52 protein-coding genes and 1 pseudogene (1 of these 53 running past the window's edge) are annotated in these 57,671 nt (G+C 42.8%); 7 read left to right on the forward strand and 46 right to left on the reverse strand.

Features of this window, described 5'->3' with window-relative positions; genetic code table 11:
* Window positions 1-62: 62 nt before the first annotated feature.
* The 5 genes from LJE11_RS06065 to LJE11_RS06085 all read right to left on the reverse strand — a co-directional run bounded on the left by LJE11_RS06065 (window position 63) and on the right by LJE11_RS06085 (window position 4,160).
* Window positions 63-530: a hypothetical protein gene (locus LJE11_RS06065; protein WP_005340973.1), complete on the reverse strand. Its 468-nt coding sequence runs from the start codon at window positions 528-530 to the stop codon at window positions 63-65.
* Window positions 531-554: 24 nt separating this feature from the next.
* Window positions 555-1,361: a Cof-type HAD-IIB family hydrolase gene (locus LJE11_RS06070; RefSeq protein WP_227226927.1), complete on the reverse strand. Its 807-nt coding sequence runs from the start codon at window positions 1,359-1,361 to the stop codon at window positions 555-557.
* A 202-nt stretch (window positions 1,362-1,563) separates the two neighbouring features.
* Window positions 1,564-2,412, reverse strand: a complete 849-nt coding sequence (locus LJE11_RS06075; RefSeq protein ID WP_227226928.1) for a hypothetical protein — start codon at window positions 2,410-2,412, stop codon at window positions 1,564-1,566.
* A gap of 109 nt (window positions 2,413-2,521) precedes the next feature.
* Entirely contained in the window at window positions 2,522-2,974 is a 453-nt protein-coding gene (locus LJE11_RS06080) for a hypothetical protein (RefSeq protein WP_173681011.1), read from the reverse strand.
* A 256-nt stretch (window positions 2,975-3,230) separates the two neighbouring features.
* The gene (locus tag LJE11_RS06085) at window positions 3,231-4,160 is read right to left on the reverse strand and encodes an AEC family transporter (RefSeq protein WP_227295641.1); all 930 of its coding nucleotides are present in this window, start codon (window positions 4,158-4,160) and stop codon (window positions 3,231-3,233) included.
* Between the two features lie 143 nt (window positions 4,161-4,303).
* Between LJE11_RS06085 and LJE11_RS06090 the strand changes: the two genes are divergently transcribed.
* A complete protein-coding gene (locus tag LJE11_RS06090; protein WP_008704293.1) occupies window positions 4,304-5,239 on the forward strand; it encodes an AEC family transporter in 936 nt (311 codons plus the stop codon).
* Window positions 5,240-5,292: 53 nt separating this feature from the next.
* Window positions 5,293-6,018 (forward strand): LysR substrate-binding domain-containing protein, encoded by a 726-nt coding sequence (locus LJE11_RS06095; protein WP_008704295.1) that lies wholly within the window; start codon window positions 5,293-5,295, stop codon window positions 6,016-6,018.
* Here LJE11_RS06095 and LJE11_RS06100 read toward each other — a convergent pair.
* Window positions 6,006-7,397, reverse strand: a complete 1,392-nt coding sequence (locus LJE11_RS06100; RefSeq protein ID WP_020993855.1) for an MATE family efflux transporter — start codon at window positions 7,395-7,397, stop codon at window positions 6,006-6,008. The two genes, LJE11_RS06095 and LJE11_RS06100, sit on opposite strands and share 13 nt — an antisense overlap.
* A 182-nt stretch (window positions 7,398-7,579) precedes the next feature.
* Here LJE11_RS06100 and LJE11_RS20045 point away from each other — a divergent pair, with 182 nt between their 5' ends.
* Entirely contained in the window at window positions 7,580-7,774 is a 195-nt protein-coding gene (locus LJE11_RS20045; protein WP_008704297.1) for a hypothetical protein, read from the forward strand.
* Window positions 7,775-7,787: 13 nt separating this feature from the next.
* Here the strand turns inward: LJE11_RS20045 and LJE11_RS06110 are convergent, their stop codons facing one another.
* The 3 genes from LJE11_RS06110 to LJE11_RS06120 are packed head-to-tail and all read right to left on the reverse strand — an operon-like array spanning window position 7,788 to window position 9,488.
* Window positions 7,788-8,159, reverse strand: a complete 372-nt coding sequence (locus tag LJE11_RS06110) for a DUF4186 domain-containing protein (protein ID WP_008704298.1) — start codon at window positions 8,157-8,159, stop codon at window positions 7,788-7,790.
* Between the two features lie 16 nt (window positions 8,160-8,175).
* Entirely contained in the window at window positions 8,176-8,754 is a 579-nt protein-coding gene (locus LJE11_RS06115) for an SOS response-associated peptidase (RefSeq protein WP_008704299.1), read from the reverse strand.
* Window positions 8,755-8,762: 8 nt separating this feature from the next.
* On the reverse strand, window positions 8,763-9,488 hold the full coding sequence (locus LJE11_RS06120; protein WP_020993854.1) for an AlkZ-related protein: 726 nt from the start codon (window positions 9,486-9,488) through the stop codon (window positions 8,763-8,765).
* A 393-nt stretch (window positions 9,489-9,881) separates the two neighbouring features.
* On the opposite strand from LJE11_RS06120, the gene LJE11_RS06125 reads away from it, so the two are divergent.
* On the forward strand, window positions 9,882-10,745 hold the full coding sequence (locus LJE11_RS06125) for a serine hydrolase domain-containing protein (RefSeq protein ID WP_008704302.1): 864 nt from the start codon (window positions 9,882-9,884) through the stop codon (window positions 10,743-10,745).
* A 229-nt stretch (window positions 10,746-10,974) separates the two neighbouring features.
* Complete coding sequence (locus tag LJE11_RS06130) at window positions 10,975-11,868, forward strand: alpha/beta fold hydrolase (protein ID WP_008704305.1); 894 nt, start codon at window positions 10,975-10,977, stop codon at window positions 11,866-11,868.
* Between the two features lie 258 nt (window positions 11,869-12,126).
* On the opposite strand, the gene LJE11_RS06135 is transcribed toward LJE11_RS06130, so the two are convergent.
* From LJE11_RS06135 to LJE11_RS06170, 8 genes are all read right to left on the reverse strand, one after another.
* On the reverse strand, window positions 12,127-12,420 hold the full coding sequence (locus LJE11_RS06135) for a hypothetical protein (RefSeq protein WP_020993853.1): 294 nt from the start codon (window positions 12,418-12,420) through the stop codon (window positions 12,127-12,129).
* Window positions 12,421-12,446: 26 nt separating this feature from the next.
* A complete protein-coding gene (locus LJE11_RS06140) occupies window positions 12,447-12,908 on the reverse strand; it encodes a zinc ribbon domain-containing protein (RefSeq protein WP_008704309.1) in 462 nt (153 codons plus the stop codon).
* A gap of 103 nt (window positions 12,909-13,011) precedes the next feature.
* The gene (locus LJE11_RS06145) at window positions 13,012-14,019 is read right to left on the reverse strand and encodes a DHH family phosphoesterase (RefSeq protein WP_227295643.1); all 1,008 of its coding nucleotides are present in this window, start codon (window positions 14,017-14,019) and stop codon (window positions 13,012-13,014) included.
* Window positions 14,020-14,584: 565 nt separating this feature from the next.
* Complete coding sequence (feoB, locus tag LJE11_RS06150; protein ID WP_055052843.1) at window positions 14,585-16,918, reverse strand: ferrous iron transport protein B; 2,334 nt, start codon at window positions 16,916-16,918, stop codon at window positions 14,585-14,587.
* A gap of 413 nt (window positions 16,919-17,331) precedes the next feature.
* On the reverse strand, window positions 17,332-17,991 hold the full coding sequence (locus tag LJE11_RS06155) for a DUF6465 family protein (protein WP_227295645.1): 660 nt from the start codon (window positions 17,989-17,991) through the stop codon (window positions 17,332-17,334).
* Window positions 17,992-18,202: 211 nt separating this feature from the next.
* Window positions 18,203-20,257 (reverse strand): ATP-dependent DNA helicase RecG, encoded by a 2,055-nt coding sequence (gene recG / locus LJE11_RS06160; protein ID WP_227295647.1) that lies wholly within the window; start codon window positions 20,255-20,257, stop codon window positions 18,203-18,205.
* Between the two features lie 375 nt (window positions 20,258-20,632).
* The gene (locus tag LJE11_RS06165) at window positions 20,633-22,267 is read right to left on the reverse strand and encodes a DAK2 domain-containing protein (RefSeq protein WP_044952527.1); all 1,635 of its coding nucleotides are present in this window, start codon (window positions 22,265-22,267) and stop codon (window positions 20,633-20,635) included.
* Window positions 22,268-22,325: 58 nt separating this feature from the next.
* The gene (locus LJE11_RS06170) at window positions 22,326-22,685 is read right to left on the reverse strand and encodes an Asp23/Gls24 family envelope stress response protein (RefSeq protein ID WP_020993850.1); all 360 of its coding nucleotides are present in this window, start codon (window positions 22,683-22,685) and stop codon (window positions 22,326-22,328) included.
* 208 nt (window positions 22,686-22,893) lie between these two features.
* On the opposite strand from LJE11_RS06170, the gene rpmB reads away from it, so the two are divergent.
* A complete protein-coding gene (gene rpmB, locus LJE11_RS06175; protein ID WP_019161496.1) occupies window positions 22,894-23,082 on the forward strand; it encodes a 50S ribosomal protein L28 in 189 nt (62 codons plus the stop codon).
* A gap of 333 nt (window positions 23,083-23,415) precedes the next feature.
* On the opposite strand, the gene LJE11_RS06180 is transcribed toward rpmB, so the two are convergent.
* The 16 genes from LJE11_RS06180 to rsxC all read right to left on the reverse strand — a co-directional run bounded on the left by LJE11_RS06180 (window position 23,416) and on the right by rsxC (window position 38,370).
* Window positions 23,416-23,787 carry a GerW family sporulation protein gene (locus LJE11_RS06180; RefSeq protein WP_020993849.1) on the reverse strand — a complete coding sequence of 124 codons (372 nt, stop codon included), beginning with the start codon at window positions 23,785-23,787 and terminating at the stop codon, window positions 23,416-23,418.
* Between the two features lie 2 nt (window positions 23,788-23,789).
* Complete coding sequence (locus LJE11_RS06185) at window positions 23,790-24,818, reverse strand: DUF2953 domain-containing protein (protein WP_173702531.1); 1,029 nt, start codon at window positions 24,816-24,818, stop codon at window positions 23,790-23,792.
* A gap of 4 nt (window positions 24,819-24,822) precedes the next feature.
* Window positions 24,823-25,134 (reverse strand): hypothetical protein, encoded by a 312-nt coding sequence (locus LJE11_RS06190; RefSeq protein WP_025576982.1) that lies wholly within the window; start codon window positions 25,132-25,134, stop codon window positions 24,823-24,825.
* Window positions 25,135-25,238: 104 nt separating this feature from the next.
* A complete protein-coding gene (locus tag LJE11_RS06195) occupies window positions 25,239-25,694 on the reverse strand; it encodes an NUDIX hydrolase (RefSeq protein WP_008704324.1) in 456 nt (151 codons plus the stop codon).
* A 180-nt stretch (window positions 25,695-25,874) separates the two neighbouring features.
* Window positions 25,875-27,377 (reverse strand): penicillin-binding transpeptidase domain-containing protein, encoded by a 1,503-nt coding sequence (locus tag LJE11_RS06200; protein ID WP_178015478.1) that lies wholly within the window; start codon window positions 27,375-27,377, stop codon window positions 25,875-25,877.
* On the reverse strand, window positions 27,286-28,659 hold the full coding sequence (locus LJE11_RS06205) for an FtsW/RodA/SpoVE family cell cycle protein (RefSeq protein WP_173697091.1): 1,374 nt from the start codon (window positions 28,657-28,659) through the stop codon (window positions 27,286-27,288). Before LJE11_RS06205 ends, LJE11_RS06200 begins: the two co-directional genes overlap by 92 nt.
* Before the next feature lie 5 nt (window positions 28,660-28,664).
* On the reverse strand, window positions 28,665-30,860 hold the full coding sequence (locus LJE11_RS06210; protein WP_118338387.1) for a U32 family peptidase: 2,196 nt from the start codon (window positions 30,858-30,860) through the stop codon (window positions 28,665-28,667).
* 128 nt (window positions 30,861-30,988) lie between these two features.
* Window positions 30,989-31,396, reverse strand: a complete 408-nt coding sequence (zapA, locus tag LJE11_RS06215) for a cell division protein ZapA (RefSeq protein WP_008704329.1) — start codon at window positions 31,394-31,396, stop codon at window positions 30,989-30,991.
* Between the two features lie 134 nt (window positions 31,397-31,530).
* On the reverse strand, window positions 31,531-32,535 hold the full coding sequence (ruvB, locus tag LJE11_RS06220; protein WP_008704331.1) for a Holliday junction branch migration DNA helicase RuvB: 1,005 nt from the start codon (window positions 32,533-32,535) through the stop codon (window positions 31,531-31,533).
* A 79-nt stretch (window positions 32,536-32,614) separates the two neighbouring features.
* Window positions 32,615-33,223: a Holliday junction branch migration protein RuvA gene (gene ruvA, locus LJE11_RS06225; RefSeq protein WP_022380995.1), complete on the reverse strand. Its 609-nt coding sequence runs from the start codon at window positions 33,221-33,223 to the stop codon at window positions 32,615-32,617.
* Between the two features lie 135 nt (window positions 33,224-33,358).
* A complete protein-coding gene (locus LJE11_RS06230; protein ID WP_022380994.1) occupies window positions 33,359-34,150 on the reverse strand; it encodes an RnfABCDGE type electron transport complex subunit B in 792 nt (263 codons plus the stop codon).
* Window positions 34,151-34,163: 13 nt separating this feature from the next.
* Window positions 34,164-34,739, reverse strand: coding sequence for an electron transport complex subunit RsxA (gene rsxA, locus LJE11_RS06235; protein ID WP_008704334.1), 576 nt, complete (start codon window positions 34,737-34,739; stop codon window positions 34,164-34,166).
* A 6-nt stretch (window positions 34,740-34,745) separates the two neighbouring features.
* The gene (rsxE, locus tag LJE11_RS06240) at window positions 34,746-35,456 is read right to left on the reverse strand and encodes an electron transport complex subunit RsxE (RefSeq protein WP_019161483.1); all 711 of its coding nucleotides are present in this window, start codon (window positions 35,454-35,456) and stop codon (window positions 34,746-34,748) included.
* Window positions 35,456-36,064, reverse strand: a complete 609-nt coding sequence (locus LJE11_RS06245; protein ID WP_008704336.1) for an RnfABCDGE type electron transport complex subunit G — start codon at window positions 36,062-36,064, stop codon at window positions 35,456-35,458. The genes rsxE and LJE11_RS06245 overlap by 1 nt, the downstream gene beginning before the upstream one ends.
* Window positions 36,061-37,038, reverse strand: a complete 978-nt coding sequence (locus tag LJE11_RS06250; RefSeq protein WP_008704337.1) for an RnfABCDGE type electron transport complex subunit D — start codon at window positions 37,036-37,038, stop codon at window positions 36,061-36,063. Before LJE11_RS06250 ends, LJE11_RS06245 begins: the two co-directional genes overlap by 4 nt.
* 15 nt (window positions 37,039-37,053) lie before the next feature.
* Window positions 37,054-38,370 (reverse strand): electron transport complex subunit RsxC, encoded by a 1,317-nt coding sequence (rsxC, locus tag LJE11_RS06255; RefSeq protein ID WP_178015476.1) that lies wholly within the window; start codon window positions 38,368-38,370, stop codon window positions 37,054-37,056.
* Between the two features lie 184 nt (window positions 38,371-38,554).
* On the opposite strand from rsxC, the gene LJE11_RS06260 reads away from it, so the two are divergent.
* The gene (locus tag LJE11_RS06260; protein WP_055149697.1) at window positions 38,555-39,580 is read left to right on the forward strand and encodes a ribonuclease H-like domain-containing protein; all 1,026 of its coding nucleotides are present in this window, start codon (window positions 38,555-38,557) and stop codon (window positions 39,578-39,580) included.
* Window positions 39,581-39,594: 14 nt separating this feature from the next.
* Here LJE11_RS06260 and LJE11_RS06265 read toward each other — a convergent pair whose 3' ends face one another.
* From LJE11_RS06265 to LJE11_RS06325, 13 genes and pseudogenes are all read right to left on the reverse strand, one after another.
* Entirely contained in the window at window positions 39,595-40,242 is a 648-nt protein-coding gene (locus tag LJE11_RS06265) for a 4'-phosphopantetheinyl transferase family protein (protein WP_022380989.1), read from the reverse strand.
* An 11-nt stretch (window positions 40,243-40,253) separates the two neighbouring features.
* Entirely contained in the window at window positions 40,254-40,556 is a 303-nt protein-coding gene (locus tag LJE11_RS06270) for an STAS domain-containing protein (protein ID WP_008704342.1), read from the reverse strand.
* Window positions 40,557-40,575: 19 nt separating this feature from the next.
* The gene (locus LJE11_RS06275; RefSeq protein ID WP_227295649.1) at window positions 40,576-49,560 is read right to left on the reverse strand and encodes a non-ribosomal peptide synthetase; all 8,985 of its coding nucleotides are present in this window, start codon (window positions 49,558-49,560) and stop codon (window positions 40,576-40,578) included.
* Window positions 49,561-49,573: 13 nt separating this feature from the next.
* On the reverse strand, window positions 49,574-51,319 hold the full coding sequence (locus LJE11_RS06280) for an MATE family efflux transporter (RefSeq protein WP_008704346.1): 1,746 nt from the start codon (window positions 51,317-51,319) through the stop codon (window positions 49,574-49,576).
* 132 nt (window positions 51,320-51,451) lie between these two features.
* On the reverse strand, window positions 51,452-53,323 hold the full coding sequence (locus tag LJE11_RS06285) for an outer membrane protein assembly factor BamB family protein (protein ID WP_227295652.1): 1,872 nt from the start codon (window positions 53,321-53,323) through the stop codon (window positions 51,452-51,454).
* A gap of 10 nt (window positions 53,324-53,333) precedes the next feature.
* Window positions 53,334-53,726: a hypothetical protein gene (locus LJE11_RS06290; protein ID WP_025576973.1), complete on the reverse strand. Its 393-nt coding sequence runs from the start codon at window positions 53,724-53,726 to the stop codon at window positions 53,334-53,336.
* A 116-nt stretch (window positions 53,727-53,842) separates the two neighbouring features.
* Window positions 53,843-54,679, reverse strand: a complete 837-nt coding sequence (locus LJE11_RS06295; protein ID WP_227295654.1) for a deoxyribonuclease IV — start codon at window positions 54,677-54,679, stop codon at window positions 53,843-53,845.
* A gap of 231 nt (window positions 54,680-54,910) precedes the next feature.
* On the reverse strand, window positions 54,911-55,327 hold the full coding sequence (locus tag LJE11_RS06300) for a hypothetical protein (RefSeq protein ID WP_227295656.1): 417 nt from the start codon (window positions 55,325-55,327) through the stop codon (window positions 54,911-54,913).
* Window positions 55,324-55,569: a transposase gene (locus LJE11_RS20750; protein WP_442860883.1), complete on the reverse strand. Its 246-nt coding sequence runs from the start codon at window positions 55,567-55,569 to the stop codon at window positions 55,324-55,326. The genes LJE11_RS06300 and LJE11_RS20750 overlap by 4 nt, the downstream gene beginning before the upstream one ends.
* Before the next feature lie 71 nt (window positions 55,570-55,640).
* Window positions 55,641-55,940, reverse strand: a complete 300-nt coding sequence (locus LJE11_RS06310) for a helix-turn-helix domain-containing protein (RefSeq protein ID WP_055060664.1) — start codon at window positions 55,938-55,940, stop codon at window positions 55,641-55,643.
* 155 nt (window positions 55,941-56,095) lie between these two features.
* Window positions 56,096-56,407, reverse strand: a pseudogene (locus LJE11_RS06315) (transposase); the annotation flags it as partial.
* Window positions 56,408-56,656: 249 nt separating this feature from the next.
* The gene (locus LJE11_RS06320) at window positions 56,657-57,529 is read right to left on the reverse strand and encodes a hypothetical protein (protein WP_227295660.1); all 873 of its coding nucleotides are present in this window, start codon (window positions 57,527-57,529) and stop codon (window positions 56,657-56,659) included.
* Window positions 57,530-57,531: 2 nt separating this feature from the next.
* A protein-coding gene (locus LJE11_RS06325) for an AAA family ATPase (RefSeq protein ID WP_227295662.1) crosses the window boundary here: on the reverse strand, window positions 57,532-57,671 show its end. It continues 886 nt past the right edge of the window; 140 of the gene's 1,026 nt are visible here — the last part of the coding sequence; the start codon falls outside the window, past its right edge — the gene reads right to left on this strand; the stop codon is at window positions 57,532-57,534.

Here is a 57,671-nt window from a genome sequence, read left to right on the forward strand (position 1 = left end):
AGAACTCAAGGCTGCTTTTTCGTTTACACCAACTCCGATTGTTTCCTTAACAGTTGTTACGCTTAAAAAAGCGGAATTTCACCATCATAGTTTTCTGCTTTTTCCAATAGCGGTCCTTTAGCTCCCATCGTAAACGCGATGTCGCTACTGCGGATAGAGAGCAGCTCCATTCCGGGTCTCACCTTCAAAAAATCCATCATTTTCTTCGTAAGAAGAATTTGCCCCTCCTGTGAAATCTCTACCCAGCAGTAGGAACGCCCCTTGTATTTGATAAATTCGCCAGAACCTGCTGAGTAGTCAAGCAACGGTGGAGTATCGTCCAAAATGTGACCAAGTTTTGACGGATGCAAAAGGCCTTTCCGGGTGACGCAGAAGCCACCGGTAATCTTACTTCCGGTAAAAAGATATACTTTTCCTTCATCTGCAATGTGATATTCTTCCATTGCCTGCGGTGGAATCCGCAATGTTCCATCCGTCCGAATGAGTGATTTCCCGAAAATAAATTTTCCTCCCTTATTCATTTGTGGCATAAAAACACTTCCTGAAATTCCGATTTATATTACATTGAGCTCACTTAAAGCGTAAGGTATACCATCTTCATTGTTTGATAAAGTGCACATATCCGATGCCTTTTTGACATCCATCTCTGCGTTTTTCATTGCGATTCCGATACCTGCCGCTTTAAGCATAGGGATATCATTTTCGGAATCTCCGAAAGCAATGCTGTTCCTTACATCTATTTTCAAAATTCTGCATATATCACAAAGACCCTGCCCTTTATTAATTCTGCGAGAAAATATTTCCAGATAAAAGGCGGCAGTTCTGACAACAGTTAAATCCTCCGGCAGAAAGTTTCTGATTTGTTCCTGTACCTCATATATTTTCATAGGATCAACCGCCAGAAGAAGCTTTATAGGTGAAAAAGTGAGCCAATCCGCCAAGTTATCGCCCTCTGTACATTGCATCTGATTATTCCGGCATTCATATTCAACCTTATACCCGTTTTTATCCGTAACATAAAACATCTTGCCATCATCAACGATAACAGTTACCGGAAGTTTTTCCAGAAACCGGAGGATTCTCCTGGTCGTAGCAAGATCCATACTGATTTCATAGAACGTATTTCCTTCGCAATCCGTTATTCTTCCACCATTATAAGACATCAGAATTCCACCGAACTGTTCCATTTTTAACTGATCTCTAATACTGAAAAGCCCGGGAGCTGGACGAGCAGATGCAAGGACAAGACGTATTCCTTTCTTCTCCGCTTCAATCAATGTTTCCAATGTCAGGCTGGATATTTTTTTTCGATCATCTGTTAATGTTCCGTCAATATCCAGTGCGATTATTTGAAAATCCATAAAACAATTCCGCCTCCATATAATTTACGATTTGTTACTCACATGATATCATATTTTTTCTTCAATTACATCCACCTAATTCTAATATACTGCCATTTGGCATGCTTCCGTAACCAGCATCCGGTGAATTTTCTTCTGCATTGTTTCCTTTACATCTTCATTAGAATAATTGAAAAAGGTGGAGCCCGAAAGCTCCACCAGGTTATTTCATCATGATCAGGTATTCTATGGTTGACTGCGCTTCGTCATAAACAACGACCTCGTCATTGAACAGAGTAGTTCCTCCGGTTCCTCTTCCATGTGCCCAGGCGCAGTGCGCTCCGGGGTATTTTTTCTGAAAGACATTTTTTGTATGCGATGTATCACAACCCTGATAAATGTCATGATGTTTACCGGTCGCAACCCTGTAGATTGCAAGAAATCTTACATCAGTGTTTCCACCGGCCCAGTACCCGCCGTCTGTATAACCCAGGGATTTCTGGGCAAGCGGGGCAAAATAAGTTCCGTTTCCAAACATACTTCCGGTACGCTGTACTCCGCAGTCCGGATTGATAAGAAGCCCGTTTGTGACAATGGACCAAAAATTCTCAGTCCTGGAGCCATGGAACAGATGATCAATCCCATGACCTTCCGATAACTGTTCCTGCTGACAGAAACGGTCGAATCGTTCTTCTGTCCTCCTGTTACGGATCCTCCACGCTTTTACATACTGACTGGCATTTCCTTTCAGCATGGAAAGAACCTTATCTTGTTCCTCTTCTGTCACATCCCTCCAGTCCAGGTGGAATGCTTCCAAAACGGTAGGTCTTACGGAACAGTTGTCTAAGTCATGTGCATTTCGCACTCTGTTTACCATCACATCAAACAACTCCTGTTCATCCGCAATGATGTCATTAAAATCCAGCTTTCTTTTGGCCAGGACCTTAGACAGGTTATCGATCCTTCTTGGGATTGCTGCATACAGGGTTTTTATCAGGTATTTCACTGACCATACCATATGGTAATTAATATTACACACACAAGTGCGGTAATGTATAAGATTTTCTTTCATACATATATGATACCATGATACCAAAAATTTCGCAATAAAATATCGAACATATTTTCTTTTTTATAATGCTGGATACAGCTTTTTATAGGGATCCTGATCTTTGCAGGAACTACAACGGAATGACATTTTTTCCCTTGCAGAGCTCTGCAGCACCGATCATTGCCATATATCCCATGTCAAATGCATTCTGAAGTACCGTTGTAAGCGGCGGATTCACCTGCTGCTGAACGCAGGACGAAAAATCTCCATATGCTATCCTGCTTTCATCAAATGAAACTTTATATGCATTCATTACATCAAAGACCGCCTGACGCCGTTCATTGGCATCTGTATTTCCATGAGGTCCTGCAAGATAAGTAAATCTTCGATATCCATGATCCCTCACCAGATGTTCTGCCACAGCATACATACCGTGATAGTTGTCTGCTATAATAGAAGTAGCTTTTCCTGAATGGTCTCTTTCTTCTGCGAGAACACAGGGCTTATCCTTATATTTGTCCAGAAACGTTTTCCTTTCTTTTTCGTCCAGAAAAATACAAAGGGAACCATATGCAATAATCAATGCATCCGCATCTGCGAACGCCTGATAATCATAAACTACATTGAACTGATAATCATAATCATCTTCCGTATCTTCGCCAAAATAAGATTTATAGTAATAACTACTGTGAATCCCAAGAAAAACAGAACATTTACGTCCATAGACTTAGCTGCATGAAAAATACTCTACGAAGTAATTTCCTGCGACATACAAAAATTACCGCCAGGTCTATTTCAATCCGCAGTAATTTTCATTTTCTGTTATTCAGATTTCATGATCAGTAGATTGTCACTGCCATAATTATATATACAAGAATAGATACCAGACAGTACATGGAGTTTGTTGTGGAAACATAAGCGCTTCCTTCTTCATCTTTCATAAAAGTCTGCATACTGAATGTGGCCGGTGCTGACATATAACTGATAATTGCAAGATTGACCAGCCGATCATCACCTACCAGATAATGTACAGCAACAAGAACTCCTGCGATCATCACTGCCTGAAGCAATACACGTAAGATGATCGTGGCAATGCATGGCTTTAATAATTTCGCATTCAGTTCCATGCTGTATCCCACTACCAGTAAAATAATGGCAGTCACAGATGTGGTGAGAATATTTTCCACACTCTGGTACACGCCTCCGAAAGGACTGTCTAAAACTGCAAGGATCACCTTCGATAATCCTGCAATAATTCCCAGGATACTTGCAATAAATGCCGGAGTCTTTAATGCACTGAAAAACAGTTTTTTCACATCAATCTTCTCACCGTTTTCCACCTGTCCCAGCATTCCCATATATACACTGAATCCAAACAACAGTCCGGCAATATCCAGAACTGCAATACGGGAAAGATTTTCACTGCCACAGAGGCTTGTATATAACGGATAGGCCATAAGTCCCCCTTCATATACGCTTACCATAAACGGTAGATATTTCTGATAGGTTCCTTTCAGAAATGGCTTCAGCAAAAAGCCCAGACCAAAGGATACTACCAGCATTACAAACATGATCAAAATCAGGATTCCGGTTTCTTTATTATATTCCGCTGTTGCCAGAGCATGAAAAATAGCAACCGGAAGCATAACATTCGTTACAAGCACCTTCATGTTATTGATTCCGTCTCTGGTCAGAATCTTCCATTTTCTGCACAGCATACCGACCACGGTCATAACCAGTACAGGCAGAACAATTTCTAATACATTCACTTTTTTACTCCTCCTAATATATAACTCAGCTTTGTTTATTGTAACTCAAAAAAACATTTTTCGCCACCTATACTTTCTGTTGTATTTTCACTTTTTTGCAGTTATAATTTTATGTGAATTTACGAAAAAAAAGGAGAACTTAAATGAATACTTTCAGCATTCTGACTGCTCAGATCGGAATGTTCGTGATCTACATGCTTGCAGGCGTGATCCTGATCCGCACACGGGTTATGAACAGAGAAAATCTTGAAGTCATTTCAAAATTTGTAATAAAACTGGCGCTTCCTGTAATGATTTTTATCAATACTGTAAACGGAGTGGAACGTAAAACTCTTTTTCATTCACTGAGCATTTTTCTGATTGCGGGAATTATGTATATATGTCTGTTTTTACTCAGCTACATATCTGGTATTTTTTTTCATCTGCATGGTAACCACAGGCAGCTTTACAGTGCCATGAGCGTATTCGGAAATGTGGGATTTATGGGTATTCCCATAGTAACCAGTATTTATCCGGAAAACGGTATGCTCTACATCTGTGTATTTACCATTATTGATCAGCTCATGCTGTGGACAGCAGGTGTACGCCTTACTTCAGGTACAGACAGTCAAAAAAACCGTTTTGATTTCCGGAAGCTGATCAATCCTGTTACTGTTTCCATCCTTCTTGCTGTGATCTGTGTGCTGACAGGAATCCGGCTTCCTGATGTTCTGAACAATTCCCTTCAGAAAATCGGCCAGACCGCCACACCTCTCGCAATGATCTATCTTGGCGGTGTTTTCGCCTGTATCGATGTACTGAAAAATATCCAGAGACTGGATTATTATGGAATTGTCATCCTAAAAATGCTTTTGTTTCCGCTTTTCTTCTATGTATTACTTGGATATCTTCCGGTTTCTTCAGAAATCCGCACTACCATGGCTCTGACTTCTGCAATGCCAGTTATGTCCTCTGTGGTAATGATGGCAAATACCTACGGATCAGATGGCGATTATGCAATGGGTGGAATTCTTGTTACAACTATCTGTTCTGTTTTTACACTTCCATTTATTTACTGGATTTTTCATTTTATCGGATGATTTAAATATAATACTTTTTTATAAATATTTATAAATTTCATTTATAAAAAAGTGTGGTATACCAACTCTACGACAGCGCTTTCCGCATTCTGGATATCCGCAACAATCTTCTGGAGAATTTCACCGGTTCCAGAAAGCAGATCATTGATCTGGCAGCCTCCACCATTCCTTCTTCTTATCTCCTTCCTGAACTTCTCGCAGGTTTTGGCAGAATGTATCCTGATGTATATTTCCATTCCTGGCAGACAGACAGTTCCGGCGCTATTAACCGTGTACTGGATGGGACCGTAGATCTGGCTTTGACAGGACAGAATACAGGAGACGACAGCTGTGTATTTATTCCCTTCTGTCAGGATAATATGGTGATTGCTACCCCTGTGAATGATCATTATTTAAACTTAAAACAAAAAGAACAACCTGTTGTTTTTCAGGACTTTATCAAGGATCCTGTTATCATCAGGGAAAAAGGCTCCGGAACCAAAAAGGAAATGGATATTTTTCTGGAAAATGCCGGTATTGAACCTTCCAGTCTGAATGTAGTAGCCCGCATGAATGACCTGGAATCAATCAAAAAATCTATTGTAAACGGGCTTGGATTTTCCATTCTTTCTGCCAGATCTGTCGTTGACCTGCAAAAAACAAAGCAGATTCTTCTGTTTCCATTAGAAGAATCTGCTCACAAACGCAGTTTTTATATTGTTTACAGTAAAAACAGAATTCTGAAATCCCATGTACGCCAGTTCATTCACTATGTAAAAGAATACTATCAGACAGTCTGATTAATATTCTGATATTTTTTTGGCATCCAATTTCCCTTCCATGCATAGATAAGCATGAGTACCATTCCTACAGCCCATGAAACAGGATACAGTACATATATAATATCAATGCTGGTAAAATGTGGAACCACAAACTGAATCCACAGAATACGGAACAGGCATAATGCAAGCAGCATCACTACCATGGGAGGTACCGTCTTTCCTGTTCCGCGAATGGTTCCTGCCAGGGAATGCATAATTCCCAGAAGGAAATAGAACGGGCAGAAATATTTCATTGCCTGTGCCCCATAATAGATTACTTCTTTATCACTGCTGAAAATCCCTATGATCGGTCTGGAAAAGGTCAGCAGGAGAATTCCTGTCACAATCGTATAAAGCACGCTCATTCCAAGAGTTACTCTCAATCCTTTCCTGATTCTGTCTGTTTTTCCCGCACCATAGTTCTGACCGGTAAAAGTCGTTGCTGCCATACTAAAACTCATTACCGGCAGAATGTTAAACCCATCTACTTTCAGGTATGCACCAAAACCCGCCATTGCACTGGCTCCGAATCCATTGACACCAGATTGTACCAGTACATTTGAAAAGGAGATTACCGTGTTTTGAATTGCAGTCGGCAGACCTACCTGGATAATCCGTCCTGCCATTGTTCTATCAATGGAAAGTTTCTTCGGATTTATGCGGTAAATATCCGGAACTCTCATCAAAAACCATAATGCAAAAATGCAGGAAAGTACCTGGCTGATATCTGTTGCAATTGCAGCACCCTCGACTCCCATGTGCATTCCGCCGATAAGCCATAAATCCAGAAAAATATTGGAAAACGAAGCTACTGCCAGATACATCAGCGAACGTCTGGAGTTACCTACTGCATTCAGGATCCCCGCTGCCATATTATAGATGACATTAAAAACCAGTCCATAAGAATAAATTCTCAAATACAGAACTGACTGATTCATTACTTCTTCCGGAGTTCTCATCCACCTGAGAATTGCAGGTGAAAATACAATTCCAGCGATAGTAAGAACAATTCCCAGAATAAGCGCAAGCATCAAGGCTGTATGTGCAGAACGCTGAACGCCATTCTCATCTCCTGCTCCATAAAACTGGGATACAATAACTCCCGCACCTGCAGATGCCCCCATACTGAATGCAATCAGCAGACAAATCAGCGACGTACTGGAACCAACTGCAGCCAGTGCATTGCTGCCCACAAAATTTCCTACAATAATTGAGTCCACTGTATTGTACATCTGTTGGAGCAGATTTCCCAGTATCAATGGAATAGAAAACAGAAAGATCTGTCTCCAGATGGTCCCTTCTGTCATGGTACTGATCGATTTTAACTTCACACTCTTACTCTTTTCATATGCTGCCACTCTCATTCCCCCATTCATATATTATTGCTGTTCACAACGCGTCCGGCAGCACCCTTCGGCATTCCTATTATAAAATATTTTATATAAAAATCAAGCCGCCACTATTTATAGCATTGCATTTCCTGTCAGTTTACTGTACAATACTTTTATATTGTAAAGTACGAAACAGGAGGTAATTTATTATGGCTTTTGATATCACACCTTATGTAGATATGTCCCCAAAGAAAGTTCGTGAACTGATCCGCAAGGGAGTTATTGATTTCCCCACTGCAGGAATGTGCCGTGGCTATGCACAGGCAAATATGGATGCCGGCATCAGCAGTATGACTGCCAGCATCAGCATTGTCAGGAATGAAATTCTTTTTCTTTTCATGTAATTAAAGCCTCCTTTTATCGTGCGTTTTCCAATTCTCTCTCAATCCATGTCATGATCACATCGACAAGATACTCCTGCTGCACCTGACTCAATTCCCGGCCGGGTTGTATCTTGTGCCATTTGCGGATGCATTCCCGGCAGCAGGTCGCAGTTGCATGCTGTGCGATGAATACCGGGTGACCGCGCATGGGTGTCTGTTTTCCATCATTTGGGATATATGCAGGAGCCTCCCGTTTTGTAATGAAATCCTCTGCGTGTTTCCGGATCGTATCCAGTCCTTTTTCATGAATATAATCAATATCATTCTGCTTAAGATGAAATCTGCTCCGAAATCTGGAGTTTTCAAGTCTCTCGAACAGTTGCTTGTACCATTCATCCTTTGTCATTAAAACTCACCACTTTCTATGAAAACAGACTCTGCTGTTCATATTCCGTCTGTCGGTTAAGCAGAGTCGGTGTCTGGCGCAGAAGTACAGGCATTTTGTTATTATCAAACCAGTCTGTGATTTGTTCCCTTTCCAAGATTAAAGGCATGCGATCATGGATTTTTTTCATGGAATTATTCGCTGTGGTAGTCAGGATCACAAATCTTCGTTCATTCTCAAACCAGTCACAGAATCCTGCCATATACAGCACAGAGGAATCCGGTCTGGTAAAGGTACTCTTTTCTTTCAGGGAATTCCATTCATAGAACCCACCTGCCGGAATCAACAGCCGGTGATATAAGATTCCGTTCTGAAAAGAAGGTTTATCCATGACGGTTTCCACCCTTGCATTGATGACCGGATTTTTACCTTTTGACAGGGGATATCCCCATCTGCACATACCCAGTTCCAGTCTATGTTCTGACTGTCCAATGACCGGTGCGACATCGGTCGGACGGATATCTCCTTGTGTCAGCCGGATCCTCCCATCTATGTTCTGTACCACTCTGGAAATCTCCTCCATCATATCGAGATCTATATAATATCTGCTGCACATATTCTCTCCTATTTTAGAATCTTTCTTATCTGCATATCCTTAGCTTCCGGATAAAGCTGCTTCATATAATCAACAATTTTTCCCCAGGATGTCCGCGGATCTTCCTTATAACAGGAAGTAACATGGTCATATCCATAAATGTGTTCCGGAGAAGAATACACAGCCACATCCCAGCCGTACTCCACGCCTTTTTGATTGATCCTTTTCCGAAAGTCGCAGTTACACAGATATGTCTGCATCATAAGGCTGGTAATGGCTCCGTCAAATCCCTTTTCGCCATCTTTTCCAAATCCAGCCAATTTTTTCAATTCGTAGGAGTAGATTTCTGCATCATTTTCCATAAAATGATCCATAATATTCTTATGTTTGATCGGTGCTTTTTCATCCTCAAACAGAGCATCAAAATCATAGCCGTCCCTGCGATAGTTGGCAAATACCGGCAGCCATTTTTTGGAAATAAACCCGGCTTTTTTGGCAAAGAATTTTCCGTAAAGAACATCATGTCTTTTGGCAATGGCAATCCTCCATCTCCACGGATCCCTCACCGGATCATCAGACCACCAATATTCTGCCACTGTCCGTTCCTCCAGAGAAAACCCCGGAATTTCGTTCTTAAAAAGAGGAAGAAAACCAACCCGGTTGATATATTCGACTGCTTCATCCACATCGTGGATGCATTTCGGATCATCCCATGTTACTCCATGAATGATCCATTCCCCTGCTTCGTTTCCCATGACTTTCTCCTTTCTGTATTTTGCTGTCTTAAGTATACCACACATTGACAAGGCAAGACAAAGATATATATTTTTATCGAAAAAATTGATGACATTTTTGTTACTGTTCATACACAATGTCATTAACTTAAGCAATTTGCCAATACTGCATTGATGAAAATATCAGCAGAAAGATTTAATTATGATAAAAAAGGGAATATTGAGGGATTAAGATGCAATGTCTTGCTGAAATTCGGGTATAACAAAAAGACAAAATCAATATTTAATATTGAAATTTGTCTAAAGATGAAATATAGTAATATACCACCTTCTGCAATAACTGGTTTATCCACCATTTTTGTGTTAATATAAAAGTAATAAAATACATTTAAGCACAAAAAGGGTGTAAATATTATGGATATTTCAGATTTTGTTAAGAAAGCAAAAGAATATAATGTTCTTGGAATCAAAATTTCAAAAGATAATGAACTTGCAGCAGAGTGGTACAGCGAACCGGAATGCAGAAGGAATATTTATTCTGCAACAAAGAGTTTCACATCCTGTGCAGTTGGCTTTGCTGTTCAGGAAGGGCTGATCGATCTTAATGAAAAACTAACAGAAGCATTTTCAGGTGACTTGCCGGAGTGTATAGATGAGAACCTGAAAGAAGCAACTGTTCGTGATCTTCTTACCATGTGCCTTGGACAGGAGAAGGGCAGTCTGATGGGAGAACAACGACCTTTATATGAAGAAGATAACTGGGTAAAAATGTCTCTGGCTATTCCCTTTAAGTATAAGCCGGGTACGCATTTTGTGTATAATAACGTTGGTCCCTATCTGGCAGGCATTCTTGTACAGAGACGCTCCGGCTGCGATCTTGTTTCTTACCTTACACCCAGACTTTTTTCCAAAATTGGAATAAAACGTCCTACATGGGAGACTGATCCACTTGGAAACAGTTTTGGAGCCGGCGGATTATTTCTGACCCTTTCTGAACTTCACAAATTTGGACTGTTTTATCTTAATAAAGGCAAGTGGAATGGAAAACAGATACTGTCTGAGAAATGGATAGAAGAAAGTACAAAGGCAGCTGATGTTGGATACTATGGTTATCTTTTCTGGCGTGGTGAATATAATTCTTTCCGGGCGGATGGAAAATACTCCCAGATATCTATGATCCTTCCGAAAAAAAACGCAGTCGTTTCGTTTGTTTCAGAATGTCGCAGGGGAGACGAACTTCTGAAGACAGTTTATGAGCTTGTCTGCGCAAAACTGTAATATCTTTTCTCCGCGGAAAACCAGACTCCTCAACATCCTAAACAACTTTTTTCCAGGTATGCAAAAAAACACTTTCCTTTTCTGAAAAAAAGCAATATAATGCTTCACGCAAGAAGATGGTTCTGCCGGCGAAATAAATCCGACCAGAAGAAAAGGTTATCGCTGACACCATCTATTCTGTTTTGCAAAATCTGGCATATTACAGAGAAATAAGAAATGAGGAAATATAGTGAAAAGAATATGTATAGCAATTTCATCAAACGATAAAGACACCACCATGCACCTGGAGATCTATGCACCGGAATATAAGGGCGATCTCAAAGGCCTGATCCAGATCTGCCATGGAATGACAGAATATATGGGAAGATATGTGGAATTTGCAAAGTATTTTACCAGCCGCGGATACATTGTCTTTGGCAATGACATCATCAGCCACGGACACAGCACCACACCAAGATCATCCTGTTTGTACATTAATGACTGGAACGACACAGTTAAAGATATGGTATCAGCAAGGGAATATGTTGTCCGGAAATACCCAAACCTGCCTATCTATCTTTTGGGATTTTCTCTGGGTTCCTTCATTGTAAGGACAAACGCTGATCTGACTCCCTATAAAAAAGAAATCCTGATCGGTACCGGTGCGCAGTCCGCTTTCCTGATGAGGATAATGAGAACCTGGATCGGGAAAAAATATACCGGAAAGATGTCCTGTGCTTCTGATAAGATCTATGATCTGATGTTCGGTACATATGGCAAAAAGTTCAAAGGCAGACCGGCCAATTACTGGCTCCTGACGGATAATGAAAAGAGAAGGGAGTACGCTGATGACAGTCTTGTTCGTCAGGATGTGTCTCCTGCTTTTTTCTGCGAGTTTTCCAAAGGCATGGAATGTGCCAGCCGAAACCTAAAAAATCCGAATAATACCATTCCAACTTTATTCCTGTATGGAAAAAAAGATCCGGTATCCGGTTTTGGAAAAGGCGTCCGAAAGGTATATAAAGCATACAAAGAAAACAACCCGGATACGGAGATCAGAAGCTTTCCCGGAACTCACGATATCCTGCATGACTCCGGATATGAATCGGTATTTAAGGCAATCGCCGATTATTTGAGAAAATAATACTACAATCAGAACCCGATGCTCTACCCTGAAAAGCTGCTCCAGTCGTGCCGGGCTGTCCAGTCGCCCTTCGTACTCCTCTTTATTCTCCGCATGTATAATAAACGGAGCAATATCTGCCTGCAGGCATTGCACAAATGCAATGATGCGGGCTACCTTATAACATGAGAAAAGCATTAAACAAGGAGACTCACGCCAAAACTATGAATCTCCTTGTTTAATAAAGGTTCGAAGTATCCCTCCGGGTATATCTATATCTTATTTTTGATTAATCTCTGCGAATCCAGCAGCATCAATTTTTAATTCTATTTTTTCGCCTTTTTTAAGTTCTTTCCATTGAGAAAAATCCATTTCATATCTTCCTGTTTCGGTCTTGCCCTTCTTTTTCTCATATGTAGCGGTCACAAAATAATGCTCTTCTTCTGCTCCTGTTCTCTGTCCGTCTTTAAGTTTCGGTTCCGGCCAGGAAGGGTTCTGATCATTGCCGGAACTTTTTGCAGTATCGACAACCGTCCATTTGTCTATTTCATAGTAATATTTTGTAGCATACACAGGCTCCTTCCGGTAGACTGGTTTTTCTACATCTTCGGTGCCAGGCATGACATCATGCCAAAAATGATTGCTGCGAAGATTCCCAGAATGAGCAGCACCCGCCTCAGCAGTGGCTTTTTCTTTGGTGTATTTTGGGGGATATTTTTCTGGCAGGATTCTTTTTTCTCTTCTTTCTTTCGTTTCTTTTCCTCTTCCTGCTGCCTCATCTCGAAGTAGTTTCTCTCCGAATCTTCTTTTGTGGCACCACAGTTTTTGCAGACATTCAGATCGTCGCTGTTAAGACTGCCGCAAAAGCTGCACTGCCAGTCCGGATTACGGCTGATCTTTTCTGCTTCCTCCTCAGAAACATATTTAATTTCATCCGGCATATAGAATTTTGTATTTTCGTCCTGCGGATGCCCACAATCGGGACAGGTTTTTTGACCGGCTCTAATCCTTTTATTCCCACAAAACGGGCAATCCCAGAGACCTTCGATTATCTTTCCCATACAGACTCTCCTCTTCCTTCCCTCAATAACAATTTCAACAAGTATTTAGATTTCTCTTCAATTTTATAATTTTCTGCAGTTTTTTTATTTGCTCATTTATAGATTACTGTTTCTTTTTCATCTCTGCTACTCTGTCCAGAATCTGTTTCTTTAATTCTTCTACATTATCAGTCCGATATTTTAATCCTGCTGCGGAGATATGTCCTCCACCGCCAAAAGGTTTCAACAGTTCATTAACATTGATCCATTTCCCGTCTGAACGGAAAGAACATCTCCACCCGTTTTCTTCTTCCTCATACATGGTAAAACCAAGTTCAATATCGTCGCAATCGCGCAGGATGGTGCTGATACAGTGGATGTCTTCGTATGTGATATCTTTTTCGGTAATTTCCTTCTGTCCCATAATAACATAGGCAACCCGGCCATCCATCGCACGTACTGCCCCATGAAGAATATCAGCTCTTTTGTACAGAATGTCCAGGGTATCACTGTGTAAGGTTTTCATAATCCTGCCATGGTCAACTCCCATAGCCATCAGATCAGCTACTGCCTGAAAAATACCCTGGTTTGCCCTTGCCAGTCCTCCGGTATCATGCAGGATGCCAAGGTAAATATAATCTGCGGCATTGGGGTACGCTTCTTTTTGGGCTGCATTTAGAAGCAGTTCGGAAGAAAGCATATGGTATACATTTTCCGCACACGCCTCAGAAACCTTTGTCCAGTTAACATCTCCGTATCCTTCATTGGAAGCGTGATGATCAATAACAATGCTGGCAGCGGCATTTTGGTAATATTCCAATCCGATCATACGCTCCAGAGTTGCATTATCACAGACTATGACACAATATTGTTTTCCGGATATATCCGGCATCTCAAAAGGAACAAATATCTTATCTTCCACGACCATCTTTTTCGGACCGCGCTCCAGCGTTTTTGCAAGGTATGGAAACACCCTGTATTGTGGATAATTGACATGGATATAGTGCGCAAGGCTCATCACCGATCCGGCAGCATCGCCATCCGGATTTAAGTGTCCCAGAATCACTACAGTGTCCAGATTGTGCGTCTGCATGGTTTCATCAAAAACAGTATCAAAATTAAACTCTGTCATTCCTACCTCCTTCGTATATCACTTCCCTGTTATATTTTAATTTTATCATCTAACAGATCAGATAGCAAGTTGTGGGCACATGCAAGCCAAAATTGTTACTGTTCACTCCGTTCTCAGTAACATAGCCAAAATTCATTACAGATTGCATTATTTTGCGGAATTGCTACCGAATCAAAAAGAGACAAAAGAGACCACTTGTCTCTTTTGGTCTCTTTTCTGTCTCTTTTTAAAAAACTATAGCAATTTCGTAAGATTTCTATAGTTTTTTCAGGGTTTCAGTACTATAATGAAACCCATAAAGAGATTGTCATATCAAAAATAGTAATCTAATTTTCTGCCAGAAAATCAGATCATCTCCCCTCAAACTGGAAATTCAGGGAAAGTTGTTCTGATATTATTATGAAAAAGATGATCGAAGCCCAGGAAAGACAGATGTCCAGTGGTTCCCAGGGCGGACAGTACTAATCAGATAAAAGCCTCTCAGTTGAGGAACTGAAAAAAACCGATGGTGATGACTGAAAACAGTCAAATCCATCGGTTTTTCTATAAAAGCGAATTAATAAAATCAGATCATCCCTATCAGATGTACGATCAGTGCAGCCACCCAGGCAATCACACACTGCCATACCACAACACCAACAGCCCATTTGCTACCCATTTCACGTTTGATTGAAGCGATAGCCGCCACACATGGTGTATAGAGCAAACTGAATACCAGCAGGGATGCTGCTGCCAGCGGAGTCAGTACAGAGGCAATATTTCCACTGAAAAGTACTTCCAGAGTAGATACCACGCTCTCTTTTGCCATAAATCCGCTGATAAGAGCTGTACAGATTCTCCAGTCTCCCAGTCCGATTGGTTTAAATATAGGTGCCAGGACTCCCGCCACCATTGCCAGAATACTGTCTGCAGAATCTTTTACAAGATTTAAATGCAGATCAAAGCTCTGCAGGAACCAGATTATCATTGATGCAAGCAGGATAATAGAAAACGCTCTCTGCAGGAAATCTTTTGCTTTTTCCCACAAAAGCTGACCTACATTCCTTGCTCCCGGCAGCCGGTAATTGGGAAGTTCCATGACAAACGGGACGGGATCTCCCTTGAAAAGAGTTCTGTTATACAAAAATGCCGCCAGGATTCCCACCAAAATTCCAAGCAGGTAAAGACCTGCCATAATAAATCCGCCCTTCTTCGGGAAAAAAGCACTTACAAAGAAAGAATAAATCGGCAACTTCGCAGTACAGCTCATAAATGGAGTCAGCAAAATCGTCATCTTTCTGTCACGCTCACTTGTAAGTGTACGTGTGGCCATAACAGCCGGAACCGTACATCCGAATCCGATCAGCATTGGTACAATGCTTCTTCCGGAAAGGCCGATCTTACGCAGAAGTTTGTCCATCACAAAAGCAACACGTGCAACGTATCCGCTGTCTTCCATAAGAGACAGAAAGAAAAACAGGGTTACGATAATCGGCAGAAAACTGAGTACACTTCCCACACCTGTAAAAATACCATCAATGACCAGGCTATGCATGGCACTGTTTACATTTGCTGCTGTCAGTGCTACATCTACCAGCGCAGAAACCTTATCAATTCCAATCTCCAGAAGCCCCTGAAGCCACGCTCCGATCACATTAAAGGTAAGATAAAATACCAGTACCATGATTCCGATGAAACAGGGAATCGCTGTATATTTTCCTGTAAGAATCTTATCAATTTTCTCACTTCTGATTCTCTCCTTACTCTCTTTTGGCTTTACAACTGTCTGTTCACACAAACGCTCAATAAAGTCAAAACGCATATCTGCGATCGCAGCGCTTCTGTCAACCTGACGCTCTGTTTCCATCTGCTGTACGATATGCTCCAGCATATCCGTCTCATTTGTGTCCAGCTTCAGCTTCTCAAGAATCAGCGGATCTCCCTCGATTGCCTTGGTTGCTGCAAAACGGGTAGGAATATCAGCCTGCGCCGCATGATCCTCAATCAGGTGCATGACCGCATGAATACAGCGGTGTACTGCACCGTCATGGTCACTCTTATCACAGAAATCCTGACGCAGTGGATGTTCCTGATATTTCGCTATATGTAACGCATGGTCAACCAGCTCATCAACCCCTTCATTCTTTGCTGCGGAAATAGGGATTACAGGTACTCCAAGCAGCGATTCCATCTTATTTACATCTATAGAACCCTGATTTCCCAGCACTTCATCCATCATGTTCATTGCAACTACCATAGGAATATCCATCTCCAGAAGCTGCATGGTCAGATACAGGTTTCTCTCAATATTGGTAGCATCCACAATGTTGATGATCGCACTTGGTTTCTCATCCAGGACAAAATTTCTGGAGACAATCTCCTCACTGCTGTAAGGGGACATGGAATAAATTCCCGGAAGGTCTGTGATTTCTGTATCCGGATGGCCTTTAATCGAACCGGTCTTACGATCCACCGTTACTCCTGGAAAGTTTCCCACATGTTGACTGGAACCTGTCAGTTGGTTAAACAGTGTAGTTTTTCCACAGTTCTGATTTCCCACCAATGCGTACGTCAGTGTAGTTCCCTCAGGCAGTGGATGTTCATCTTCTCTGGAATGATACTTTCCATCCTCTCCAAGTCCCGGATGTGCCAGGTCGCTTACAGCCTCTATTCCGGCGTGACTTCTGCTTCGCTTCGGAATCTGTTCGATTTCTATCTGCTCTGCTTCCGCAAGTCTTAATGTCAGTTCATATCCATGTACCTGTAATTCCATGGGATCTCCCATGGGTGCAAACTTCACGACTGTGACCTCAGCTCCCGGAATCATACCCATATCCAGGAAATGCTGACGCAGGGCACCCTTGCCGCCAACCGACGTGATCACAGCACTTTTTCCGATTTCCAAATCTTTTAATGTCATTTTCAGTCGCTCACCTTTTGTATTTGTATTTGGTTATCATCGTCGTTATTATAGCAATCCTCGTAAATAATGCATCTTAATCCAGCCCATCAGAGTGTGAAACCCTGCTGAACTGTCTTAAATGCATTATTTACGAGGATTGCTATAGCCGATTTTTCTCAATAACCTTATGCAGATAGCTTATACTAACTGATAATTTTTGTCAAGTAGCAGGTATGTCTCAATTTTTTTATAACCGAAAGCACAAAAAACTCAGATGAATTTATGTTATCATCTGAGTTTCTCAATGTCTTAACCTGACAGGTCATTAAACCTGTCTGTGATTACTTCATTACTTATTATTCTGATCATTCTCAAGTAACTGATTTATGTGATTGCCATAAGATTTGGAAATTGTTCTTATTTTTTATATGTCAGATCCACACAGAACCTGTAATATCACCGTTAATTACATAATATGCTTTGTTCTCTTCAGGTTTGATATAAATCTTAATATCTTTGAGATCTTTCTCCTTTTTACCCAGTTCGTCTGTCCAGATTCTTCTGACATTACTTAAAATATTTTTTGTATATACTTCTCTGCCCATGAACTGAATATATACTTCTGCTGTTGCTTCTTTCTTAGTGGTTCTTCTTGTTGTCTTCTTCTCGGCAGCTGTCTCTTCAGCCGGTTTCTCAGCTGTCTTAGCAGGAGCCTTCTTTGTAGTTCTTTTCGTTGTTTTTGTTGGTTTTGCAACAGTCTTTGTTGTTTTAGCTGTCTCTTTTTTCTCGGCTTCTTTCTCTGTTTCTGCCGGTTTCTTTTCTACAGTGTCTGCTGCTTTAGCTGTTTCTTTCTTCTCGGTTTCTTTCTCTGCTTCTGCTGATTTCTTTTCTGCAGTCTTTCTTGTTCTTCTTGCTGCCGGTTTCTTTGCTGTTGTTTCTTTCTTTACAGTCTCTGTTTCAGCAGTTTCTTTCTTGTTTGCTTCTTTATTTACAGCTACTTCTTCAGCAGTTGTCTTTGCAAGAGCCTCTTTAACTTCGGTTGTCTTCGCAGTGGATGTGTTGAGATCTGCTGTAGTTGCTTTTGTTGCCATATGATTAGCCTCCTTACAAGGTATAAGTATTCGTAACTGCTCAGTTTTGTACAGTTACAGGTATTCTTCTGTTACCGAAAATATGATAAACAGTAACATTCTTTTATGAAAATAGAATACTACGAATCTTCTGCTTTTGCAATGTTTTTCTGTTTTTATAATTTAGGCATCTTATGAACAGTATTATTTTTTACTCTGTATCCGTCATTTTCTATAGTCCAAGATTCTGCAGATCTTCCTTCATATATGCCGAAAGTCTCCTCTGAAGTTCCTCATTCTGCGGAAGGCTTAAATCCGCATCAAGGGACAGAATCTCCGAAGCCGTTTCACTGGCAGCTTTCAGGATATCCGCATCCTGATAGATGTCCCCCAGTTTAAATTCCAGCAGACCACTCTGGCGGATTCCAAAAAGATCACCAGGACCGCGAAGCTTCAGATCCTCTCCTGCAATATAAAATCCATCATTGGATTTGTTCAGGATCTGCAGACGTTTAGAAATTTCCTTTGCACCATTTCCCTGCATAAAAATGCAATATGACTGATATTCCCCTCTACCGACACGCCCGCGAAGCTGATGAAGCTGTGCCAGCCCGAAACGCTCGGCATTCTCCACCATCATCACTGTAGCATTAGGCACATTCACTCCTACCTCAACTACAGTAGTAGATACCAGGATCTGAATTTCCCCTGCGGCAAAAGCCTCCATGATCACATTCTTCTCTTTCGCTTTCATCTTTCCATGAAGAGAAGCAATCTTTATATCCGGCGAAAAAACATTGCGAAGCTTCAGGGTATAATCCAACACATTTTCCCCATCCATCCCTTCGCTCTCCTCCACCATTGGACAGATCACATAAACCTGCCGTCCCTGACGGATCTGCTTCTCCATAAAGGAATAAGCCTTCGGCCTGTAAGAAGTATCCACCACACAATTTTTAATGGGAAGTCTCTGCGCAGGAAGTTCATCAATTACTGAAATATCCAGATCCCCGTATATAATGATCGCCAGCGTCCTTGGAATCGGTGTAGCACTCATCACCAGCACATTAGGCGGGTTTCCCATAGTAGTCAGTGCTTCCCTCTGTTTCACACCAAAACGATGCTGCTCATCTGTAATAACCAGTCCAAGATTATTGTACTGCACTTTTTCCTGAATCAGCGCATGCGTTCCTATCACCAGGTTAGCCTCTTTTGACGCGATCAGCGCATATTTTTTCCTTTTCTCCTTTGCGGTATCTGATCCTGTCAGCAAAACCGGATGCCCAAAATCAATATTCTGTTCCTGCAGCAACTTCTCCATTGCCTGAAAATGCTGCCTTGCAAGAACCTCCGTAGGTGCCATAAGCACTGCCTGATATCCATTCTCCACAGTCATGATCATTGCAAGAAACGCAAGGATCGTCTTACCACTTCCTACATCTCCCTGAACCAGTCTGGACATCAGAGCCTGGCCGCTTAAATCCCTCTCAATCTCATGCCACACATTCAACTGCGCCTTTGTCAGATCATAGGGCAGACTTTCAATAATCTGCTCTGTCGTCCACACCGGATGCATGGGAAACGCATTCGGTGCTTCCTCCGTCTTCTCCTTCAAAGACTGCACAGCAAGAATAAAAAGAAGAAACTCGTCAAACACCAACCTTCTCCTTGCAGCTAACAGCTCCTGCATATTTTTGGGAAAATGAATCGCAGGAATCGCAAAATTCCTGTCTGCCAGGTGATACCTCTCCTTATACTCATCTGCCAGATACTCTGCCTGAAGCTTCTGCTCATCAAGCACCTGATGGATCAGCTTCACGATCGTCTTATTAGAAAGCCCCGCAGTCAGTCCATAAATCGGCTGAAGACTGTGCAGAATCTCCTCATAAGCCGCAGGCGTAAAAATCTCAGGGTGCTCCATCTGCAGCTTCCCCTGCTTCCTGACGACACGCCCCCGCAGAACAAACCTGCTGCCTTTCCTGACTGCAGAGCGCAGATACGGTGCATTAAACCACGTAACAGAAATTTTCCCCGTAAGATCTGCCACAGTGGTCGTGATCACCTGAAGATTCCGCACCTGATTCACATACACACCCGTTATAACCGCCACAGAAATCGCCACAACAGCTCCTTCTTCCAGAGACTGGATCTCAACAGGCTCCTCATACGCATCATAATTACGTGGATAATAACTCAGAAGAGATTCCATATCCGTAACTCCTATTTTCGCAAATAACTTTTCCGTTTTCTCCCCCACGCCTTTCAAAGTACGCAAAGATGTTGACATATACCACCGATTCCTTTCTACTACAATATAATTATGAATATCCCTTACAGCCAGTAAAAATTATCTATCTTATCCCTGCGAAAAATAACCAAATCAAGCAACCCCCATTCTTCAATCACAATAATCTGCCGACAATAAACTTCCACTATCCAAATCTCAGGCAGGAAAATATTTGTGTCAGGATGCATTTGCAGGTATCTTAGAGATTTTTTTCACCTTAGAATCTCTTAGATGCCGAAACCGCATCCTGACACAAATATTTTCCTGCCGTCCCCTTTTATAACGCGAAAACGGATATACCCACCCTCAACAATGGCCTATACCCGTTTTCATCACATGAACTATTCGTTTATCTCTCTCAAAAACTCTATTATCCTACTCTACAGAAATAACATAATAATAAATCGGCTGTCCACCCGCATTCAGTTCCACATCACAATCCGGATAAGCCTCCTCCAGAGCCGTTGCCAGCTCCTCAGCTTCAGCCTCCTCAGTATCAGCACCATAATAAATACTGATCACCTCAGACTCATCATCCACCATCTGGGCAACTGTCTCCTTGGCAACTTCCATGCGGTCCTTGCCAACAGCCAGGATTCCATGATCACCGATACCCATCATATCACCCTCATGGATCTCCTTATCATCAATCCTTGTATCACGCACAGCATACGTGATCTGTCCGGTCTTCACATGTTCGATTGCCTGAAGCATAGCCTCAGTATTCTCCGCACTGTTCTTCTCGGGCACATAACTGATCATGGCAGTAATTCCCTGCGGAATGGTCTTAGTCGGCACAACCACGATCTCTTTATCCTCAGTAAGATCCCTTGCCTGGTTTGCAGCAAGAACAATATTCTTATTGTTCGGGAAAATATAAATAGTCTTTGCATTTACTTTTGCAATGGCATTGAGCATATCCTCTGTACTCGGGTTCATTGTCTGACCGCCCTCGATCAGGTAATCCACACCCAGTTCCTTAAAGATCTCTGTCATTCCCTTTCCCACAGATACGGAAATAAAGCCAACTTCCTTCGGCGGCTGTGCTGCTTCTTCTTTTTCTTCCTGTTCTGCCTGTTCTTTCGCCATTTTCTCGGCATCCTTTATAAGCTTCTCCTGATGCTCCTCACGCATATTGTCGATCTTCATACGTGAAAGTGCACCAAAGGTAAGGGCTTTCTCAATAGCCTGTCCAGGATGATTGGTATGAACATGAACCTTCACGATCTCGTCATCTGCAACAAGCACAATAGAATCACCAAGAGACATCAGGAATTTCTTAAATTCATGCTCTGTCTCCTCGGACATCGGCTGGTTCAGAAGAATAATAAACTCTGTACAATAACCAAATTTAATATCAGCCTCTGTCTGTGCATCGATCTTAGTCACAGCAGGACCTTTTGCCTTGTCAAACTGTGTATAATCAATTTCTTTGCCAAGGAAACCATCATATGCACCATGGTATACTTCCAGAAGTCCCTGTCCACCGGAATCCACTACTCCTGCTTCTTTCAGAACCGGCAGCATCTCCGGTGTCTTTGCCAGAGTTTCCTCCGCATGAGCGATCACGCTCTGGAAAAATGTATCCAGATCCTCTGCTGTCTCCGCAAGCTCTACAGCCTTGGCAGCAGCCTCTCTTGCAACAGTAAGGATTGTTCCTTCCTTCGGTTTCATGACTGCCTTATATGCAGTCTCCACACCTTTCTCCATGGCTGCCGCGATATCAATGGCATCCAGTTCCTTACTGTTCTTAACACTTCTGGTAAAGCCACGCAGAAGCTGAGAAAGAATAACACCTGAGTTACCTCTTGCACCGCGCAGGGAACCGGAAGAAATCGCCTTGGCCAGTGACTCCATGTCAGGCTCTCCCAGAGAACCTACTTCTGCTGCTGCTGCCATGATCGTCATTGTCATATTGGTTCCTGTATCTCCATCCGGTACCGGAAATACGTTCAGTTCGTTGATCCATTCTTTTTTAGCTTCCAGATTCTTGGCTCCTGCAAGAAACATCCTGGAAAGTATTCTGGCATCTATGGTTTTGTTATTCACCACAAGTTCCTCCTCTATCCTAATCAATTGCGCGTACACCTTCTACATAAATATCGATCTTATCGATCTCCATTCCTGTAAAGGCCTCGACTTTATATTTGACATTGCTGACAAGGTTGTCTGCAATTGTACTTATGTTCACGCCATATGCCACAATAACATGGAAATTCAGGCGGATTTTATTGTCCTCTGTAATTCTGACGCTGATGCCATGTTTCAGGCTGTTCTTTCCAAGAAGCTTTACCAGTCCGTCCTTCATACTGACTGCAGCCATGCCTACGATACCAAAACATTCTACAGCAACGCTTCCTGCGTAGGTTGCGATTACATCTGTGTCAATTATGATCTGACCTAATCCGGAATCTATACGTCCATTCATATGGTTACCTCCAATGCTCATTATTGTATGTAAGTGTATTATAACCTCTTTTCACAGAAAAAGAAATATAATTTTTGAGTTTTTTCCTTTTTTTGCTTGCAAAAGCACAATTCATCTGTTACAATGTAATCTGTTGAACACAAGGTTACTGTTCAGACGCTATGCACACAGCACGACAGTAACAATAAAGCGTCAAGGAGGTGCTATCATGGCTAAATGTGCAATCTGTGAGAAAGCTGCTCATTTCGGAAATAATGTAAGTCATTCACATAGAAGATCCAATAAAATGTGGAAATCTAACGTAAAATCCGTTAAAATCAAGACTGCTGAGGGTGGAGCTAGAAAGACATATGTATGTACTTCTTGCTTAAGATCCGGTAAAGTAGAAAGAGCATAATAACACCATTACCCCTGTTGCAACAGGGGTATTTTTTTTGCAAAAAAGACTGTCCCTCTGTTCAGATATTCTTTACCGAATATTCTGCCTGAGCTGACAGTCTTTTTTTATTTCATATGTCAAACGGGATATTCGCAATCTTCTGTAAAGTTAATGACAGAAAAGATGATATCCCAACAACAGGAAAACTCCGGCCGAAACCACCAGAACCACATTTTCTGCGATCAGCATCCCGATTATCATCCCAATCCCTATGAAAAACAGCATAAAGCCGAACAGCTTTTCCAATTCTTCTGCACCTTTTTCATCGGTTTGCTATAGTCTATGCAAAAATTATTTTTCTGATTCGCCGACAGATTCTTCGTCACCTTTTCCGGAGGTAAAACGGTCTACAAAATCCGGAACCATATCAAGGATCTTGGTGAGACCATCCTGATTTTTCACATTGACCAGCTTTGTTGTTCCATTCTGGATCACAAGCACTGCACAGGGAGTCATCTTTCCTGCCATTCCGCCACCGCCGTTATCCTTCTTCTCTCCTGAAAAAGCACCGGCACCTACACCGAAAGATACATCCATCAGAGGAAGAATGATCGTATCGCCTACATGGATTGCCTCTCCTACCACTGTTTTCGCAGAAATAAAACTGTCCATTCCCTTGAATAATGAATTTACGGTTTCTTTAAAATTGTTTTCATTTGCCATGGTCATGCCCTCCTGGTTTTCCAACGTTTTATAACGTATTTTATATTTTTATTGAAATAAATACTCACTGCTGCCCGCACAGGAACAAATCCGTAGATCCTGCCTTTTGCCCTGATGTTTCCATACAGATAATTCTCACTGTCAAAACGGGGATTGATCTGTATACAGTTTTTGTGAAATGGAATTGTCATCCCAAGTACAGCAAGTGCCGCACCTGTCAGCGCCGGATCTTCAAAAGAAAAAGTAACCTGCCCTTCTATCCTTGTAGGAAAAATATGCTTAAGCAAAAATTTTCCATGTTTCCATACAAGCTTTCTGGCAGCTGTCACTCTGGGATGTTCTATAAACGCCTTCCACCAGGACACATTCTTCTTAATCTTCCCGAATGTCCTGCGGATATTTTGCAGTTTTGTACGAATCAACTGAAATATATTTCGGATCCGGTCATAGATCCTTTTTATAAAAAACTGCCTCTTCTTTAGACTATTCCGATCTGTATCATCTGCATTCAGTTCCTGCTGTCCGGATATCTGACTGTTTCTGATCCTCTCTGTATCAACAGATGTATCTGAAGCTGAATTTCTGTCTGTTTTCAGATCCTCAGTCTCCATATTCTCTGATTTCGGGTGATCAACCACTGATTTTTTATGCTCTTCTTCCCTGTTTCCGTCTGTGCCGGATACAGATACCTTTTCTGCGCCGGATTTCTCCGGATTTTTCCCGGATTTCTTTGTTACAGCCCTCTTCTCCTGCCGTTTCTTCAACAACTTGTCTACGGGAATTCCAAACAGATGAAAGGATATCTCCATCTGCTGATCTTTCCATTCCGCTCTCAGCGAAATCCCATGAAACAGCCAGCTTACGATACCCTCTCCCTCTGTCTGTTTCCAGCCACCTTCTGCCTTGACAGCTGATGCCTTATATCTTACAGGACAGAACAGTACAAGAAGAACTGCCAGTAAAAGAAGGCCCAGCAGAATTCCCAGGATGATCAGTATAAATTTAAGGATCAGCCATAAAATATGTAACATATTCTCACCTGTTTTCTATATATTCAGCTGTTGCGAAGGTTCCCGTTTCCCTGTACATTTCATCGATCAGACTTCGCACCATCTCCAGGGCTTCCTCTTTGCCCTTCGCCATTCCTATGATCTTCGGACAGATTCCATAAAAGCTCTTCTGTATCAGCATTGCTGCAGGAATAATATCCATCAGATTCACAGGATTCTCTGACAGAGTAAGGAGATAAATGCCCAGAACCGGTTTTCCGCTGTTCAGTTTCTTTTTTATCTCCTCAGGATCCTTTACAGATTCCCCTGCAAGAAAATTCTCCTGCCATTTCAGCATCTTACACCCTCTCCCGTTTCTATAACACTTCAGTTACAGTATTTCCATTTTCTCCAAAATTTAAACCGGGCTGCGTTGCAAAAAAACACAGCCCTGTTCTCTCGTTAATAATACTTATGCTGTTTTCCCCAGAGTCCATTGCTTCTCATCTCCAGATATTCCTGATAAGCACGCTCTACGATCTGCTTCTCGTTTGAAAACCTCAGCAGATGATAGATCTCATGAAATTTATAATATCCGGAATCTACAAAAAACTCCTCTCTCTGGGGCTTACTATGATAATTATCCGCAGTCATAAGATACCAGTGTACCTCTTTGAAAACCACGTCCTCCGGAACGGTAAAGTTATATTGGCTCTTTCCGATGTATTTCACAATGGTCGCACGCACTCCAGCCTCTTCCATCACTTCCCGCAATGCTGTCTGTTCATGCGTTTCGCCTGGTTCCACTGTTCCTTTCGGCAATACCCAGCCCTCATAACGGTTCCTGTAAGATTTATACAAAGTAAGAATCTTACCCCGATGAATTACCACACCGCCACAGCTCGTTGCTTCTATCATAATGCAATCCCTCCTGTTTTGCGTGGTATTATAAACTGAGTATAGTATATCTCTTTTTTTCCAAACCCGCAAGCTATAAATATCATTTCATAACATATTACCGATTAATTAGTTACTGTTCACTCCGTTCACAGTAACGTAGCCAAAATTCATTCCAGATTGCCTGCAACATGGAATTTATTATTGCTTATCATAATAATACGCATCAAATATCTGCTCTGCGATGGGCACTGCTGCTTCACTTCCGGTACCGCCATTCTCAACAATGATCGCAACTACCAGATCCGGATCATCCACGTTGGAATAACCGATAAACCAGGAATGACTGGAACCATTCTCATCAAATTCCGCTGATCCGGTCTTGCCTGCCACTGTATATCCTCTTCCGTTCAGAGCCGATGCGGTTCCGTTTTCCACAACACCTTTCATAAGCTTTCCAAGGATATTCGCCTCATTTGTTGTCATCAGACGTTTATAGCTCTCCGGCTCTGTTGTCTTCACTGTCTCTCCGTCTGAACTTACAACAGAATCAATGAGATAAGGCTTCATGAGCTCCCCGCCATTGGCGATCGCACTGGTAATCAGCGCCATATGCATAGGTGATACCAACGTATTACCCTGTCCGATGGCAGTCTGCATAACCTCTGCAACAGAAGATTTTCCATTTAATGTAAAAGTACTCTTTTTATAGGAAGAAAGCGGAAGACTCTTATTAAAAAGAAGATCCTCGGCTGTTTTTTTCAGAGAACTGCCTCCGAGCATGGTTCCGATCTCTGCAAATGCACTGTTACAGGAATTGGCAAAAGCACTGTAAAAATCTTCCTGTCCATGAACAGTTCCGCCATAGCACCTGATCGTGTGATCTTCTCTGGTAATACTTCCCTCACAGAGATAGGAAAATCCCTCCAGACTGCCCTTGGTTCTGAAATAGTCCAGGGCAGTTACCACCTTAAATGTAGATCCCGGAGGATAGGCTCCGTTTGTAGCTCTGTTCAACAGACTGCTGTCATTGGAATCATTTACCAGTGTGTCCCAGTTCTGGGAAATAGTATTCGGGTCAAAGTCCGGTCTGCTCATTTCCACCAGAATCTTACCTGTAGAGGGTTCTATGGCAACAACCGCCCCTCTCCTGTCACCAAGTGCATTATAGGCAGTTGACTGAAGATCTGCGTTTAACGTCGTGGTCACAGAATCACCCGTATTTTTCTGATTCTTAAACTCATTTTTCATCTGGTTCAGGAAAAATTCATGAGAAGTCAGAAGCTGGAAGTTCGCCTCTGATTCCAGTCCGCTTTTTCCATTAGTGTCATATCCGACTACATGAGCGAACATATTTGCATAGGGATAAGTACGTTCCTCTGTTCCGTCTTCGTAAACATTGGTCTGGGCAAGCACCTGCCCATCTGCAGATATGATCTTACCTCTTACAACCCTGTCTGAAAAAGTATCCTGCCTTGTATTATAGGGACTATTGATAAAATCATCGCTCTTTGCATAATTAAAATAGATCAGATATCCGATCATACTGACAAAGATCAGCACAAAAAAGCAGGATACCAGTGTATACTCTCTGTTACGGGGCCTTCTCTTTTCAGAAATCTCCCGGGCTTTGCGCTTCTGGCGCTTCTTCAACTCTCTGCGCCGTTCCTTTTCTTCGATATCTCTCAATTTCTTCGTCCTCATCTTCTCTCAAAATATACAATCCCTGAATGATCGCCAGCATCAGTACTGTACACGCGACAGAACTTCCTCCATAGCTGACCAGAGGAAGAGTTACACCTGTCATAGGGATAAATTTCGTTGCTCCGCCAATTGTCAGAAATACCTGAAATGCATATTCCGTACCAAGTCCAAGTGCGATCAGTTTGTAGAATGGTTTCTTAATCTTAAGCGCAATATTTACGATCATCAAAAAGAAACTCATACATACCAGGATCAGGCAGATTGCAAAAATCCCACCCAGTTCCTCACAGATTGCACTGAATATAAAGTCATTCTTGACAACAGGGATCTTCTCAGGCGAACCCTGACACAATCCCATTCCAAACCATCCGCCGGTTCCAATGGCAAACAGTGACTGGACGATCTGGTATCCTTCATTCTGATATACCGCCATGGGATCCTTCCAGGCTGTCACTCTCTGACGCACATGGCCAAACAGATGATATGCGACAACTGCCCCTGCAGATCCGCCTGCAAGACCAAGTGCCAGATATCCCACATTTCTGGATGCCACATAAATCATCACAAGATATGCCGCAAAGAAGATCACTGCACTTCCAAGGTCTCTGGAAAGTACAAGAATCCCCACATGCAGTCCCGCCACTACCGTAGCCTGGATCACTTTTGAAAAATCAGCACCTTTTCTCAGCAATGCCGCCATAAAGAACACAAATGTAATCTTTATCGCCTCTGAAGGCTGGATTCCCATCAGGGAAAGTTTTGCTCCATAGCTTGTCTTTGCAAGCACAAATACCGCCGCCAGCAAAACGATTCCGATTCCCGCATAAACCCATGTCAGGTCCTTGAGAAATTTCATCTTCCTGATCAGGACAGGTACGATCAATGCCACCACATTTACGCCTGCCACAATCACCAGCTGTCTGGTAGCTGTGGAAACATCCAGCCTGCACAGCATAATAAATCCTACGCTGAGAAGCATGCACATATTGTTGAGCAGTAAAATCGATGCTTTCTTATAAAAAATCCTGTACAAAATCTGGATTCCCGCAAAAAATGCCATCATTTCGATATAAAACAACACGACCTGAAACTTACCTGTCTTCAGGTAGATGACCAGAAACGCAGTGAAATCCATAAAAAAGATAAGCATCAGCTGCTGGCGCAGCGATTCGTTTCTCTCCTCCTCACTCTGCTGTTTCACCAGATAGAAACAGTGAAAGGTATAAATCACCATCAGGGTAAGGATCACATACTTGGATAATTCTACAATTACATTAATCATATGCCTTACTCGGCTCCTCTTTTAAAATGTCCCTTTGTATATTCCCGTTTCGGAGGATTCTTCCCATCACGATAAACATCTCTGAACTCTTCATATATCTTCACCGCATCCTGAGGCTTCTCAATGGTAAATGCAAGTCTCAGGGAAGAGACACCAAGTCTGTCTATTTGTGATTTCTCTTTCAACAGGCCGTAAGGGATACTGTTGTAAATGATATTATAGCAGGGTATACAGAAATCTGTATTCTCAGTTTTCCATGGGTTACATATACATTTCGCCGTAAATTCTTTATCGTAACGGTCTTTTAAAGTTACCCCTTCTTCCTTATGATTACATCCGTAAAGATTTTTATGCACACACTGGGCCGATATCATAAGAGGCAGATATCCGTAGATCAGCATCTCGCTGTCCCGGTTATCTCTGTGGCGGATTTCCCCTTCGTTCAGCTCAAGCGGTACCGTATTTCTGAGGACTTTCTGATCTTTCCAGAAATCAGCAGCTTCATCATTCCATGTATACATACTGTGATCCAGAACACATTTCTCAGCCAGACCTGCCTTTCGCAGAACTGCAAAAGTCTCCAGATTTCTTACCAGAAATCCTGTCATTCCTCTGTCCATCCACTCTCTGATCCTGGTGAGAAGCTCCCGGGGCATCTCACCTCTCATAATATGCGGAAGAGACAGATACATCTCCATTCCTCTGCTTACACAGTCATCCAGGCAGACCTCCATGGCATCAGCGTTCAGATACATTCCATGTATCCCCTCTCTTTTATATAACGCCAGTGCAGTGGATTTTTCTTCACAGGAAATATAAATCGGAAGATTTTTCTGCTTTGGCGAATCTGCTTTTCTTCCGGCATCCTCTGATAAGCGTTTCTTCCCATTATTTTCTTCTCTCTTATATGGTTTGAGCAATTCATTTTCCAGCGATTCCAGTGCCTCTCTTCTCGCCTCATTCAGCATTTTCATCGGGATAAAAATATTCTCATCCATCTGGATTTCCAGATTTTCCCACTCATATTCTGTATTTCCAAGCTTCTCCATCTGTGAACGGATGCGCTCCTCTGTCAGCGGCTGGTTCTGCGCATACTGTACCTCACCCACAGACGCAAATCCATGGATTCCCCTGCATGACACATCCAGTATAGCAGGACTTCCTGGAAAAAGAATGAATGTTCCCTGAATTTTTTCTTTCTTTTTTCTTAATACAGGACTGACATCTCCTGTTTTCTTCTCATTACTGAATGCCATCATGGACGGACCATTCTGCATCTGATAATAACCGGTACAGGAACCTCCCCTGTTAAACAGATCCAGCAGATATCTCTTATCCTCCTCTGCTACCCTGTAATTCTCAGCTCCCTTCTCAAAAAGAAGATCCAGGTACTTCCGATATACAGAAGTTACCCCTGCTGTATATCCCGGCTGCTTCATCCTGCCCTCTATCTTAAGAGAAGTAACACCAGCCTCCAGAATCTGCGGAAGAATCTCTATCGTAGAAATATCCTTCAGACTCAGAGGACATAGTTCTTGCGCTTTCCTTTTCTCTGACCGTCTGCCATTTTCCCCGCAACAAAGCGCCGTCTGGTAAGGCAGACGGCAAGGCTGTGCACACCTTCCTCTGTTACCGCTTCTTCCACCCAGGATACTGCTCATCAGGCACTGTCCCGAATAACTGTAACATAAAGCTCCATGGACAAAAGATTCAATCTCGATAGGACTTGTCTCATGCATCCTCCGGATTTCCTCAAGGGAAAGCTCTCTGGCAGTTACCACTCTGGAAGCACCCTGTTCTTCCAGAAATTTCATCCCCTCCGGACCTGTCACAGTCATCTGCGTGCTGGCATGAAGATGCATACCCGGAAACATCTCCCTGATCATCTTAAACACACCCATATCCTGAACGATCACCGCATCCAGACCTTCCTTATAATATGGAAGCAGATAATCATACAACTGTTCAGACAGTTCCCTGTTCTTCAACAGCGTATTCACTGTCAGATAAAGTTTCCTGCCATGGATATGAGCAGTATCAATGGCACGCAAAAGCTCTTCCTCTCCGAAATTCTTCGCATAGGCCCGCGCGCCAAAGGCTGCTCCCCCTACATAAACCGCATCTGCACCTGCACCGATCGCTGCCTCAAATCCCTCATAGGAACCGGCAGGTGCCAGAAGTTCAATCTCTTCTCTTCTCAATTCTATACCTCACGTTTTCTATAACAGTCATCTTAAATGCATTATTTATGAGCATTGCTATAATATTCAAATCGAATACATATGAAACAAATCATAAAGGGGAAATCACCGAAGTAATCCCCCCTCTGTTATTTCAGCAGCTCATCAATCTGCTTTTCCAGTTCCTTATTCTTTCCCTCCAGAAGGCTCTTCTGTTCCAGGGCTTCCTGTTCATGCTTCTGCGCTTCCTCAATCTGCATACGAAGCGAGATCAGCTCATGCTTCAGATCATACATCTCCTGATCCTTCTGCTGTAAATCCTGTTCAAAAACCTCCGCCTGTTTCTTTGCCTTAAAATAGTCATCTGTAATATTCAGGCTGATAAGTGTATGCTTGGTCTCCATGGGCTGTCTGCTGTAACCCGGCATAGCACTTAACTCATCCATCTTTTTATTTATATAGGATGCTACTTTCTGAAAATATTCTTCCGATTCATAGCCTCCCAGCGTAATAATCTTACCACCTATGATTACCTTTGCTGTATTTTTGACCGCCATCCGTACGAGCCTCCTGTATCTTCCTTCAATCTGCCCGGAACCCCGGACATTTACTTCATTATACTCGAAAGCAGTCGAAATGTATAGGAATTTTTAAAAAACTTTTACTTTTTTATATTTTTACGCCCTTAACTTCAGTTTTTCTCCGGCATCTGATAGCCCAGATGCTCATACGCAAGCGCCGATGCCATACGTCCTCTCGGCGTACGGTTCAGGAATCCATTCTGCAGCAGATAAGGCTCATACACATCCTCCAGCGTACCGGAATCCTCCCCTATCGCCGCAGCCAAAGTCTCCAGTCCCACAGGACCACCCTGAAAATTCACGATCATAGTCTGAAGAATCCTTCTGTCAATCTTATCCAGACCATACTGATCCACTTCCAGAAGATTCAGCGCAAAACACGCCACATCATAAGTAATCCGTCCATCATACTTCACCTGCGCAAAATCACGAACCCTCTTCAGCAGACGGTTGGCAAGCCTCGGAGTTCCCCTGGATCTCTTGGCAATCTCAGCCGCACCCTTCTCATCAATCTCCACTCCAAGAACCTGAGCAGAACGGATAATGATCGTCTTAAGCTCCTCATGAGTATAAAACTCCAGATGATGCATCACACCAAAACGGTCACGAAGAGGTGCAGACAGAAGTCCTGCCCTGGTAGTCGCCCCCACCAGTGTAAACTTCGGCAGATCCAGACGTATAGACCTGGCAGAAGCTCCCTTCCCGATCATAATATCAATAGCATAATCCTCCATAGCAGGATAAAGGACCTCCTCCACCTGCCTGTTCAGGCGGTGAATCTCATCCACAAACAGAATATCTCCCTCCTGCAGATTATTAAGGATCGCAGCCATCTCCCCCGGCTTCTCAATAGCCGGCCCGGAAGTCACCTTCATATGAACCCCCATCTCATTGGCAATAATCCCCGAAAGAGTAGTCTTACCAAGCCCCGGAGGGCCATAAAACAAAACATGATCCAATGCATCATGCCTCTGCTTCGCAGCCTCTATATAAACCTTCAAAGTACTCTTGGTCTTCTCCTGACCAATATAATCATCCAACGTCTGCGGCCGGAGATTCCCCTCCAGAGAAAAATCCTCCTCCGTCACATCCGTAGTTATAATACGTTTCTCCATCTGTTACCCATCCTAACCTATAACAATTCTATAACAATACAGGCAATCCAATCTACCAGAGCGTGAAATCCTGCTTCAGTTAAAAATTCTTCAGTGCAGCCTTCAAAAGACCTTCCACATCATCCGGCGGCACATCCGTAACCTTACGCACCGCCCGAAGCGCATCCGCACTGCTGTATCCCAGCGCAACCAGAGCCTCAACAGCTTCCTGCCTGCCATCCGAAACCTCACCGGCTCCCACTGCTGCCCTCTCCTGCTCATGAGCCAGCTTCAATTCAAACGCATCCTCCAGCTTCATCTTATCCTTCAGCTCAAGAATCAGCTTCTGAGCCGTCTTCTTCCCGATACCCGGCGCCTTCGACAACGTCTTCACATCATCCGAAAGAATTGCAAACCTCAATTCATCCGCCGTAATCCCCGCCAGAACTCCCAGCGCAGCCTTCGGCCCCACACCATTCACGCCAAGAAGCAGCTTAAACATCTGCAGATCATCCTTAGCCCTGAACCCATACAGCTTCATGGCATCCTCTCTCACACTAAAATAAGTATGGACCTTCACATCCTCCCCCATACGAATCTCAGACAAATCTGCCCCCGTCATATATATCTCATAACCAATCCCCCCGGCCTCAACAACCACCGAGCTCTCAGTCATATCCACAGCCATTCCATGAACAAACGCAATCATGATACATCCTCCGTCCCAAATTCATCACTTCCGATTCATCATACCACATCCCACCCCATAACGCAAACATATATTCGCGTCCCTTAATCGAACAAAAAGAACTGCCATGCCACCGCACAGCAGTTCTTCCTCCCATTACTGAATAATATGTCTCGGACAAACCTCTTTACAAGCCCCACAATTCGTACACTTACTATAATCAATATGCGCACAGAAATTATCAACCGTAATCGCCCCATTCGGGCAAGTCTTCTCACACTTCTTACATCCGATACAGCCAACCTCACACGCAGAAGTAACAGCCTTACCTTTCGCATGAGAACTACACTGCACAAACGTAGTCTGCTCATAGGGTACAAGCTCGATCAGATGCTTCGGACACTTGGCAACACACTTACCGCAGGCCTTACAAGCCTCCTTATCAACAACCGCCACACCGTTCACAACATCAATCGCCCCAAACGGACAGGCCTTCACGCAGCTTCCAAAACCAAGGCATCCATAAGTACAGGACTTCGCACCACCACCGGGAATGAAAGCCATCATCTCACAGTCTTCCACACCTGTATACTCATAATTATCCTTCGTCTTCTCACAGGTACCCGCACACTTCACATACGCCACCTGACGGGCAGTCTCCACAACTTCCTGTCCCATGATCGCTGCGATTACTTTTCCGACAGGCTCACCGCCTACCGGACATCCATTTACAGGTGCCTCACCTTTGGCGATCGCTGCTGCCAGACCATCACAGCCGGGATAACCACAGCCACCGCAGTTATTACCGGGAAGCGCCTCACGAACAGCAACTTCCTTCTCATCCACTTCCACAGCAAACTTCTTACCGGCAACGCCAAGGAAAACACCGATAAAAAGACCTACTGCCGCAACCAGTACAGTTGCCGCGATAATTGCTCCTATATTCATACCAGTCCCCTCCTTAAATCAGTCCTGAAAATCCGAAGAAGGCAATTGCCATCAGTCCGGCTGTCAGCAGAACTGTAGGGAATCCCTGGAAGGATTTTGGAATGTCATTGTATGCGATTTTCTCACGGATACCAGCCATCAGCACGATGGAAATAGTAAAGCCCACTGCTGTTGCAAATCCGTTCACTGTTCCCTGAAGAACATTATACTCTTTCTGCACGTTTGTAAGGGCAACACCAAGAACCGCACAGTTTGTTGTGATCAGCGGAAGATACACACCAAGTGCCTGATACAGGGAAGGCATTGTCTTCTTAAGGAACATCTCTACAAACTGTACCAGCGCCGCGATCAGCAGGATGAATACGATAGTCTGCAGATAAGTCAGGTTCGTAGGAACCAGGATAGCATTGTAAATAATACCTGTCACAAAAGATGACAGTGTAATAACGAAGATGATCGCACCGCCCATGCCGGCTGCTGTCTCAACACTCTTGGAAACACCAAGGAAAGGACAGAGGCCAAGGAACTGGCTGAGGACTACGTTATTTACAATCGCTGAGCTTACAAGTATGATCAAAAGTTCTTTCATAATCCATTACCCCCTTTTTCCCTTACACATGGTATTGCCACAGGCTGCACAGCTTCCGCCGCAATCAGGATTACTTGGATCAATGCCACGTTTGGCTGCACCGATTTTGAATTTGTTCTGTAATGCAGAAAGCGCTGCCAGAACAAAGAATGCTCCGGGTGCCAGGATAAAGATTGTGATCGGTTCATAACCAGCCTTACCTGCTGCAGCATCTGCCAGAGGAAGAATCTGATGTCCGAACAGAGAACCTGCGCCGATCAGCTCACGTACTGCACCGATACAGGTGATACTTAAGGTAAATCCAAGACCCATACCAATACCATCAAACAGAGAGGCAATCGGTTTATTCTTGGATGCATATGCTTCTGCACGTCCAAGGATGATACAGTTAACTACGATCAGAGGAATATAGATTCCAAGGGAGTCATACAGGCTTGGGATAAATCCCTGTAAAAGAAGCTGTACAACTGTTACAAAGGAAGCAACAACTACGATAAATGCAGGCATACGCACTCTGTCCGGAATAAAGTTTCTCAGAAGAGAGATCATTAAGTTGGATGCTGCAAGGATCACTGTTGTAGTAAGTCCCATTCCGATACCATTGGTTGCAGATGTGGTGATAGCCAGTGTAGGACACATACCAAGCATCAGTACAAAGGTAGGATTTTCTTTGATGATTCCGTTATATAAACGTTCAGCAGGTGTGTTTGGTTTCATCACTGATTTCCCCCTTTCTCATACTGGAATGCACATAATCCGGCATTAACACCGTTTGTCATGGCATTCGTTGTAATAGTGGCACCACTTAACGCATCGATCTGATCATCCGCTGTGGCACCGGTCTTTGTATATTCAAATTTGTCTACGTTCTTATCTTTGAACTGATCCTTAAATGCATCTGTGTTTGCTCTCATACCAAGACCTGCGGTCTCACCGATGGAAAGAATGGAAATTCCATTTAAGGTACCGTCATCCTGGATACCCATTGCAAACTGGATATCTCCGCCGTAACCCTCGGAAGTGGTTACTGTAAATGCATATCCCAGTTCATTGCCTGAAGCATCTTTTGCAAGCATAGTCTCATCTATGGACTGTGCCGCATATCCGTTTTCATCCAGATAAGACTGCATGGCATCCGCATCCACATCCACTGTCTCAAAGCTGTCCGCATCTGCAAATACTGCCTTATACGCATCCTGTTTCGCCTGTGCTTCCTGCTTTGCAATAGGATCTGCTGTAATATCCTGGACTACACCAAGGGCAAGTCCTGCCACCAGTGTGATCACTGTAATGGCTATGGTATCTTTGATAATTCTGTTACTCATGCCTTTTTGCCCCCTTTCCCAAATGCCGGGTGACGAGTCACACGTTCAATCATCGGAACTAACAGGTTGCAGAAAATGATCGCATAGGATACGCCCTCTGCGGAACCGCCAAAGAGACGGAAGACCGCAGTCAGTACACCAAGACAGACACCGTATACATACTGTCCTCTTGGTGTGATCGGTGTTGTGACATAGTCTGTAGCCATAAACCATGCACCAAGCATAAGACCACCGCCGAAGATGTGGCTGAACAGATAGTTCACGTCAAATCCCTTGCCTGTTCCAAGCATGTAAAGGATTACAAATACTGCGAAACTTCCAATATAGGTAAGCGGAATCTTCAGATCGATCACCTTGAAAACCAGAAGGATTGCTGCTCCGATCAGGATCGCAAGGGCAGAAGTCTCACCGATAGTTCCCTGGATATCACCGATAAACATATGTAATACAGATACAGAACTGTCTGTAAATCCATTCTGTTTCAGAGCTGCCAGAGGAGTTGCACCGGATACAGTATCTACCACACCTCTGAAGCTGTCGCTTACTGCGAAGTCTGTCATCTTTCCTGCGAAAGAGATCATCAGGAAACATCTTCCTGCAAGTGCCGGGTTCATGAAGTTCTGTCCCAAACCACCGAAGAGCTGTTTTACAACGATGATCGCAAATGCACTGCCAAGTACAGGCATCCAGAGCGGAATTGATGCAGGCATATTTAATGCAAGTAATAAACCTGTAACAACTGCACTGAAGTCTGTAATTGTGTTCTTCTTATGCATCAGCTTGTCATAAATCCACTCAAAGAATACACTGGAAGCGACGGTGATCACTACTACCAGTAAGGCACGAAGGCCAAAATTATAAATTCCAAACAGTGTGGTCGGCAGAAGCGCCAGTACCACAAGCTGCATGATTTTGCTTGTTGTCATCTTATCCCGGACATGGGGATTGGATGATACATGTAACATCTGATCCATTACGATGTCCCCCTTTTACTTTTTCTTACGGCTTACCAGAACCATCTTACGCATAGATTTAATCATCTGGGTCAGCGGACGCTTGGCAGGGCAGATATAACTGCAGCAGCCACATTCGCAGCACTCCATACCATCAAATTTCTGGAAGCTCTCCATGTCACCATGCTCTGCAAAGGTTGCAAGTCTTGCAGGAATGACATGGCCGGGACAGACCCCTACACATCTGCCGCAGTTAATGCATGCAGTCTGTTCGGCATCTGCCACATCATCCTTCTCCAGGCAGAGACATGCGGAGCTTGTCTTAATACATGGTACATGAGTGTCATACATGGCAAATCCCATCATAGGACCACCTGAAATTACTTTGGATACATTGTCTGTCAGTCCGCCGGCAGCTTCTATAAGCTCTGCCATATCTGTTCCGGAAAGGACATCAAAGTTCTGCGGATTCTTAATCCCCTGTCCTGTTACTGTCACGATACGGTCCATAACAGGTTTTCCAAGGATAACGGCTTCATAAACAGCAATTACGGTATCTACGTTGTCAACTACGCATCCTGCATCTGCCGGAAGCATGGCAGAGTTGATCTCTCTGTCTGTGACAGCCTTGATCAGGAAACGCTCACCACCCTGTGGGTACTTGGTCATCAGCTCTGCTACTTCAATACGTGGAATATCTTTTACCATTTCTTTCAGTTTCGCAATACAGTCAGGCTTGTTATCCTCAATACAGATATATCCCTTCGCATTGTCAAAGAGCTTCAGCATAACTCTTAAACCCTCGATCAGCTTCTCAGAGTCATCCAGCATTCTTCTGTAGTCACTGGTAAGATAGGGTTCACACTCGGCACCGTTTACAAGGATATGATCGATCTTCTCCGGTTCCTTTGGCGCAAGCTTTACCTGTGTGGGGAATCCGGCGCCGCCCATTCCCACTACTCCGCCTTCTTTAATTCTCGCCAAAATCTCCTCTTTCGAAAGATCTTCCAGACGTGCAGGAGTAAATTCCACACTTTCATACTGCTGGTCATTCTCAATGATAATGGAATTGACCATAGAACCTGTTGCTGTCAGGCGCGGTTCGATTCCTTTTACCGTACCGGAAACAGACGAATGGATCGGTGATGAGACAAACCCCGCAGCATCTGCGATCTTCTGTCCTGCGAGCACATGGTCTCCCTTCTGAACTATCGCTGCAGCCGGAGCACCGATATGCTGGGAAAGAGGATATACCATATCTCCCTTTGGCAGATATTTCACTACCGGACTGTTCTTGGATAATTCTTTTCCGTCATAAGGATGAACACCACCCTTAAAGGTTAAAATTCCCATTTCGTTCCCTCCTTTTATATTAAGCACCACCAAAGTGCTCTATTTTTGATAAAATCCATATACTTTTTTGTACATTTTTATCAACCTGTTTATAATATAAACCATTTTTTCAAAAAAAGCACTACCCAAATTTCATTTTCTTGTGTATAATTGAATACAATTTCAGAAAGGAAAAATTATTAACATGATTGTTAAAAAAATGCCCATTTTACAAGGGTTTCCAGACTTTGAGACTGTTAAATTTTTCACCGGAAAATTCTTCCAAAAATACAATTTTACACCTGTTTTTTACGACATTGAAACCACCGGATTATCAAGAAATTCCACGTATTTATACCTGATCGGAGCTGTTGGAATTGAAGATGAAACTTGGAATTTTTATCAATGGATGGCGGAAAATGCAAGTGAAGAAGAGACAATTCTGAGAATTTTTTCACAATTTCTTCAGCAATGTGATTTGCTGATTTCCTACAACGGAGACCGCTTCGACCAGCCATATCTGGAAGCACGATATGAAAAATATGGAATTCCCTCTCCGTTTACAGGAAAACAGTCGCTGGATCTCTACCTGACATTAAAACCGTTAAAGTCACTTTTAAAACTGTCTGCCATGAAGCAGCCCTGCATGGAAGAATTTCTGGGGATCAAAGACAGGATTTATGATAATGGTAAGGAATGCATTAAACTTTACAAAGATTTTCTGAAAAAAAGAGATGCCTTTACAGCTGATGAAATCCTTGGACATAACCTGGAGGATGTGCTGGGACTGGGAAGAATTTTTGATATGCTGGGATATCTTTGCATCTATGATGGAGATTATGAAGTTACATACAGTGAATTTGACGGAGACAACCTGATCCTGAAGCTGAAGCTCCCCTGCACACTGCCACAGGAATTTTCCAATGGAAACACCGACTTCTATCTGACAGGAAAAGACGAAGAAATCAATTTAATTATCAAGACAACTGACGGGAAACTGAAACAATACTATGCAGATTATAAGGATTACTATTATCTCCCGGAGGAGGATACGGTTATCCCGAAATCTCTCGGATCCGGAATTGACAGAAAGCACCGGAAAGCAGCAACCAGAAATACCTGCTACACCTGGTTTACCTGCTCCGATGCCTTCCTCAGTTCTCCCGTACAGCAGAAGCAATATCTGACATATACGCTTTCCTGTCTGATTGGAACTCTAGAGCGTGTCTGAAAAATCATCTGTGATCATACATAAATATCGTCAAAAGCAATTTCCAATGGATTGTGAAGAGAAAAAGCCCTCTCACTGCTGACCGAGAAAATATAACCGTCAAATTCCATTGTCTCAAAAAAGCATGGCCTTTCTGAGGATTTTCCGAGGACAAACCCCTCTGCTGTGGGAACCACTTCAAAAGAATCCAAAGGAAGGCTCATGCCTCTGCCTGTCATTTTCATATAACTTTCTTTTAATGTCCAGAGCGTAAAAAACGCCTTATCTTTGTTCTTCGCAGCCTTGATGTAAGCAAGCTCTGAATGGTAGAAATAATGTTCTGCCACCTCAAGAGGCGCATTGGCATTTTTCTCAATATCGCACCCGACTTCGCAGTCTGACAGCACACCCACAACATAGTCCCCCGCATGAGATACATTAAAAAAAAGGCCATCCACAACCGGCTTTTCATTGTCAGAATATCTCAGGCAGCTTTCCGTAAGCCCGTTTTCATCGAGGATTTTTCTGATGATGATCCCTGCACCCAGACTTCTTTTGCGGTCATCAGGCATACGATACCTGATGACCTTTTCTCTTCTTCTGATCCCAACCAGATCCAGAAGCCTTTCATTCTTAAGCGGATCCTCAAAATGATTAATATTGATCCTGTATAATTTCTGCATCTGATCAACAGTTACTTCTTCTGAATATCGATCTTGCTGTCAAACCCTGTAAGGCTGAATACATCGTAAACCTCATCAGAAACATTGATGATCTTAAATCCATCCTTTTGAGCCATTTTTTTGTAGGCTACGATCACCTGACGTAAGCCTGCAGATGAAATATACTCCAGATTTGTAAAATCAAATACCAGACTTGTGATGCTGTCTTCAAGTCCGGACAGAGCCTCCCCTAACTGGGGAGCTGTCTGTGTATCAAGCCATCCGCTGATTTCCATAGTTGCTTTGTTACCTTCTGTTTTTGTGATAATTTCCATTGTAATTTTCCCTCCTGAATCAATCAAAAAATGTAAGTCTGTCAAGTGCTGCAATTGCATTTTCCAGATATCTGTCATCTGTAACCGGCCATTTATAATCCAGCCTGTACAGAACCTGTGCTGTAAAACGATTGCTGTAATCAATGGTATAGATTTCATTTTCATTATGTGAGGTATAGGCGATCAGTCCGGAAACCGCATCAGAATCCTGACCGGTCTTTGCAAATTCCTTCACTGCTGCCTCAAACTCCTCATCTCTTACAATATCAATCCTGAATCCATAGCTGCGCATTGCGTAGATCAGGTCTGCCATATAAATATGATGGCTGTTGCATGCATGGAATACAGTAAATCTCCGGTCGGTCTGAGCCAGTCTCAGAACTGCCAGCGCAGTAGAATCAATCGGTGAGAATTCTGCCACCTCATGCATACCGCCCATAGGGAATTTACCTACAGCCGCATAACCTCTCAGGCTGCGAAGGAATCCATTGGTAATGAAATTAATCTGGAACTCGCCGTCAGAGTTTCGGCTCATCAGATTACCTACCCGGACCACCTTGCCGTCCAGTCCCTCGGAAACTGCTTCCAGAACCGCCCTCTCTGCCAGGAATTTGGTGCGGATATATTCGTTGGTAATATTCTGTCCGATGTACAGATCATTCTCACAGAAAACTCTGGACATTGGCGGAACACCGTCAGAACCTTCTCCCGCAACGGAAACCGTAGAAATCTGGATCAGTCTGCGGCCGTTATTCTTACAGAAATCGATCAGATTTTCCACACCCTGCACATTAATTCTTTCCAGTACATCATCAGCCGCAAAATGCTTTACGCAGGCAGCGCAGTTAATGATGGTGCTGAATTTGTATTCTGAAAATCCTGTTACCTGTTCCTTTGAGGTAATATCCCCATCCACACAGATAATACGGCTTTCAAACAGCTCTTTGTATGGATCATCAAAATAGTACATCAGCATGTTCATCATTCGCTTTTCAGACGATTCATATTTGCCCTTACGTACAAGACAGTAAACCTTACCGTCATAATTGTCAATGAATGCTTTAAGGACATGGATCCCCAGGAAACCTGTGGCACCTGTGACCATAATATCTCCCAGCTTTTCCTTTGTGATCCGGTCTGCATTTTCTTCTGTATTTGCGCTGATCACATTCTGGATCCTGTTATAGTTATAATCCGAAAATTCATTCTTGCTCTGTGCAGCCTCTGTAACTCCGTCATCATCAACCAAAGCTGCAAGTTCCCGTACAGTAGGATATTTGAAAATATCCGCATATACCAGTGAAATATTCTTTGACAGACACATAACAGCAACCTTGGATGCAGTAAGGGAAGATCCGCCCAGCTCAAAGAAGTTGTCCTCAATCCCTACTCTTTCAATTCCCAGTGCTTTCTCAAAAATCTCACAGAGTGCTCTCTGAGCTGCAGTAACCGGCTCTACATAGCTGGCAGTGTTCGTGGTTACCTCCGGCATTGGCAGTGCTTTTTTATCAATCTTACCGCCCGGTGTCACAGGCATTTCCTCAATGCTGACAAAGAAAGACGGCATCATATAATCCGGGATCAGCGGCTCCAGGAAGGTCTTCAGTTCATCCTCCGGGATGGCTTCTCCTGTATAATAAGCTGTGATATATTTATTTCCACCCTTTTCAATTACTGTAACGGCTGCATTTTTCACCAGCTCATGTTTCAGAAGGGCACCTTCGATCTCACCAAGCTCCACACGATATCCTCTGATCTTCACCTGTGAATCGATCCGGCCTATGTACTCAATATTTCCGTCACCTTTCATGCGGACCATATCACCGGTCCTGTAAAGACGGCTTTCCTGCTCACATACAGCAAATGGATTTTCTACAAACACAGATGCTGTTTTTTCCGGAAGATTGTGATATCCTCTGGCAAGCTGCCTTCCTGCGTGACAAAGTTCGCCGGACGCACCCACCGGAAGCCGGTTCAGATTCTCATCCACAATGTAGCTGCGCACATTCCGCTGTGATTTTCCGATCGGGATGTTGTCATACTGTCTGTCTACCAAAAACTCTGTGGAAGAAACCGTATTCTCTGTAGGACCGTAGCCATTGATCATCTGATAGGTACGGTTACGGTAATGCTTGAATTTCTCGCCGCCAAGTGTAACAAATTTAAGAGCAGGTGCATCCTCCAGAAGTTCTGTAACCAGTTCTCCCATCTGGGTAGGGAAGGTTACGGTGGTGATCTCTTTTTCCTTTATATATCTGCTTATGGCAATGGCGTCCTTACGGATACTCTCCGGTAAAATATACAGGACTGCTCCTGCGGTAAGAGGTGCAAACAAATCGATCACTGACGCATCGAAACAGAAGCTTGCAAACTCTGCCACAATGTCATCCGGTGAAGTATTTCTGCTCAGTGTGATATATTCGATCAGGTTCAACAGATTTCTGTGCTCGATCATAACACCCTTTGGCTTTCCTGTGGAGCCTGAGGTATAGATCATATAGGCAAGGTTCTCCGGTTTCGGAGAAATAAGCTCTGCAGAAAGTTCAAAATCCTCAGCCTCATCTGCCACACTGTCCAGACTGATCACATTTCCGTCATAAAATTCCACAAGATTCTGATACTGATCGATCACAAGGAGATTTCTTGCTCCTGAATCCTTCAGCATATATTCAATTCTGCTCTGTGGATACTCCGGATCCAGAGGAACATAGGCTCCGCCGGCTTTCATAACACCCACATAGGCTACTGTATATTCCTTTGTCCTGCCGCACAGGATACCTGCAGCCTGTTCCGGGCCAAATCCGTTTTCCGTAAGCTTCTGAGCAATATAATCAGACATTCTGTCCAACTCTCTGTAGGTAAAATCTCCGGAGTCATCCCGCACTGCCGGTCTGTCCGGATATCTGGCAGCCATCTCCTTAAACAGATCTATGAAGGTCTTTCCTGCATGTTCCGGAATATCCTCCATCTGAGTTTTTTCCTCAAACATCAGCCGGATATCAGCCGGATCGCATTCCCTTAAGATTCCCTCTGCAGTGGTTTCCAGATTGTCAGCCAGATACCGGATAGTTTCCTCATGGTACATATCCCCTCTGTACTCAATCTCAAAGACAAATCTGTTCTTTTCAATGGAAATGCTGACAGAAACCGGTGCCTTTGCCATGTTCAGGCTGACAGGCTCCTCCTGTGCATATTCCCCGCCAATGGTATCAAAAGCAAAATTGTCGCCCTGGTAAATAACCATGGCATCTGCCTTAATATCAAACTCATGGCTGATCTGTGAGAAAGGATAAACATCGTTGTTCATGGAATCGATCAGCTGTTTCTGTACACCGTTCAGGCAATCTTTGGCTGTTCCTGAGAAATCGCAGAAAACAGGGAGTGTTTTTACCAGCATACCCACTGTTTCCGAAAGTCTGGAATCGTTTCTTCCATGGTAAATAGTGGTAAATACAGCATCCTTTTTGAAATTATATTTTCCAAGTGTGATACCAAAAGCGGAAATGAAGAATACATTCTCCGTAATTCCATGCTTTTTACAGAATTCCTTCACATCCTGCACGGAAATGGATCTGGTCTCTCTGTGGTAAAGTTCTGCTGTTGGAGCCGCACCGTTTTTGTCCGGATAGAAGCTGATGCTTCCACCTGCATGTTCAAATACTGACTTATAATAATTCTCTGCATTTTTATAGATATCACCTGCCAGGGCATCTCTGTTATCCAGTGCCAGATCATAGGAAGTATAACCTTCCGGTTCCAGCTTCTCACCGCTGTAAGCTCTGTTAATATCATTAATTATAATAGCCAGAGATGTACCATCGGCAACAATGTGGTGAAGGTCCAGGAACAGATAATTGCCATCACAGGTTCTGTAGATTTCAAACCGGAAAAGCTGTTCATTAAACAACATATATGGACGTACCAGAGTGTCTCTGTTCATTCCGTTTAAAATCGGTGTTTTATAACTGAGCCCATCGTTTCGTTTCTGAAGTACATTTCCGTTGTCATCCATAAACAGACGGGTTTTCAGATAAGGATGCGCCTCAACAGTACTGTCAATGGCTTCTGCCAGTCTGTCCAGATTCACCTTGTTATCAAGCTTTAACAGATACGGGATATTGTAAATGGTAGAACCCATATTTGCAGTACACTCAATGAAAATCCCCTCCTGAGTGTTGGTAAGAGGATAACTTTCCTGTACTTCCCTTTTGCTTTCTTTTCCCGCAGTTTTTACAAATTCCTCCATCATTCGGATAGTAGGATGATTCTTAATATCTGAAGTTTTGATCACAATGTCAAAGGCTTTGGAGATCAGGATATTCAGCTTAATGGCAGTGATGGATGTCAGACCTGCCTCATAAATATCTGTGGTAATCCCAAAATCCGTATACCCCAGAACCTCTGCGATACAGTCAAATAATATCTGCTGAACCTCATTCTCAGGCTTAATGATCTCCGCTGCTTTTTTCTCAGGCAGAGGAAGAGCCTTTTTATTTACCTTCTGGTTCTGGTTCAGAGGAATTTTGTCAATCTGCATGGTAACTGCAGGTACCATATAGGCAGGCTTTGTCTCTTTAATAAAATCATTCAGGGCATTGATATCAACAGTGCTGTCCGATACCACATAGGCAGCAATATATTTTCCACCATTTGGATCATCAAAGGCAACTACAGTGGCATCCCTGATGCCCTCATATCTGCGGATCACTTCCTCAACCTCAGAAAGCTCAATCCTGAAACCTCTGATCTTAACCTGGGAATCCTTTCTGCCAATGATCTGGATATTTCCATCCGGAAGAAATCTTGCCACATCACCTGAATGATACATCACTTCGTATCCCGGTGTATCATCATAAAGATTCTTTGTATAGACCTCGGCAGTTTTTTCCGGCTTGTTAAGATATCCTCTGGAAACCTGCCAGCCGGTGATCATCAGCTCTCCGCATGCACCGGGAGGAAGCATATGCCCCAGCTTGTCTGTAATATAAAGCTTCACATTGTCAAGTGCTTTTCCGATCGGGACATTTGGATAATATTTGTCCACTTCAAATACAGTCGTAAAAATAGTCGCCTCTGTAGGTCCATAAGCATTGATAAACTTATAATCTTTTGGCGGCTCACATGGAACCAGTTTCTCTCCTCCTACAGAAAGATATCTCAGGCTCTTACAATCCATCTCCAGCGCAAACTGCCTTCCCACCTGAGTAGTCATAAAGGAATGCGTGATGCCATTTTCCTCAAAATAGCGCTGCAGTCCAATGAAATCCAGACGGATCTCCTCCGGAATAATGTGAAGCTGTGCACCGTTTGTGATGGCACCGTAAATATCCATCATGCAGGCATCAAAACCAAAGGAAGCATATGCAGCTATCCTGGACTCCGAATCTATGCCATAATATCTCTTGAACCAGTGACAGAAAGCAGTAATATTTCCATATTCCAGCATACAGCCCTTTGGCACACCTGTGGAACCGGAAGTATACAAAAGGATAAACAGATCATGCAGCTGCGGCTTCTTAAGCACAACATCCCTATCCTCCAGCTGCCAGATCTGATCTGTAAACAGCACCGGTCCTTTATATCCGTCTACCAGAGGAAGAAGCTCTCTGTCAGCAATGAGAAGCTTTGCAGAGGAATCCTCCATCATGTACATCAGGCGGTCCCTGGGATAGGTTGGATCCAGAGGCTGGTAAGCTGCACCTGCCTTTATCACGCCCATCGGCGCGATCGCCATATATTCACAGCGGGGGATCAGAATGGAAACAACATCCTCACTGCCGATTCCCTGGGATGCGATATATTTTCCAAGTCTGTCGCTGATCTCATCCAGTTCTCTGTAAGTATATTTTTTATCCTTAAATACTACAGCCGTATGATCAGGAATGGTCTGTACCAGCTCCTCAAACATATCAGCGATGGTCTTACTTCTGTCATATTCGCAGGCAGTATTATTAAATTCCGCAATTTTGTCCGCTCCATTTTGGGAAAGAACAGAAACTTCCGAAATATATTTTGCTTTCAGCAGGGAATCCATAGCTGCCTCATAGGATTCCAATATTCCACGTACAAAGGCTTCACTGTACATGTCACTGCGGTATTCTGCAGTAAGCACATATTTATGATCGTATTCTCTTACCTGGATCAGCAGAGGCATCTTTGACATATCCGGAGAAAGGTCATGACCCCTGGCAACGGTATCACCGATTGGGAAATCATCCCCAAGCTCTGCCTGATATGCAAATACCAGATCAGAATTAATCCCGTACTTTGCACAAATATCAGAGAACGGAAAAATATCATTTGCCATGGAAGACAGAATCTGCTCAGAGAGCTCTGTCATATAGGCCTGTATGGTGACTTTCGGATCACAGGAACAGTAAACCGGCAGAGTCTTTACAAGCATGCAGACTGTATTCTCCAGTCTGGAATCATTTCTTCCATTATAAATAGTTGCAAAAAGACTCTCCTCGGAATTGGAATATCTGCTCATGAGAATGCCGAATACACCTGTAAACAGAATGTTTGGAGTAACCCCCAGCTTCTCGCAGGCAGAAAGTACCAGAGACTCTCCGGTGTCCACAGGCATCGACAGATATCCTCTCTCAGGAATCTTTCCTGAGCAGTCAGGAAGAGGCAGGGATTCTGTCTCAATTCCCTCGAAAATACTGTCATAATATTTCTCGGCCTTCTTATATTTTCCCTCTTTCATCTGCTGTTCTTCATCAAGGGCAGCATCAAAGCCTGTGTAGGATTCTTTCTCCAATTTCTCACCCAGATAGGCCCGATCGATATCCTCAAAAATAATATCATAGGAATTACCATCTGCCAGGATATGGTGGAAATCTGTAAAAAGATATTTCCTGTCTTCTGTCACATAAATCCCCGCCCGGAACAGCCGTCCCTTTTCCAGCTTAAAGGGACGCACCAGCTCATCTTTCATCTTTTCAAACTGCTCATTTGTGGTCCGGACCACCTCTGGTACAAAGGCTTCCTCACAAGGCTTCTGCACCATCTCTCCGCTGTCACTTAAATAAACCTTTGTCAGCAGATACGGATGTGCAGCGATCATCTGAGAAATGGCATCTGACAGCTTCTGAACGTCAACAGAGCTTTCCAGTTCAAACAGGAACGGAATATTGTATACCGTACTCTCAGGATTCTTCATGCACTCTGCAAAAATACCCTTCTGGGAGCCGGTAAGAGGGTAAACTTCTCTCTTTTCATAGGTTCTGATCTTCGGTGCAAGCATCACATATTTTTCCAGTTTCTCCACCGTATTGTTTTCGTGGATATCACTGGTTTTCACAGTCACTCCGAATTCCTCTGAGATCAGAATACAAAGCTTCATGGCACTGATAGAAGACAGCCCCACCCTGTAAAAACTTGTGTCAGTTCCAAAAAAATCATTCTCCACAACGTCTGCAACGATTTCAAAAATCTTCTTCTGCATAGGAGTCTGGGGTTCTTTCAGATTCTTTGGCTGTGCAGCCGGCTTTGGCAGTGCTTTCTTATCAATTTTGCCATTCTGTGTCACAGGCATCTTTTCCAGTTGGACAAAAACCTCAGGAACCATATAATGAGCCAGGGACTCTGATGCATAGGCAGAAAGCTCCTCTGTATTGATCTGGCGGTCAGCCATAAAATAGCAGCAGAGGAATTTGTTATCTACAGGCAGAGTAATGCTGGTAATGATTCCCTCATAGGAATTGATCACCTCCTCGATCTCACCAAGCTCAATCCTCAGACCGCGAAGCTTGATCTGATTGTCTATTCTTCCGAAAAATTCAATCTCACCCTCAGGGCTGATCCTTGCAAGGTCACCGGTCTTATAAGCTCTCTCTCCGTTAAGATCAATGAATACAGCCTCTGTTTTATCCGGCAGATTCATATAACCTCTGCCAACGCCCAGTCCTGCGATCACAAGCTCTCCGGTCTCTCCGTCCGGAAGGATCTTATTCTCTTTATCTACAATATATACCTTCACATTACCGTTAGGCGTACCAATGGTAATGTTTCTGCTGTCCGTAATTACCTTCATGGTACAGCTGATGGTAGTTTCCGTAGGTCCATAACCATTCATAATGTAAGCATCCGGGTTTACTCTGCGAATCTTGTCATACAGAGCCGGAGGAAAAGCCTCTGCACCTACATCAAACACCTTAATCTGAGAAACTGCTTTTTCAAGCTGGGGCAGATCGATCATATTGGACAGGTAAGTAGGAGTTGTGGTCATAATATCCACTTTATTTCTGACGATCAGCTCACCCAGCATAAGAGGATTCAGAATCTCCTCATCAGAGGCGATCACCGCAGTCATCCCGTTGGTAAGTGGCAGAAATTCCTCCAGAACAGACACATCAAAGGTCATGGCTGCCATGGAAAGAGATACACTTCCTCTGCTTACATAACCATAAGTTTCCGCATTTTTCGGATCCGGATTTACAAAATTGGCAAGGTTGATATGTTCGATCAGCACACCCTTGGGCTTGCCTGTGGAACCGGAAGTATAGATACAATAACAAAGATCATGCTCCCCGATCTTTACCTGAGGATTCTCTGTATTCTCATTCTCCAGAAGTTCCTCGATCAGAAGTACTGTACAGGGAAGCTTAGCAAACAGTTCCCTTCGTTCCTCTGCGATCTCCTTTGTTGTGATAATAAAAGGAGCTCCTGAATCCTCAAAAATATACCGGATCCTGTCATCAGGATAATCCGGTGTGGCAACTGCAAATGCGCCTCCTGCCTTCAGGATACCCTGTCGCACTGCATAGAAATCACAGCATCTCTCAAGAACCACACCTACGATGGTCTCCCGTCTGACACCTTTTTCCACAAGTGCATTGGCAATCCTGTTGGCCCGTTCGTTGAGCTGTGCATAGGTGAAGCTCTCTTTGCCGGAGACAACTGCACATTTCTCTGGATGAAGCTTCACCTGTTCCTCGAACAATTCTGTTACCGGCCGAAACTCAAAAACAAAATTGTTCCTTTCATTAATATTTTTCATTTTCATGTACCTCCTAAAAAGATATTATGGTATTATTCATATCAATCGCACGAATATAATCCATGGATTTTGATACCTTCTTGACAAGTTCAATCCCATGTATATCAAAGTCTTCACTGTCATACTGATATTCCAGAGGGTTGAAATTTACACCGTTATCTCTGATCCTCAGTCTGCAGAGATCATCCTCCAGACAGAGGTTAATGTCGATCCAGTTGGAGGTTTTTCCCCCGAATCGTATAATATTTACAGTCATTTCCTCCGCACACACTGCGGCAAGATTTGCCTTGCTTTTAGAAGCTCCCTGTTCCTGGCAGAACTCTATGATCCTCTTATGAACCGTTTGTGCTTCCTCCATGGTACTCTTAATGGAAAAATCCAGATTAATCCCCGGATTTTTGTCAGGAACAATATAAAAGCTTGTATTCTTATGCCTGATTTTTCTGAAAATACAGGCTGCAACTGCAGTTATGATCTCAGTGGCAACAAATCCTGCTGCAATTCCGTCGATACCGATCCCGTCAATCTGTTTCCATACAAGGATTCCCACCAGGGTTGCAGGCAGAACTACCACCGCATTCTCCAGAAATGTGGCAAAACTTGCAATGGCTGTCTCCTCAATGGACTCGTAATAGCTGATAATAAACTTATTCCACAGATAAGGTGCCACACACAAAGCAAAGATGCGCAGCGCCTGGACCATATGACTGCCCAGCTCGCCACCGCCGCTTCCGAACATGACAGTGATTTCCTCGGTAAACAGCATAATAAAGACAAAGATCACAGCCAGCAGGATGTAACTGTATTTCAGCATCTTTTTACAGAGAACCCGGATTCCCACGTAGTCCTTCTCTCCAAAAAGGATTCCTGCCACATTGGGGATCACACCGATGATTCCGCCTGTAAGCATCTCGACGATCAGCAGCACATTGTCACAGACAGTAAATACTGCCATACCTTCCTCGCCCAGCTGGTTCATGATAATGGTATTCAGTCCAAGCGCCTTTACAAAATTAGCTGCCATAAAGATCAGCATTGGCACGCCTGTGATGATTGCTTCCTTTGTGATTCCAAGTTCGCCCGGCTTTAGCAGGATCAGGTGGAGGTTTCGCTTATCAGAGCGGATATAAAGCACAAAAATTCCCATTGCAAACAGGAAACCAAGAACAGTTGATAAGGATGCACCTGTAATCCCCAGAGGAGTATATCTGAGGAATATATAGTCCAGCACAAGATTGATCACATTGGCTGCGATAAGGTAGGCTGATGCCAGCTCCGGATGATTCTCCACACCAAGATAATTGACCATCATCAGTCCAATTCCGATCACCGGTGCCCCCAGCATACTTACACGTATGTAATCTCTGGTATAACCGGTCAGGACACCGTCACCTGATACCAGAAGTCTGGCAACAGGTTCTGCTGCAGGAAGGGCGCAGATTGAAAAAATGATTCCCACCACAAGTGTTACTATAAATGTGGCAGAAAACAATTTCGATGCCCCTTCTTTGTCTCGTTTGCCAAGCATGTTTCCCACTGCTATGGAACCGCCGATACCAAGGCAGTATCCTGTCAGCTGAACGATCGTCTCCACAGGCAGACTCAGGGTAACTGCAGACATTGCCTCCACCCCGATCAGGTTACTTACAAATATCGTATCTACGATATTTCCCAGCTGAAGCGCCAGAGACATCATAATCCCCGGAACAATATACTTGTTCAGCTTCGCATTCAGCAGTCTGTTATTTCTCTCTTCCATCGCTTCCTCTCCTTTGTTTTCAGTTTTTTCAAAATATTGTGCCGTAAAACTGTAAGATATTTAAATTTTACCATTTAGTGCGATAAATGACAAGTTAATAAAGAATGGGAGAAAGCAAATAAATATTGCTATTTACTGTAACCTGATTCCCCATATTTTACAGTCTCTGGTGCCTACAACCGCATAGTTATCGTAGACAGCCGGGGAAGCCTCTATCACGCCCTCGCTGACAGATAATACATCTTCCTGTTTACCTGTTTTACCATCAAGAAGGCGGATATCGCCTGTACTGTTGCAATAAAGAACCTTTCCTGATCCGTCTTTGTTATAAACGCACACCGGAGAAGACCAGGCATATGAGGAAGAATCCTCCCATGCTTTAGATCCGTCAGATTTTCTCAGACAGGCAAGAACTCCGGATGCATTGTCAGAGGTCTTTGCCACTGTCACATATATATAATCGGCAAGGCTGTTCTTTCCACAGGCAATCGTAGACTGAACTCCACCGGAAACACCGTCATCAGTAGTACATTCATAATCTGTATGCCACACGATCTCACCGGTTTCTGCATCAATCTTCCAGACAGGGACAGTGGCTGTGTCATAACTTCTCCATCCAAGCCGGAAGGAAGTACTTACATACAGATACAGATGTCCTTTTTCGATTTCCAGAACAGGCGTTGAATTAGAATCATCCAATGTATCCTGAACCCATACCAGCTGAAGAGTGTTCAGATCCAGACACATAAGATTTCCCCCATTATCGGTCATAAATATATAGCCTTTATAGATTGCCGCACTGTCTTCCATTCCAAGCCAGAAAGACTCTGTACTGCTTCTTGTTCCATAGTAGCGCCATTTTACAGTTCTGCCCGGATCAATGGATAAAGTCCCACTGTTCAGATCATATTTTGTATTCAGCCTGATCAGATACAGGATTCCGTTCTCTCCCGGATAGATCAGGGTATCTGTCTCTGCATCCACAAGTGCTGATCCGTCAAAAAAGCTCAGACTTCCTCTGAGTGAAAACTCATCATTGTCTCCAAAAGTATACATAACACTACAATCCAGCAAGTTTACTACAAATACCTTTGCAGTTCCTTCGTTGCTGTTATATCCGGCGCCAACATACATAATCGGATATCCTCTCGGATCAAGGGCACCCGCACCCTTAAAAGTATATCCCAGATATAATGGGTCACGCGTCTTTTCTCCCGTTCTCAAATCCAGAAAATACACATACCCATCCATACAGGCATAAATCACCTCAACCAGTTCATCATCTGCCTTTGCTTTCTCTGTCATATTCATATGTGCTTTGACCTCTTTTGGCCATTTCATCATAAGTGGCTGTCCTGTCCAGCCACTTCCTGTCCAGACGGCACTGCCCGAAGAAAGAGAACCTGTATCTGCAGACCATAGTTTGTTCAGCCTGAAATCAGTCATATCTGCATAACCATGGGAAGGGGTATCGCGAAAACTGTTTCCGCGAAATGTGACGATCCCATCCACATCTGTATAATCCTGTCCTATGTTAAAGGAAATATCACCATCAGCCTTATAATCTCCAATATTTTCAAGTACGTTTCCATCCACCTCAATATTAGTATAGCTGATCAGATTTTCCGGTTTTGTAGAATCCACACAATGAGGCTGAAAATTAATCTCTTTAGTCTTTTTCATTTCAACCACATCTTTGGTTTCTTTAATTTCTTTAGTTTTTTTAGTTTTTTCGATTATCCTGCCTTCTTTTTCCTCGTCTGCACCTGAAGCTGATACGGCCTTCACCTTCCCGCTGTCTGTTGTGCTGACAGACAGGAAAAACTTGTTTCCTGCAAACCCAAGCAGAAGTACAAAAATTATAATCCCCCCAGTCTTTATGAGTGTTTTGGGGAAGAAAACTTTTCCACTGCGTTTTCCTGAACTTTTCTGTGATATTGTTTTCTGAATGTAATCCGGTCTTGCAGACTTTCTCCCAGAATCCACGTTTCTCTTCTTGTTCATACCTTTCCTCCTAAAAAATATATCCTGTGAATTTCATCTTCTGCCTGGCTGTATCCGGCACATCGATCAGCCCAAAGCGGTAGAACATTCCATATATATAACTCACTCCGCGGATGTCGCCCAGAGCTTTGGGTCTGTCAACCACAGCTCCCACCTTCTTTATGTTTCTCAATGCCAGCAGCACTGAACTTAACGCCAGACTCTTACTGTTCTCCCTACGGTCGATCCACAACTCCCTTGTGTAGTCTCCATTCCGACCCTTTCTTACTTCATAAGTGAATGGAAGCCCTGTATAGGTTTTGAAACTCTCACCTGCATAGAGTAAAATAACCTCCCACAGATACTTCTCGTCCAGTGTTTCTCTCAGCTTCTCTACTGCCTGATATCCTTGTCTTTGCTGCATCTCTGCTTTTTCCTGCATTCCTTCCTTTTGATCTCACTCCTGCTCTTTTGATTTGTATCTACAACTTGTCAGCACGCCCCAATTTATCTTCCTGATTCGGACAGATATATTTATACTCATTTCTGTTTATACTCATTTCTGAGCAACGCAATTTCATGAGTCCATCCCTCATCATCATTTGGTGTCTCCAGAATAAACGGAATTCCCTCTGTGGCAGGATGATTGATCACGCGGACAAGTGCCTCCAGTCCTATTTCACCTTCTCCGATTCTGGCATGGCGGTCCTTATGGCTGCCAAGGGGATTCATGCTATCATTTAAATGGATGGCTTTTAGTCTGTCCAGACCTATTATCCGGTCAAATTCTTCAAATACGTTGTCAAGATCGTTTACAATATCATATCCACCATCCCAGACATGACAGGTATCCAGACAAACACCTAATTTATCTTTTAACTCCACCCTGTCAATGATCTGACGAAGTTCTTCGAAATTTCTTCCTACTTCTGTGCCCTTTCCTGACATAGTTTCCAGAAGTACAATCGTACTCTGATCTTTTGTCAGCACTTCATTGAGAATTTCTGCAATTTTACTGATTCCTACTTCTGCACCCTGTCCTACGTGACTGCCCGGATGAAAATTGTAATAATTTCCCGGTGTCATTTCCAGACGTCTCAGATCATCTGCCATGATTTCTCTGGCAAAATCCCTGAGGTTTTCTTTGGCAGCGCAGCAGTTCATAGTGTAAGGCGCATGAGCCACCAGCTTTCCAAAATGATTCTCCTCTGCCAGCTGCCCAAATGCCTGCACATCCTGCGGATCAATGTCTTTGGCTTTTCCTCCTCTTGGATTTCTGGTAAAAAATGCAAATGTGTTACCACCATTTTCCAGCATCTGCTTCCCCATTGCAAGATATCCCCGGGATGAGCTTGTGTGATTTCCTATATATAACATTTTTTTACTCCTCTTCTGTCGTATTTTCACAGTACCAGTTTATAGCAATCCTTTTATCATACATTATGGATTTTCTCAAGATTATCTTTTTCATATCTGCATTATAGCATTTTAACAGATTTTGTTAAACATTTTTACTGTTATAAACAATTTTACGTCAAAAAGACATTGCTGTGAACGGAGTCAATTGTTCCAAAATTTTTCAGGTTGCGCTTATGAACTATCTTCATGTCAGTGAAGACAATAAATAGGCGTAAAAAATGAAAGCCGCCCCTGCTGATAGCAGGGACGGTTTTCAAAATGCTTCACAAAAACTGTTAAGTTTTGAACGTGACCTCCATAAATGAACTTTAACCCTACCTTACTACAAGTTCTCAAAAATTCCTTAACACTTCCGCTTTCTATTTTGCTATATATTGTTTCATAATGCATTAATGCTTCACACTTATCGAATGTATCCATCTTAATCAAGTAATATAATCTACCATTATTGCAAACGACAGACATCATCTTTATTGCATCTGATATCATAAAAGACTCCAAATCTTTTTCTGAAAAGCAAGAATTTTTAGGATGATTATGAAAAAATAACAAACTGTTTTTGGGTGCAGTACATATTAAGTTGGAAGCTGCTTTATCTTTTTTCAATGTAACTCCAGTTTCATAAACTTCCCGATTTCTATATCACCTGTTTCAAGCAGCAGATGGACATGGTTTGTCATCAGGCAATACGCATGCAGCCGGCAGTTATATTTACTCAATGACGTCTTTATTATCTGCAGAAGTACCTGATGGTCCATCTCATCTTCAAATATTGGTTTTCTTCTCACTCCTCTGTGCATGATATGGTAAATTGCCCCCGGATACCAGTCCCTTAATTTTCTTGCGATCTTTCTCCCTCCATTTCACTTTTTATTCTCAATAATACTATCATTTATGATTATATTAAAATAAAAATCTGTCAGTCATCACAAATTTTTATTTCAATATGTTTTCCAAGTGCATTCGCATATTTCTCCAATACAACCAGTGTTGGTACCCTGCCTCCGCTCTCGAACCGTGCCATATTCGACGGTTTTATCCCTGTAATATCCGCTATTTCCTGCTGCGTCATTTTCTGGCGGTGTCTCTCCTCCACTAACTGCCGGATTGTTTCCGAAGATCTGCTCAACACTTTTTCCTGGATCTTCTCTGTATATACTTCCAGTCTCTTTTCCCTGGCTTCCTTTTCTGTCAGGTATTCTTTCATGTTCTCCTGCATTTGTTTATCTCCATTCCATCTCTGATAACTCATTTACGAGATTTTATCACTCATGATAAGTTTTTGCAAGATATTTTATGTTTCTTTTATAGAACTTTTAGTTCTTCTTTATTCTCTTTATTGGTATTTCATGGGGTCTGACCCCGAGTATTTCCTCTTTCTTTTTCATCTGATATATAGAGTTTTTTCTTTATTGTCTTTCCAAATGTCTTGTACTTCCGTATATTATATTTACGAATGTTCTCAAATTCTCCTTTGTTTTCCAAGATCATCCGCCTAACAGATTCACTCATCCCCTTTACCATGATCACAAAATCATACCCGCATTCATCCATATGCTGGATGTTTTCCCTGCCAAAATATCCCCTGTCCAGGATAAATCCGACCTTCTTATATCCGTATCCTTCTGCTTTTTTTAACATATACTGGAGCTGGGAAATATCTACGATACTTCCAGGATACTGCTTTTTCAGGAAGTTAAGGATATACCCTTAGGAGAAAGAAACTCGATTTAGTTGTAAAATTTCTGAAAGTTAACATTAAATCCAGTCGTTTGCAAGCCAAATCGCCTGCAAATTCCGGATTTTTAATATTTTTTTTATTCCTCATCAACCCCTAAAATTTGTTTAGGGGAGATTTTTTCGGAAGTTCACATAACTTCTTTATATCCTAAAAGAATCCGTAAGTTTATATGTACTGATTCTTTTAATAAACTTCTATCCATTATCACTTATCTTATGGTCTCTTTCAATACGCAGAATTCGGAATTTATCACCTTTCCGATAGCCAAACACTCTAATAACATCGCTACATCTTATTTTCATAATGCATTTACCACGATATTTTCCAGAAGGAAACCAGTTTTTTCCTTTTTGCTTCGGATCATACTTTTTATACTCCAGCCCATCATCTCGGCCAATTGTTTCAAAACTTTCATGTTTAACTACCTTGTCCAGTGTTCCCCTCAATGATCTATATTCACTTTCTTCCAATATTTCTGCTCCAAATCCGCGTTCTATAGTGGAATAGTCAACTCTTGTTCCACGATACCTCTCTTTAAGTATATCATCTCGCCCTATGCCTAATTGCGAACCATATTTTTCCATCAAATATTTAACTGAAAAAACTGAATCTACATGAAACAGATTATGTTCACCACTGAATGTAACTTCTTTAATACTTATCGTTTCATCCACAAGCCCTTCACGCCTAAACGATAACAACTGGTTTGAAGTTGCTGCTGCCTCAGCCATTCCCGTCAATGAAATATTCTGGTTATCCCACAAATATAACGAATCCATATTCTGCACACAAACATCATCCCAGTATGGTCGATCGTATATCTCTGCATCCAAACTCAATTGAAAATCCTTTAATTCATCATCCCTGGAAATTATTTTTTTCAAATCACACATTCTTTCTTGTTGCGTAATCTTAGATTTATAAAAATCTTTTACTTTAGAAATTTTATTAACAGGATTTTTACGAATAATATTAATACATCCAACGACATTACCCAATTCACCAACAAATTCTTCCATCGAAGAATACTGTCCATTTAATGAGTACTCATTTAGTATAAATTCCATATTTACCACCCTAAAATAACATCCAAATCTTTCTTAATTTGATCAAACAGCCCGTTCGCATTTACTGTTGCTTTTCCTGTTTCATTTATAGGAATCAAAATTGGCTCTGAACATCCATTTTCATTTTGTTTAAAAAAATAAA

This window comes from Blautia sp. DFI.1.216 (assembly GCF_020594215.1).
Classification (GTDB): domain Bacteria; phylum Bacillota; class Clostridia; order Lachnospirales; family Lachnospiraceae; genus Blautia_A; species Blautia_A wexlerae.

Bases quoted from the DNA above. Each gene is read 5' to 3' on its own strand.
- rsxC (WP_178015476.1), bottom strand. From the start codon at position 38,370: ATGGGAATTTTAACCTTTAAGGGTGGTGTTCATCCTTATGACGGAAAA.
- LJE11_RS06145 (WP_227295643.1), bottom strand. From the start codon at position 14,019: ATGACAGAGTTTAATTTTGATACTGTTTTTGATGAAACCATGCAGACG.
- LJE11_RS06155 (WP_227295645.1), bottom strand. From the start codon at position 17,991: ATGGCAACAAAAGCAACTACAGCAGATCTCAACACATCCACTGCGAAG.
- LJE11_RS06190 (WP_025576982.1), bottom strand. From the start codon at position 25,134: ATGCTGAAATGGCAGGAGAATTTTCTTGCAGGGGAATCTGTAAAGGAT.
- LJE11_RS06090 (WP_008704293.1), top strand. From the start codon at position 4,304: ATGAATACTTTCAGCATTCTGACTGCTCAGATCGGAATGTTCGTGATC.
- ruvB (WP_008704331.1), bottom strand. From the start codon at position 32,535: ATGGAGAAACGTATTATAACTACGGATGTGACGGAGGAGGATTTTTCT.
- LJE11_RS06075 (WP_227226928.1), bottom strand. From the start codon at position 2,412: ATGAAAGAAAATCTTATACATTACCGCACTTGTGTGTGTAATATTAAT.
- LJE11_RS06170 (WP_020993850.1), bottom strand. From the start codon at position 22,685: ATGAATGGACGTATAGATTCCGGATTAGGTCAGATCATAATTGACACA.
- LJE11_RS20045 (WP_008704297.1), top strand. From the start codon at position 7,580: ATGGCTTTTGATATCACACCTTATGTAGATATGTCCCCAAAGAAAGTT.
- LJE11_RS06275 (WP_227295649.1), bottom strand. From the start codon at position 49,560: ATGAAAAATATTAATGAAAGGAACAATTTTGTTTTTGAGTTTCGGCCG.
- ruvA (WP_022380995.1), bottom strand. From the start codon at position 33,223: ATGATTGCGTTTGTTCATGGAATGGCTGTGGATATGACTGAGAGCTCG.
- LJE11_RS06065 (WP_005340973.1), bottom strand. From the start codon at position 530: ATGCCACAAATGAATAAGGGAGGAAAATTTATTTTCGGGAAATCACTC.
- LJE11_RS06290 (WP_025576973.1), bottom strand. From the start codon at position 53,726: ATGCAGCAAAGACAAGGATATCAGGCAGTAGAGAAGCTGAGAGAAACA.
- LJE11_RS06070 (WP_227226927.1), bottom strand. From the start codon at position 1,361: ATGGATTTTCAAATAATCGCACTGGATATTGACGGAACATTAACAGAT.
- LJE11_RS06280 (WP_008704346.1), bottom strand. From the start codon at position 51,319: ATGGAAGAGAGAAATAACAGACTGCTGAATGCGAAGCTGAACAAGTAT.
- LJE11_RS06265 (WP_022380989.1), bottom strand. From the start codon at position 40,242: ATGCAGAAATTATACAGGATCAATATTAATCATTTTGAGGATCCGCTT.
- recG (WP_227295647.1), bottom strand. From the start codon at position 20,257: ATGTCAACATCTTTGCGTACTTTGAAAGGCGTGGGGGAGAAAACGGAA.
- LJE11_RS06165 (WP_044952527.1), bottom strand. From the start codon at position 22,267: ATGTTTCTTGCAGGAGCCAAGAATCTGGAAGCTAAAAAAGAATGGATC.
- LJE11_RS06205 (WP_173697091.1), bottom strand. From the start codon at position 28,659: ATGATTAATGTAATTGTAGAATTATCCAAGTATGTGATCCTTACCCTG.
- feoB (WP_055052843.1), bottom strand. From the start codon at position 16,918: ATGACATTAAAAGATTTGGAAATCGGAAAAAGTGCTGTGATCACGTCG.
- LJE11_RS06120 (WP_020993854.1), bottom strand. From the start codon at position 9,488: ATGGGAAACGAAGCAGGGGAATGGATCATTCATGGAGTAACATGGGAT.
- LJE11_RS06320 (WP_227295660.1), bottom strand. From the start codon at position 57,529: ATGGAATTTATACTAAATGAGTACTCATTAAATGGACAGTATTCTTCG.
- LJE11_RS06250 (WP_008704337.1), bottom strand. From the start codon at position 37,038: ATGGATCAGATGTTACATGTATCATCCAATCCCCATGTCCGGGATAAG.
- LJE11_RS06260 (WP_055149697.1), top strand. From the start codon at position 38,555: ATGATTGTTAAAAAAATGCCCATTTTACAAGGGTTTCCAGACTTTGAG.
- LJE11_RS06245 (WP_008704336.1), bottom strand. From the start codon at position 36,064: ATGAGTAACAGAATTATCAAAGATACCATAGCCATTACAGTGATCACA.
- LJE11_RS06270 (WP_008704342.1), bottom strand. From the start codon at position 40,556: ATGGAAATTATCACAAAAACAGAAGGTAACAAAGCAACTATGGAAATC.
- LJE11_RS06180 (WP_020993849.1), bottom strand. From the start codon at position 23,787: ATGGCAAATGAAAACAATTTTAAAGAAACCGTAAATTCATTATTCAAG.
- LJE11_RS06125 (WP_008704302.1), top strand. From the start codon at position 9,882: ATGGATATTTCAGATTTTGTTAAGAAAGCAAAAGAATATAATGTTCTT.
- rpmB (WP_019161496.1), top strand. From the start codon at position 22,894: ATGGCTAAATGTGCAATCTGTGAGAAAGCTGCTCATTTCGGAAATAAT.
- rsxE (WP_019161483.1), bottom strand. From the start codon at position 35,456: ATGAAACCAAACACACCTGCTGAACGTTTATATAACGGAATCATCAAA.
- LJE11_RS06295 (WP_227295654.1), bottom strand. From the start codon at position 54,679: ATGTTATATATAGGAAATCACACAAGCTCATCCCGGGGATATCTTGCA.
- LJE11_RS06110 (WP_008704298.1), bottom strand. From the start codon at position 8,159: ATGACAAAGGATGAATGGTACAAGCAACTGTTCGAGAGACTTGAAAAC.
- LJE11_RS06115 (WP_008704299.1), bottom strand. From the start codon at position 8,754: ATGTGCAGCAGATATTATATAGATCTCGATATGATGGAGGAGATTTCC.
- LJE11_RS06200 (WP_178015478.1), bottom strand. From the start codon at position 27,377: ATGAGGACGAAGAAATTGAGAGATATCGAAGAAAAGGAACGGCGCAGA.
- LJE11_RS06195 (WP_008704324.1), bottom strand. From the start codon at position 25,694: ATGATAGAAGCAACGAGCTGTGGCGGTGTGGTAATTCATCGGGGTAAG.
- LJE11_RS06285 (WP_227295652.1), bottom strand. From the start codon at position 53,323: ATGAACAAGAAGAGAAACGTGGATTCTGGGAGAAAGTCTGCAAGACCG.
- LJE11_RS06140 (WP_008704309.1), bottom strand. From the start codon at position 12,908: ATGGGAAAGATAATCGAAGGTCTCTGGGATTGCCCGTTTTGTGGGAAT.
- LJE11_RS06230 (WP_022380994.1), bottom strand. From the start codon at position 34,150: ATGAATATAGGAGCAATTATCGCGGCAACTGTACTGGTTGCGGCAGTA.
- LJE11_RS06185 (WP_173702531.1), bottom strand. From the start codon at position 24,818: ATGTTACATATTTTATGGCTGATCCTTAAATTTATACTGATCATCCTG.
- LJE11_RS06310 (WP_055060664.1), bottom strand. From the start codon at position 55,940: ATGCAGGAGAACATGAAAGAATACCTGACAGAAAAGGAAGCCAGGGAA.
- rsxA (WP_008704334.1), bottom strand. From the start codon at position 34,739: ATGAAAGAACTTTTGATCATACTTGTAAGCTCAGCGATTGTAAATAAC.
- zapA (WP_008704329.1), bottom strand. From the start codon at position 31,396: ATGGCGGTCAAAAATACAGCAAAGGTAATCATAGGTGGTAAGATTATT.